The organism is Shewanella sp. SR43-8 (assembly GCF_014163775.1).
Classification (GTDB): Bacteria; Pseudomonadota; Gammaproteobacteria; order Enterobacterales; family Shewanellaceae; genus Shewanella; species Shewanella vesiculosa.
In genome coordinates, this window is the sequence record NZ_JACJDX010000002.1 from 265,529 (window position 1) to 323,199 (window position 57,671).

57 protein-coding genes, 1 tRNA gene and 1 riboswitch (1 of these 59 cut by a window edge) are annotated in these 57,671 nt (G+C 41.6%); of the genes, 41 read left to right on the plus strand and 17 right to left on the minus strand.

Translation table 11 applies throughout. The annotated features are described in order from the left end of the window. Positions 1–42 precede the first annotated feature (42 nt). Both H5114_RS03625 and H5114_RS03630 read left to right on the plus strand, forming a co-directional pair. Positions 43–118: transfer RNA gene (locus tag H5114_RS03625), tRNA-Lys, on the plus strand. 558 nt (positions 119–676) lie between these two features. Beyond that, positions 677–1,828, plus strand: coding sequence for a DcaP family trimeric outer membrane transporter (locus H5114_RS03630; protein WP_124015706.1), 1,152 nt, complete (start codon positions 677–679; stop codon positions 1,826–1,828). Positions 1,829–1,893: 65 nt separating this feature from the next. Here the strand turns inward: H5114_RS03630 and H5114_RS03635 are convergent, their stop codons facing one another. Both H5114_RS03635 and H5114_RS03640 read right to left on the minus strand, forming a co-directional pair. Continuing rightward, the gene (locus H5114_RS03635) at positions 1,894–2,154 is read right to left on the minus strand and encodes a GrxA family glutaredoxin (protein ID WP_124015707.1); all 261 of its coding nucleotides are present in this window, start codon (positions 2,152–2,154) and stop codon (positions 1,894–1,896) included. Between the two features lie 79 nt (positions 2,155–2,233). Continuing rightward, complete coding sequence (locus H5114_RS03640) at positions 2,234–3,985, minus strand: DEAD/DEAH box helicase (protein WP_182722239.1); 1,752 nt, start codon at positions 3,983–3,985, stop codon at positions 2,234–2,236. A gap of 254 nt (positions 3,986–4,239) precedes the next feature. Here H5114_RS03640 and H5114_RS03645 point away from each other — a divergent pair, with 254 nt between their 5' ends. Continuing rightward, positions 4,240–4,641, plus strand: coding sequence for a hypothetical protein (locus H5114_RS03645; RefSeq protein WP_124015709.1), 402 nt, complete (start codon positions 4,240–4,242; stop codon positions 4,639–4,641). A 123-nt stretch (positions 4,642–4,764) separates the two neighbouring features. On the opposite strand, the gene acs is transcribed toward H5114_RS03645, so the two are convergent. Then, entirely contained in the window at positions 4,765–6,717 is a 1,953-nt protein-coding gene (gene acs / locus H5114_RS03650; RefSeq protein WP_182722240.1) for an acetate--CoA ligase, read from the minus strand. A gap of 256 nt (positions 6,718–6,973) precedes the next feature. Here acs and H5114_RS03655 point away from each other — a divergent pair, with 256 nt between their 5' ends. Both H5114_RS03655 and H5114_RS03660 read left to right on the plus strand, forming a co-directional pair. Then, the gene (locus tag H5114_RS03655; RefSeq protein WP_124015711.1) at positions 6,974–10,396 is read left to right on the plus strand and encodes a PAS domain-containing hybrid sensor histidine kinase/response regulator; all 3,423 of its coding nucleotides are present in this window, start codon (positions 6,974–6,976) and stop codon (positions 10,394–10,396) included. A 57-nt stretch (positions 10,397–10,453) separates the two neighbouring features. Continuing rightward, entirely contained in the window at positions 10,454–11,053 is a 600-nt protein-coding gene (locus H5114_RS03660; protein ID WP_182722241.1) for a glutathione S-transferase family protein, read from the plus strand. A gap of 50 nt (positions 11,054–11,103) precedes the next feature. Here H5114_RS03660 and H5114_RS03665 read toward each other — a convergent pair whose 3' ends face one another. After that, positions 11,104–11,736, minus strand: a complete 633-nt coding sequence (locus H5114_RS03665) for a LysE/ArgO family amino acid transporter (RefSeq protein WP_182722242.1) — start codon at positions 11,734–11,736, stop codon at positions 11,104–11,106. Between the two features lie 158 nt (positions 11,737–11,894). Between H5114_RS03665 and H5114_RS03670 the strand changes: the two genes are divergently transcribed. Then, positions 11,895–12,788 (plus strand): LysR family transcriptional regulator ArgP, encoded by an 894-nt coding sequence (locus tag H5114_RS03670; RefSeq protein WP_182722243.1) that lies wholly within the window; start codon positions 11,895–11,897, stop codon positions 12,786–12,788. Between the two features lie 60 nt (positions 12,789–12,848). Here the strand turns inward: H5114_RS03670 and bioA are convergent, their stop codons facing one another. After that, the gene (gene bioA, locus H5114_RS03675; protein ID WP_124015715.1) at positions 12,849–14,183 is read right to left on the minus strand and encodes an adenosylmethionine--8-amino-7-oxononanoate transaminase; all 1,335 of its coding nucleotides are present in this window, start codon (positions 14,181–14,183) and stop codon (positions 12,849–12,851) included. A gap of 114 nt (positions 14,184–14,297) precedes the next feature. Between bioA and bioB the strand changes: the two genes are divergently transcribed. From bioB to bioD, 4 genes are read left to right on the plus strand one after another with little or no spacing between them, the layout of a single operon-like run. After that, positions 14,298–15,350 carry a biotin synthase BioB gene (gene bioB, locus H5114_RS03680; RefSeq protein ID WP_182696950.1) on the plus strand — a complete coding sequence of 351 codons (1,053 nt, stop codon included), beginning with the start codon at positions 14,298–14,300 and terminating at the stop codon, positions 15,348–15,350. Between the two features lie 6 nt (positions 15,351–15,356). Then, positions 15,357–16,517: an 8-amino-7-oxononanoate synthase gene (locus tag H5114_RS03685; RefSeq protein ID WP_182722244.1), complete on the plus strand. Its 1,161-nt coding sequence runs from the start codon at positions 15,357–15,359 to the stop codon at positions 16,515–16,517. Between the two features lie 56 nt (positions 16,518–16,573). Next, positions 16,574–17,332 carry a methyltransferase domain-containing protein gene (locus H5114_RS03690; protein WP_182722245.1) on the plus strand — a complete coding sequence of 253 codons (759 nt, stop codon included), beginning with the start codon at positions 16,574–16,576 and terminating at the stop codon, positions 17,330–17,332. 7 nt (positions 17,333–17,339) lie between these two features. Beyond that, positions 17,340–18,071, plus strand: coding sequence for a dethiobiotin synthase (bioD, locus tag H5114_RS03695; RefSeq protein ID WP_182722297.1), 732 nt, complete (start codon positions 17,340–17,342; stop codon positions 18,069–18,071). 120 nt (positions 18,072–18,191) lie between these two features. Here the strand turns inward: bioD and H5114_RS03700 are convergent, their stop codons facing one another. The 3 genes from H5114_RS03700 to H5114_RS03710 form a co-directional block, all read right to left on the minus strand. Beyond that, positions 18,192–19,217, minus strand: coding sequence for a GGDEF domain-containing protein (locus tag H5114_RS03700; protein ID WP_182696947.1), 1,026 nt, complete (start codon positions 19,215–19,217; stop codon positions 18,192–18,194). A 149-nt stretch (positions 19,218–19,366) separates the two neighbouring features. Beyond that, positions 19,367–20,269 carry a hypothetical protein gene (locus tag H5114_RS03705; RefSeq protein WP_182722246.1) on the minus strand — a complete coding sequence of 301 codons (903 nt, stop codon included), beginning with the start codon at positions 20,267–20,269 and terminating at the stop codon, positions 19,367–19,369. A gap of 443 nt (positions 20,270–20,712) precedes the next feature. Further along, the gene (locus H5114_RS03710; protein ID WP_124015721.1) at positions 20,713–21,141 is read right to left on the minus strand and encodes a DUF413 domain-containing protein; all 429 of its coding nucleotides are present in this window, start codon (positions 21,139–21,141) and stop codon (positions 20,713–20,715) included. Between the two features lie 108 nt (positions 21,142–21,249). On the opposite strand from H5114_RS03710, the gene hdfR reads away from it, so the two are divergent. Further along, entirely contained in the window at positions 21,250–22,104 is an 855-nt protein-coding gene (gene hdfR / locus H5114_RS03715; RefSeq protein ID WP_124015722.1) for an HTH-type transcriptional regulator HdfR, read from the plus strand. Between the two features lie 17 nt (positions 22,105–22,121). Here hdfR and H5114_RS03720 read toward each other — a convergent pair whose 3' ends face one another. Then, positions 22,122–22,493 (minus strand): diacylglycerol kinase, encoded by a 372-nt coding sequence (locus tag H5114_RS03720; protein WP_124015723.1) that lies wholly within the window; start codon positions 22,491–22,493, stop codon positions 22,122–22,124. 313 nt (positions 22,494–22,806) lie between these two features. Here H5114_RS03720 and H5114_RS03725 point away from each other — a divergent pair, with 313 nt between their 5' ends. Then, positions 22,807–23,655, plus strand: a complete 849-nt coding sequence (locus H5114_RS03725) for a DNA ligase (protein ID WP_182722247.1) — start codon at positions 22,807–22,809, stop codon at positions 23,653–23,655. A gap of 147 nt (positions 23,656–23,802) precedes the next feature. Then, positions 23,803–24,288, plus strand: coding sequence for a low molecular weight protein-tyrosine-phosphatase (locus tag H5114_RS03730; protein ID WP_182722248.1), 486 nt, complete (start codon positions 23,803–23,805; stop codon positions 24,286–24,288). A gap of 74 nt (positions 24,289–24,362) precedes the next feature. On the opposite strand, the gene ylqF is transcribed toward H5114_RS03730, so the two are convergent. Both ylqF and H5114_RS03740 read right to left on the minus strand, forming a co-directional pair. Then, positions 24,363–25,304 carry a ribosome biogenesis GTPase YlqF gene (gene ylqF, locus H5114_RS03735; RefSeq protein WP_124015726.1) on the minus strand — a complete coding sequence of 314 codons (942 nt, stop codon included), beginning with the start codon at positions 25,302–25,304 and terminating at the stop codon, positions 24,363–24,365. A 131-nt stretch (positions 25,305–25,435) separates the two neighbouring features. Beyond that, positions 25,436–26,275, minus strand: a complete 840-nt coding sequence (locus H5114_RS03740; RefSeq protein ID WP_182722249.1) for an isopenicillin N synthase family oxygenase — start codon at positions 26,273–26,275, stop codon at positions 25,436–25,438. 165 nt (positions 26,276–26,440) lie between these two features. Between H5114_RS03740 and H5114_RS03745 the strand changes: the two genes are divergently transcribed. Next, on the plus strand, positions 26,441–27,358 hold the full coding sequence (locus H5114_RS03745) for a bifunctional methionine sulfoxide reductase B/A protein (protein WP_182722250.1): 918 nt from the start codon (positions 26,441–26,443) through the stop codon (positions 27,356–27,358). Positions 27,359–27,445: 87 nt separating this feature from the next. Here H5114_RS03745 and H5114_RS03750 read toward each other — a convergent pair whose 3' ends face one another. Next, complete coding sequence (locus H5114_RS03750) at positions 27,446–29,002, minus strand: SulP family inorganic anion transporter (protein WP_182722251.1); 1,557 nt, start codon at positions 29,000–29,002, stop codon at positions 27,446–27,448. Between the two features lie 193 nt (positions 29,003–29,195). Further along, a complete protein-coding gene (rne, locus tag H5114_RS03755; protein ID WP_182722252.1) occupies positions 29,196–32,603 on the minus strand; it encodes a ribonuclease E in 3,408 nt (1,135 codons plus the stop codon). 452 nt (positions 32,604–33,055) lie between these two features. On the opposite strand from rne, the gene H5114_RS03760 reads away from it, so the two are divergent. The 3 genes from H5114_RS03760 to H5114_RS03770 are packed head-to-tail and all read left to right on the plus strand — an operon-like array spanning position 33,056 to position 34,866. Continuing rightward, positions 33,056–33,241: a hypothetical protein gene (locus H5114_RS03760; RefSeq protein ID WP_182696940.1), complete on the plus strand. Its 186-nt coding sequence runs from the start codon at positions 33,056–33,058 to the stop codon at positions 33,239–33,241. Continuing rightward, on the plus strand, positions 33,231–34,187 hold the full coding sequence (rluC, locus tag H5114_RS03765; RefSeq protein WP_182722253.1) for a 23S rRNA pseudouridine(955/2504/2580) synthase RluC: 957 nt from the start codon (positions 33,231–33,233) through the stop codon (positions 34,185–34,187). The genes H5114_RS03760 and rluC overlap by 11 nt, the downstream gene beginning before the upstream one ends. Before the next feature lie 31 nt (positions 34,188–34,218). Beyond that, positions 34,219–34,866 carry an HAD-IA family hydrolase gene (locus H5114_RS03770; RefSeq protein WP_220492430.1) on the plus strand — a complete coding sequence of 216 codons (648 nt, stop codon included), beginning with the start codon at positions 34,219–34,221 and terminating at the stop codon, positions 34,864–34,866. Between the two features lie 180 nt (positions 34,867–35,046). Here H5114_RS03770 and H5114_RS03775 read toward each other — a convergent pair whose 3' ends face one another. Next, entirely contained in the window at positions 35,047–35,673 is a 627-nt protein-coding gene (locus H5114_RS03775; RefSeq protein ID WP_182722254.1) for a nucleoside triphosphate pyrophosphatase, read from the minus strand. Positions 35,674–35,921: 248 nt separating this feature from the next. Between H5114_RS03775 and yceD the strand changes: the two genes are divergently transcribed. The 12 genes from yceD (at position 35,922) to H5114_RS03835 (ending at position 45,519) form a co-directional block, all read left to right on the plus strand. Continuing rightward, a complete protein-coding gene (gene yceD / locus H5114_RS03780; protein WP_124015733.1) occupies positions 35,922–36,446 on the plus strand; it encodes a 23S rRNA accumulation protein YceD in 525 nt (174 codons plus the stop codon). 18 nt (positions 36,447–36,464) lie between these two features. Further along, positions 36,465–36,635 carry a 50S ribosomal protein L32 gene (gene rpmF / locus H5114_RS03785; protein WP_011636967.1) on the plus strand — a complete coding sequence of 57 codons (171 nt, stop codon included), beginning with the start codon at positions 36,465–36,467 and terminating at the stop codon, positions 36,633–36,635. Between the two features lie 15 nt (positions 36,636–36,650). Then, positions 36,651–37,679: a phosphate acyltransferase PlsX gene (plsX, locus tag H5114_RS03790; RefSeq protein ID WP_182696938.1), complete on the plus strand. Its 1,029-nt coding sequence runs from the start codon at positions 36,651–36,653 to the stop codon at positions 37,677–37,679. Between the two features lie 8 nt (positions 37,680–37,687). Beyond that, positions 37,688–38,647: a beta-ketoacyl-ACP synthase III gene (locus tag H5114_RS03795; protein WP_124015735.1), complete on the plus strand. Its 960-nt coding sequence runs from the start codon at positions 37,688–37,690 to the stop codon at positions 38,645–38,647. Positions 38,648–38,678: 31 nt separating this feature from the next. Beyond that, positions 38,679–39,605, plus strand: a complete 927-nt coding sequence (gene fabD / locus H5114_RS03800; protein WP_182722255.1) for an ACP S-malonyltransferase — start codon at positions 38,679–38,681, stop codon at positions 39,603–39,605. A 10-nt stretch (positions 39,606–39,615) separates the two neighbouring features. After that, the gene (fabG, locus tag H5114_RS03805; RefSeq protein ID WP_011636971.1) at positions 39,616–40,362 is read left to right on the plus strand and encodes a 3-oxoacyl-ACP reductase FabG; all 747 of its coding nucleotides are present in this window, start codon (positions 39,616–39,618) and stop codon (positions 40,360–40,362) included. A gap of 163 nt (positions 40,363–40,525) precedes the next feature. Next, positions 40,526–40,759 (plus strand): acyl carrier protein, encoded by a 234-nt coding sequence (acpP, locus tag H5114_RS03810; RefSeq protein ID WP_011496723.1) that lies wholly within the window; start codon positions 40,526–40,528, stop codon positions 40,757–40,759. A 162-nt stretch (positions 40,760–40,921) separates the two neighbouring features. Beyond that, complete coding sequence (gene fabF / locus H5114_RS03815) at positions 40,922–42,163, plus strand: beta-ketoacyl-ACP synthase II (RefSeq protein ID WP_124015737.1); 1,242 nt, start codon at positions 40,922–40,924, stop codon at positions 42,161–42,163. Between the two features lie 98 nt (positions 42,164–42,261). After that, positions 42,262–42,750 (plus strand): acyl-CoA thioesterase, encoded by a 489-nt coding sequence (locus tag H5114_RS03820; RefSeq protein ID WP_124015738.1) that lies wholly within the window; start codon positions 42,262–42,264, stop codon positions 42,748–42,750. A 14-nt stretch (positions 42,751–42,764) separates the two neighbouring features. Next, positions 42,765–43,640: an NAD(P)-dependent oxidoreductase gene (locus H5114_RS03825; protein WP_182722256.1), complete on the plus strand. Its 876-nt coding sequence runs from the start codon at positions 42,765–42,767 to the stop codon at positions 43,638–43,640. A gap of 413 nt (positions 43,641–44,053) precedes the next feature. Then, positions 44,054–44,389: a tetraheme c-type cytochrome CctA gene (locus H5114_RS03830; protein ID WP_124015740.1), complete on the plus strand. Its 336-nt coding sequence runs from the start codon at positions 44,054–44,056 to the stop codon at positions 44,387–44,389. Positions 44,390–44,889: 500 nt separating this feature from the next. Beyond that, complete coding sequence (locus tag H5114_RS03835) at positions 44,890–45,519, plus strand: LuxR C-terminal-related transcriptional regulator (protein ID WP_124015741.1); 630 nt, start codon at positions 44,890–44,892, stop codon at positions 45,517–45,519. An 85-nt stretch (positions 45,520–45,604) separates the two neighbouring features. On the opposite strand, the gene H5114_RS03840 is transcribed toward H5114_RS03835, so the two are convergent. Further along, entirely contained in the window at positions 45,605–47,362 is a 1,758-nt protein-coding gene (locus tag H5114_RS03840) for a M61 family metallopeptidase (RefSeq protein WP_182722257.1), read from the minus strand. Between the two features lie 204 nt (positions 47,363–47,566). Between H5114_RS03840 and hinT the strand changes: the two genes are divergently transcribed. The 11 genes from hinT to H5114_RS03895 all read left to right on the plus strand — a co-directional run bounded on the left by hinT (position 47,567) and on the right by H5114_RS03895 (position 56,167). Next, entirely contained in the window at positions 47,567–47,920 is a 354-nt protein-coding gene (hinT, locus tag H5114_RS03845; RefSeq protein ID WP_124015743.1) for a purine nucleoside phosphoramidase, read from the plus strand. Next, positions 47,920–48,429 (plus strand): PaaI family thioesterase, encoded by a 510-nt coding sequence (locus H5114_RS03850; protein WP_124015744.1) that lies wholly within the window; start codon positions 47,920–47,922, stop codon positions 48,427–48,429. The genes hinT and H5114_RS03850 overlap by 1 nt, the downstream gene beginning before the upstream one ends. Further along, positions 48,426–48,893: a PaaI family thioesterase gene (locus tag H5114_RS03855; RefSeq protein ID WP_124015745.1), complete on the plus strand. Its 468-nt coding sequence runs from the start codon at positions 48,426–48,428 to the stop codon at positions 48,891–48,893. Before H5114_RS03850 ends, H5114_RS03855 begins: the two co-directional genes overlap by 4 nt. Positions 48,894–48,955: 62 nt before the next feature. After that, positions 48,956–49,348 carry a YcfL family protein gene (locus H5114_RS03860; protein ID WP_182722258.1) on the plus strand — a complete coding sequence of 131 codons (393 nt, stop codon included), beginning with the start codon at positions 48,956–48,958 and terminating at the stop codon, positions 49,346–49,348. Positions 49,349–49,483: 135 nt separating this feature from the next. Then, a riboswitch (TPP riboswitch) is annotated at positions 49,484–49,591 on the plus strand. Positions 49,592–49,648: 57 nt separating this feature from the next. Continuing rightward, a complete protein-coding gene (locus H5114_RS03865) occupies positions 49,649–51,850 on the plus strand; it encodes a TonB-dependent receptor (protein ID WP_182722259.1) in 2,202 nt (733 codons plus the stop codon). Between the two features lie 53 nt (positions 51,851–51,903). Then, a complete protein-coding gene (locus H5114_RS03870) occupies positions 51,904–52,164 on the plus strand; it encodes a hypothetical protein (RefSeq protein ID WP_182696932.1) in 261 nt (86 codons plus the stop codon). Between the two features lie 5 nt (positions 52,165–52,169). Continuing rightward, the gene (gene pnuC / locus H5114_RS03875) at positions 52,170–52,880 is read left to right on the plus strand and encodes a nicotinamide riboside transporter PnuC (RefSeq protein ID WP_124015749.1); all 711 of its coding nucleotides are present in this window, start codon (positions 52,170–52,172) and stop codon (positions 52,878–52,880) included. 78 nt (positions 52,881–52,958) lie between these two features. Further along, the gene (locus H5114_RS03880) at positions 52,959–53,915 is read left to right on the plus strand and encodes a phosphotransferase (protein WP_182722260.1); all 957 of its coding nucleotides are present in this window, start codon (positions 52,959–52,961) and stop codon (positions 53,913–53,915) included. Between the two features lie 50 nt (positions 53,916–53,965). Beyond that, complete coding sequence (locus H5114_RS03885; protein ID WP_182696930.1) at positions 53,966–54,811, plus strand: DUF6279 family lipoprotein; 846 nt, start codon at positions 53,966–53,968, stop codon at positions 54,809–54,811. Positions 54,812–54,903: 92 nt separating this feature from the next. After that, positions 54,904–55,503, plus strand: a complete 600-nt coding sequence (locus tag H5114_RS03890) for a DoxX family protein (RefSeq protein WP_182722261.1) — start codon at positions 54,904–54,906, stop codon at positions 55,501–55,503. Between the two features lie 115 nt (positions 55,504–55,618). After that, positions 55,619–56,167 carry an NAD(P)H nitroreductase gene (locus tag H5114_RS03895; protein ID WP_124015753.1) on the plus strand — a complete coding sequence of 183 codons (549 nt, stop codon included), beginning with the start codon at positions 55,619–55,621 and terminating at the stop codon, positions 56,165–56,167. A 98-nt stretch (positions 56,168–56,265) separates the two neighbouring features. Here H5114_RS03895 and H5114_RS03900 read toward each other — a convergent pair whose 3' ends face one another. After that, positions 56,266–56,466, minus strand: a complete 201-nt coding sequence (locus tag H5114_RS03900; RefSeq protein WP_124015754.1) for a hypothetical protein — start codon at positions 56,464–56,466, stop codon at positions 56,266–56,268. Positions 56,467–56,655: 189 nt separating this feature from the next. Then, positions 56,656–57,360: a glutathione S-transferase gene (locus H5114_RS03905; RefSeq protein WP_182722262.1), complete on the minus strand. Its 705-nt coding sequence runs from the start codon at positions 57,358–57,360 to the stop codon at positions 56,656–56,658. Between the two features lie 225 nt (positions 57,361–57,585). Between H5114_RS03905 and H5114_RS03910 the strand changes: the two genes are divergently transcribed. After that, positions 57,586–57,671, plus strand: partial view of a rhodanese-related sulfurtransferase gene (locus H5114_RS03910; protein ID WP_182722263.1) — the 5' portion only. It continues 961 nt past the right edge of the window; only the first 86 of its 1,047 coding nucleotides appear in the window; its start codon is at positions 57,586–57,588; the stop codon falls past the right edge of the window.

Sequence of the window (57,671 nt, forward strand, 5' to 3'; positions counted from 1 at the left end):
CTTTTTCCCCAGTAAGAATAGATGTTCTTGCAAAACCAAGATGGGTCGTTAGCTCAGTTGGTAGAGCAGTTGGCTTTTAACCAATTGGTCGAAGGTTCGAATCCTTCACGACCCACCACTTTTTAGACCTCTCCGAGTTAAACTCCCAGATCATCAAAGAATAGTCAATTATTCAACGGCTAATATGACCAATGAATTTTTCGCCATTTAAATATCAACAGTTTTCTGTCAACCCATTAGCCGAAGGTTCGAGTTCTAGATGAACCACAAATTTAGCATTATTCCCCAAGTTATTTTAAAATATCTCAAATCCCTCGTACTCTAAATCAAAAAATTATCGCCATTGAATTTGATCATAAATATTTTCTAGCTCATCGCTTCAAACCATTCACTGATGCGGGCCTACCATACAATTATTCGATGCTCACGATTATTAAATACTTACTTTGATTAAATTTATTGTGCAATGACCTACAATTTTAGGTCATTAATCTTTTAAATTACTGTCATGTAGAGTCATTAATTTGATATAGAAAAATGATTTAACCTTAAGTATTAGTTCAATTATAAGTATTTACTTGTCTACTTTTGTCTTATAGACCTATTGCTAATGTTATCTGTTTGTTGATTGGTTCATATTGCTGAAGATTAGAACAATATCAATAGGGAGATAATAATGAGAAAGCAAAAGCTAAGTCTTTATGTTGCAAGCGCTTTGTTAGCGATGAGTGGGGGAGCTCATGCTGCAACCGATATGACCTTTGGTGGCTACATTAAAGCCGATGTAATGTTTAGTGATTATGGCAATGGGGCGCCAGAATCTGGTTCGTTGTCACGTCAGTTTTATGTGCCAGGGACTATTTATGGGACATCTGGAAACGGCCAGCAAGTTGTCGATTTTCAAGCGCGGGAATCACGTTTTAACTTTAAAACAGTTACTGATGTTGATGGCCATAAACTCACAGGTTTTATTGAACTTGATTTTATGACCCATACTGACGGTAACGAGCGAGTCTCTAACAGTTACTCTCCTCGTATACGTCATGCATTTGTCAGTTATGACAATTGGACAGTCGGTCAGACTTGGACCACGTTTCAAAATCCAGGCGCCTTACCGGAGAATCTAGATTTTGTCGGTGCCGCTGAAGGAACACCTTTCGTTAGACAATCACAATTACGTTATACCAGTGGTAATTGGCAATTTTCAATTGAAAATCCTGAAACGACTGTAACACCTTTTGGCGGTGGAGGCCGAATCACCAGTGGTAGCGGCGTTGTGCCGGATTTTGTCGGACGTTATAACTTCAGTGCTGCTAGTGGTTCTGCATTTTCAGTAGCTGCTATTGTAAGACAATTAGATTTAGAGCAAGTTGTTGGAGCAACCCAGTACGATACTTCTGAGTTAGGTTATGGTGTTAGCTTTGCCGGTGTTATACCTTTAGGTAAAGATGATATTAAATTTACCGCAACTTATGGGGAAGGGTTAGGGCGTTATATGGCGCTTAACTATGCTAATGCTGGTGTGCTTGATTCCAATGGTGAGATCCAAGCGATTAAATCCTATGGTGGTTTCGTCGCATACCGTCATTGGTGGTCAGAACAATGGCGTTCTAGCTTGACGGTTTCAGGTTTCACTGCAGACAATGATATTGCACTTACTGGCGGGGCTGTTAATAAAGAAGCTTATTCTGGCTATGTTAACTTACTATACTCGCCTTCAAAGCCACTCACATTTGGGGTTGAATATATGCATGCTTTGAATGAGCGCGAAGATGGTTTTGACGGTGATTTGAATCGGATTATATTCTCAGCTAAGTACGCTATTTAGCCTATAAACTGATAACAAAAAGGCAACCTTATTGGTTGCCTTTTTTTATTTGAAGCTTTTAATACTTATTTAAGTAGATTGTTTTGGCGAACATAGGCTTCAAATTCAGTGCAACCACCAATTGGTTGTTCGTCAATGAAGATCTGTGGAACAGTTTCAACCGTTTTGCCGACACTTTTTGATAAGTCTGCTTTGGTGATACCTTCGACATGAATATCAATATATTTAAATTTGAAATCCGCACTTTGCGCCGCTAACTTTTCTGATAACTCAACGGCTCTAACACAATATGGGCAACCTGGGCGGCCAAAAATAACTACAAACATGGTGACTCCTGTTTAATGATCTTGGCAATTTATACCATATGTATTTTTCAAATGGTATTTGAACACAATTAATTTTGTTTTAACTCATATCGATTTTATATTTGCCTTGATAGTCAAAAAATGCGTCAACTAAATCCCAACGATATTTGTTTTTCTTTAGCAATAATAAATCAGGTTTTCTAAATCGGCTTTGATCCACCAATACATCTGCTACTTTATTATATTGAGGATGCTTAAGACCTGGCGTGCGAGTGTGGCTTAGTACAAATACCGCATAAAATGCTTTGCGTTGTGCTGGTGTCGAAAAGTTAAACGTCTGCTTAAAATCATTACCCTCAATATCAATATATTGAATAAGTAACTTGTTGTCGTGCTCGAGTAATAGCATTTGCTCACATTTGAATAAATGGTGATGCTGAGCGTTAAGTACTTGCTTTAAGCGTTTATCAGGATCAATTAAGGTTGATTGGCAGGCGTTACAGATACGTGCCGCTATATCATTTTCAGCTCCACAGTCGGGACATGATTTTGACCTGAATCTAAAGTCACATTGCTGGTTGTCACTGATTAATCCTTGGCAGCGTCTTCCATAATGCTCAATTATATCGCCATCCCCATCCACTATCCCCCAAAAGATGTTTGCAAATTGGCATACAGGACAATGCACTTGAACAGGCACTGATTTACTATTGGGCTTAGCTTGGCCAACTTCAGGATAAAAGAGGTCATAGCCGTTCGCGGCGTAATCGATGATTAAACAATCGGTTTTATCCGCTGCTAAGCGTAAACCTCGACCAATCATTTGTTGGAATAGGCTCACTGACGCTGTTGGTCTTAATATCGCTATAAGGTCAACATGTGGCGCATCGAAGCCTGTAGTGAGCACTGCTACGTTGACTATGTACTTCAGATCTTGGGCCTTAAAGCGTTGAATGATCTCATCACGTGCGTTATGGGGCGTTTTAGCGGTAATTAACGCAGCATCTTTGTCTAAAAGCGCCATCACTTCATTAGCATGTCTAACGGTTGCAGCAAAAATCAATACACCTTTGCGCAGTGCTGCAAGTTGCTTCACCTGTTTGATAATTGCTGTGGTTGCGCGGCCTTGATGATTAAGCAAGGAGTCTATTGCCATTTGAGGGTACTCTCCGCTGTCATTTGGCTCCAGATCATCAAAATCATATTGGGCACTCAGTCCGTCAAAAATAATCGGTTTAGTAAGATAACCTTTATTAATTAATGGCCGCATTGGTAGTTCAAAAATGCACTTGTCAAAAACAGCGGTGTCAGTATTGCCTACTTTTCCATGGTAATGCACACGGTATATCCAGCCTAAACCTAAACGATAAGGCGTTGCCGTTAATCCAAGTAATTTTATATTAGGATTTTGCGCTTTAAGATGAATAAGCAATTGTTGATATTGGCTCGTAGACTCATTACTCACTCGATGACATTCATCGATAATCACTAATGAAAAGGGTTGGGTAAATTTTGTGAGGGCACGAGCCGCTGATTGAACGCTGGCCACTACCGTTTTACCATTGGCTTTCTTTTGATTTAATCCGGCAGAATAGATATTTGCTTCTTGAGTCAGTAAGCCTACCTTTTCGGCATTTTGAGCGACTAATTCCTTTACGTGAGTTAGCACCAGTACATTACCATTAGCAATGCGAGCTAGTTCGGCAATGACGATACTTTTGCCTGCACCGGTAGGAAGAACCAATACTGCTGATTGTTGGCTTTGCTTAAAATGAGCAACAGCAGCATCTACGGATTGTTGTTGGTAATCACGTAGGGTTATCTTTGCAGGTTTAACAGATGAGTCTTTCAATTTATTGGTAGTATTATTCTGGTTTGGATAAAGCTTAACATAGGCAAGGATTGATAAACCATATTGTGATGAATGAGCGCTTATTTATGGTAAAGCTAAATCAATAAACCATGGCTAAAGGTGATAAATACACGCTAATAGTATTTTTGCGAGATAAGCGCTGTTTTTTTATATAAGTTGGTGTAAATTCATTTACACAGTCAGATGATACTTATAAAAAAATAATAATGTATTGCCATCAGGAAAAACACTTTATGAAACGTTTACTGTTAGCCGCTCTGTTTATGGTTAGCCACATCGCCGTTGCTGAAGACGCTTTAGTCATAGGTTTATCTATTGAAGAGAGCGTGAAGCATTCTGAAGATTTAACCACTTCGGCATCCAAAATTGTCATGGGATTAAATGATACTGTGTCACTCAATGTTGAAGGTGATTATGGTGTGACAATCGTGTCGACAGAAAATAGCAATAATAAGGTCAATTTGTTGATCAGTTTACGTGATGAATCTAATGACGCTTCGGATTTACTAGGAGACAAAACAATCAGTCTTAAAGTGGGCCAATCAACCAGTTACAAGGTGACATTAAACGATCATTTATATGACATAACTATTGAGACCTCTTATGCTCCACAGCCTAAAACCTTAAACAATTAGTCATAGCGAATAAAACTGTTCAGTCCATTAATCTCAGTTAAAAAAAATGCCCCTCAGTGAGGGGCGAAAAGAGAAATTGGTCAGGATTTCTCGGGTGGATAAGGTATTACAAGTTAGTTTATATTACTCAGTTTTGTTTAGGCGTGACTCAATTAACGTATCAATTACAGCAGGATCCGCCAGAGTAGAGGAATCACCTAAGTTGGTCACTTCATTAGCGGCAATTTTTCGAAGGAATCGGCGCATAATTTTGCCAGAACGCGTTTTCGGTAAACCGCTTGCCCACTGGATAAGATCCGGTGTCGCAAGGGCGCCAATTTCTTTGCGTACCCATTGACGTAATTCTTGGCGCAACTCTTCCGTTGGCTCAATCCCACGAGTGAGGGTGACATAAGCGTAAATACCTTGGCCTTTAATGTCATGCGGGTAACCCACAACAGCCGCTTCAGCAACGAGCTCATGCGACACTAGCGCGCTTTCCACTTCAGCAGTACCTAAGCGATGCCCAGATACGTTAATGACATCATCAACACGACCAGTAATCCAATAGTAGCCATCTTCATCACGACGCGCGCCATCACCGGTAAAATACATGCCACGGAACGTTTTAAAGTAAGTTAAGGCAAATCTATCGTGGTCACCATAAACGGTGCGCATTTGTCCTGGCCACGAATCAAGGATAACCAGGTTACCTTCACCGGTACCTTCTACAATATTACCCATGTTATCGACTAGCGCAGGCTGTACACCAAAGAAAGGTCGAGTTGCTGAGCCTGGTTTGGTATCTGTAGCACCTGGTAGAGGACTTATCAGAATACCGCCCGTTTCAGTTTGCCACCAAGTGTCGACAATAGGGCAGTTTTCATGACCGATCACCTCATGGTACCAACGCCATGCTTCTGGATTGATGGGTTCGCCCACTGATCCCATAATGCGTAATGAATCGCCTTTATAGCTGCTAAATTGTTCTTTGCCCTCAGCCATTAGTGCACGAATTAGGGTTGGTGCGGTATAGAGAATATTGACTTTATGACGGTCAATCATTTCACCTAATCGAGCCGGAGTTGGATGATTAGGTACACCTTCATGAATTAATACCGTCGCGGCATTCGCTAATGGTCCATAGACCATATATGAATGACCAGTGATCCAACCTACATCTGCGGTACACCAATATACTTCGTCTGCTTTATAGTCAAACACATATTCGTGTGTCATTGAGGCATACACCATATAACCACCGGTAGTATGCAGCACACCTTTAGGGTTACCAGTAGAGCCTGAGGTATAAAGTAAAAAGAGTGGGTCTTCAGCATTCATTTCAGCGGGTAGACAGAATTCTGAAGCGACTTCCATGAGTGAGTGCCACCAGACATCTCGGCCTTCAACCCAATCGATGCTCCCACCAGTACGCTTAAGTACTATGACCTTTTCGACGCAAGTGACATCTGGATTTGATATGGCTTCATCCACACTGCGTTTTAACGGAATTTTTCGGCCACCGCGAACACCTTCGTCGGCAGTAATTAAGACTTTTGATTTACCATCAATCACCCTTGCAGCAATCGAGTCGGGTGAGAAACCACCAAACACCACTGAATGCACTGCGCCAATGCGAGCACACGCAAGCATAGCGACTGCCGCTTCAGGCACCATAGGCATGTATATGGTGACGATATCGCCTTTATTAACACCTTGGCTTCGAAGGGCGTTAGCAAATTTACACACATCGGCATGTAATTGGGCGTAAGTAATTTTACGTTGCTCATTGGAATCGTCACCTTCCCAAATAATGGCTAGTTTATCGCCATGTTCTTCAAGGTGGCGATCTAAGCAATTGGAAGACGCATTGAGCGTGCCATCATAAAACCAATTGATCGAAAGGTTATGATCATCAAAAGACGTTTGCTTGATTTTGGTATAAGGTTTGATCCAATCAATACGTTTGCCGTGTTCTCTCCAGAAACCTTCTGGATTAATAATGGACTCCTGGTACATTTTCTTATATTGATCGTTATCAACCAGTGCGTTTTCTGCAATGTCACTCGGAACTTTGTAAAGAGATTGCGGGGTCATGGGGCTTCCCTTTCTAAAAATGGCGTGGTTAAAGTATCATCTGCAACAGGCTATCAGCACTATTAGACCTTGGTCTAGTTTTAAAATATCCTTAATATTTAGTCTGTTGCACGTGTTAATATGGTTATAATTGCTACAGAGTTAGTCTGTTATTTATGATGATTCTATTGTGTAGGTTGTTTTATGTTCAATACACGATGTTTTAGGTAAAAATAAAACAGATTTTTAATAATAATAAAGTGATATCGGACGTTTCATGAACTTAACCTTAATCGTTGCCGTGATTGCGGTGTGTTATGTGTCATTGCTGTTTATTTTGGCGTGGGGCGCTGAGAGGTGGTTTAGTAAAATAAACCAAAAAGCCCAAGTATGGATTTATGGGCTCAGTTTAGCTGTGTATTGTTCTTCCTGGAGCTTTTTAGGCACAGTTGGCCAGTCCGCCAATGATTTATGGTCTTTTTTACCTATTTTTATCGGCCCAATATTGGTGTTTACCCTTGGCTTTGGCATGTTACGAAAAATGGTGGTGGTGTCTAAAGCGCAAAACATTACTTCTGTTGCCGACTTTATTGCTGCCCGCTATGGTAAATCACAACTATTAGCGGCGTTGGTTACGCTAATTGCCTTGTTCGGGATCATGCCTTATATCGCGTTACAACTCAAAGCCATGGTGTTTAGTCTTAATTTATTTCAACCTGCTGACAATCCGCTGAGTCCTGTCGCTGTGCCATTATTGATTACCATGTTATTGGCTATTTTTGCCATTTTATTTGGTACTCGTAAATTAGATGCTACTGAACATAATCCAGGAATGATGGTGGCGATTGCCTTTGAGTCACTGGTTAAACTGGCAGCCTTTATCTCTGTCGGTGCCGTGATTAGTTTTGGGGTCTTTGATGGCTTTGGTGATATTTGGCAACAAGCATCAGATAAAGCATTGATCCAAAATAGTCATATCCGTTTAGAGTCTTTCCTACCTGAGTTATTTGTTGGTATGGCGGCGTTCTTATGTATGCCAAGGCAGTTTCATGTGATGGTAGTCGAGTGCGGTGGCGAGCATATTTTAAGAAAATCGCGATGGATATTTCCAATATATTTAGTCTTATTTGGCTTGTTCGTTGCCCCATTGGCACTCGCCGGCAAGGTGATTTTAGGTGATTCAGTGTCAGCTGATACCTATGTGATTAATTTACCTTTAGCGCTTGATCAACCTGTATTAGCTGTTGTCGCATTACTGGGTAGTTTGTCTGCCGCGACTGGGATGGTGATCGTGGCGGTGGTGACTATTAGCGTGATGGTGAGTAACGAATGGTTGGTGCCATTTCTGTTGCGAACAGGACAAATACGAGAAAAGAATTTTAGTCAGTTTTCTAAACTGTTATTAAATGTACGTCGTTTATCGATTGTGGTGATTTTAGGTTTTGGTTATTTAAGCTATTTGCTGTTTACCGACCGTGATTCACTTTCACATCTGGGGATGATGTCGTTTGGCGCATTCTCTCAATTAGCGCCTGCGTTAGTGGGGGGATTGTATTGGAAACACGGTAATCGAGCGGGAGTGTATCTAGGCCTTGCTGTTGGTTTTAGTCTTTGGTGTTTTATTTTACTTCAAGGTGCCGGTGAAGCCCGTGTGATTGGTGCAGACTCTGGTTTGTTCAATTCAATCACTCCCAATATTAGCGATACTTTGATTGCCTTATTAGCCAATATTTTTTGCTATGTGCTGGGTTCTATATGGTTTAGAGCGGGCGTTGCTGAGCGTATTCAAGCGAGTCACTTTGTCAAACCTTGGTCATCAAAGCAAGATGCTAAAAAACGCCAAGGGCCTATTTCACAACAAGATTTATTAATTTTGGCCAGTCGGTTTGTCAGTCCTACTCGTGCTTATGAAAGTTTTAGCCGTTTTTCGGCAGATGCGGTTAAAAGTGACAGTTGGTACAAAACGGCTCCAGAAGAGTTAATCGCTCATACGGAACACATGTTGTCGGGTGTGTTAGGCGCATCAAGTGCTTCACTGGTTATGGACTCTGTTTTACAAGGACGTGATTTGGCTCTTGATGAGGTATTCCATTTAGTGGATGAGGCCTCTTCTAAAATTATTTTAAGTCAAGATATGCTGCGAGGTGCAATTGAACACGCTTATGAAGGTATGAGTGTGGTTGATAGAGATCTTAATTTAGTTGCGTGGAATTATCGCTATGTTGAATTGTATCAATACCCAGAAGGCTTTTTACAACAAGGTATGCCAATAGCTGATATTGTGCGGTTTAATGCTCTGCGCGGTTTTTGTGGTACTGGAGACATTGAAAACCAAGTTGAAGTGCGGGTACAACATATGCGAAATGGAACTCCTCATACTTCTGAGCGTGCTCGCCAGGATGGTAAGGTTATAAAAATTCAAGGCAATCCTATGCCTGATGGTGGTTTTGTAATGACATTTACTGATATCACCCAATATCGTTTACAGGAAAAAGCTTTACTGGAAGCTAATGAAACTTTGGAAAGTCGGGTACAGGAGCGAACCTATGAACTGGCGTTATCAAATAGCGAATTATTAGAGGCTAAAGCACAAGAAGAGCTCGCCAATGCGTCAAAAACGCGTTTTTTAGCTGCCGTGGGTCACGACTTAATGCAACCGTTAAATGCTGCAAGATTATTTACTGCATCATTATCGCAATATCCAAATCTCGATTTAGAAGCACGTACCACATTGACTCATGTCAATAGTTCGCTAAAAACAGCTGGTGAATTACTAACCGATTTACTCGATATTTCTAAGCTAGACTCTGGCATGGTAGAGGTTAACCGTCGTGATTTTGCGATTGCAGAGATCATTAACGGTTTATCCATTGAATTTGATGCTATGGCTGCCGATAGTCAAATTTCGTTTTCAATGGTGCCTTGTACTGCGACAGTTAACTCCGATCCTTCTTTATTACGACGTGTGTTACAGAATTTTTTAACCAATGCTTATCGTTATGCTCGAGGCGGTAAAGTGTTATTTGGTTGCCGTCATCGAGGTGATTTTATTGAGATCCAAGTACTGGATACTGGCTGTGGAATTAATGAGTTTGATATACAAGAAATCTTTAAAGAGTTTAAACGTCTCAATCATCCTAGTAGCCGTAATGTCAGTGGTTTGGGGTTAGGGTTAGCGATTGCTGACAGGATCAGTAAGGTACTTGATCATCAAATACATGTGAGTTCGGCTTTAGGTCGCGGTTCGATATTCTCTATTTCTGTGCCCATAGGTGAAACCATCAGCCAAACAAGCAATAAACCTTTACCAACACTATTGCAGCCTTTAGCGGGAATTAAAGTGCTATGCATCGACAATGAAGAAGCCATTCTTGCGGGATTAGAATCATTATTAAGCCGTTGGCAATGTGAGGTTATTTGTGCCAAAGATCTTGCCGATGCACGGATTAAGTTAGGCCTTAAAGGGGTGGCACCAGACATTATGTTAGCTGATTATCACTTAGATGATGATCAAAACGGTATCGATGCCATGAATGGTATTCGCAGCCGTTATGGGGAGCATTTACCAGGGATATTAATTACTGCCAATACCAATAAAGATTTGGTTGAAGATGTCGAAAGGCAGGGTTATCACTACATGGCTAAAATGGTTAAACCTGCTGCATTGCGAGCGTTAATTTCGAGTCTAGTTAAAAAGTAGGTTTACCCATTTTGGCAGTATTGCTGAGATTAAACATCACCTTAAAAGGATATTAGTATGATTGTGTATGGCGATAGCATGTCGGGTAATTGTTATAAGGTGCAGTTGGTGCTGAATCTGTTAGGTATTGAGCATGTATGGCAAGAAATGAATATCGCTAAAGGTGAAACGCAAACACCAGAGTTTTTAGCTAAAAATCCGCAAGGTAAAATACCGCTAATAGAACTCGATGATGGCAGCGTATTATCGGAGTCGAATGCAATTATCGGGTATCTTGCTGAGGGCTCTATGTTGATCCCAACCGATGCTTATAATAAAGCGAAAATGTATCAGTGGATGTTTTTTGAACAATACAGTCATGAGCCATATATTGCCGTTGCACGCTTTATTCAGTTGTATTTAGGATTACCTGAGGATCGCTTAGCTGAATATCACTCACTGCACGCTAAAGGCCATAAAGCGCTTGCGGCTATGGAAGCTGAACTAGCAAAGCAACCTTTTCTGTGTGGTTCGCAATTTACCTTAGCGGACATTGCTTTGTTCGCTTATACCCATGTTGCCCATCAAGGCGGTTTTGATTTAACCCATTACCCACAGATTAATAAATGGTTACTTCGCATAAAACAGCAAGCTAGCTTTGTGCCGATGAAGCGTTAATTATTTACTGATTTTATGGATATTTTTTGATTTACATGTGTTGTCAGCCGCTATTCGATTATTGGTATTATTGATAAAGTATTAAATACTGAATAGGCGATAAAAAGCATAATAGTGCCGACTAGAGCATCAATCACGCGTTGAACTTTAGGCGTACCTAACCAAGGTGCAAGTTTAGCGGCACCAAATGCTATGGTGTAAAACCACAGTATTGAGGCCAGCATGGTACCAATAGCAAATGCCCATTTTTCGTTGCCATCAAAAGTGCCCCCCACGCTACCGAGTATCATTACTGTATCTAAATACACATGAGGATTAAGCAAGGTGACAGCAAATGTAGTGCCGATAATTGTTTTACGGTTATTGGCCGCTGCAATGTGTGTTGTAACGAGATACTGATTTCTCCACACACTTTTGAACGACAGAACAGCATAAACAACTAAAAAAGTGACGCCTCCCCAACCTATCAGTAGCATTAACCATTCACTACTGGCGATTAATTTTCCTCCGCCAAAAATGCCCAGACCAATTAATAACACATCACACAACATGCAAATTGTCGCCGCGAGAAAATGATGATTGCGTTTTATCCCTTGGCTTAATATGTATGAGTTTTGTGCGCCAATAGGAATAATCATTCCTAAGCCGAGAATAAGTCCTTGAAATAATGCGGAGGTAGCCATGGGGATCCTAGTAACGAGCAATGTAATTAATTGCTAAAGTAGCAATAGTTTTGGTATAAATTAAATTAATAATTTTTCTGTTGTATAAGAATTATTAATGAAAGATGTCAAGATACTGGCTACGATGACTTAAGAGGATTTAATAAGTTGGTAAAATAATGAGTAATCTTGATTATAAATTACTGCAGGCATTGAGCTGTGTGATTAAAGAGCAAAGTTTTGAGCGTGCGGCTGGCGTATTGTGTTTAACACAATCGGCGGTGTCGCAACGAATAAAGCAGTTAGAACAACATTTTGCTCAACCAGTATTAATTAGAGGCCAGCCGATTGAAGCCACAGATTTAGGTAAGCAGCTATTAAAACACTATTACCAAGTTGTGCAGTTAGAAGCCGACTTACTTCCTAGCGCTATGCCGCATTCACCCCAAACACCGTTAACCTTGCATATTGCCACCAATGCAGACAGCTTAGCCACCTGGCTAATTCCGGCAATAGCCCCGGTGATTAAGTCACATTTAATAGAAATTAATCTGCTCATTGAAGGTGAAGACCGCACGATTAATAGGTTAAAGGATGGCCAAGCTTTTGGGGCTATTTCTGTGCAATCTACAGCTATTAAAGGTTGCCAATTGGCTCGGCTGGGAAATGTTGACTATCTGTTGGTTGCGTCACCTGAGTTTAGTCGTCATTACTTCCCTAACGGAATTAGTGCTGACAGTCTTAGAAAAGCACCGGGTATCGCTTTTGATCATAAAGACAATATGCACACACGATACATTCAACAGCATTTTGGACTCACGCAAGGTGAATATCCATTACATACTGTACGTTCATCAGATGCCTTTGTGACCATGGCCAAGCACGGTGCGGCATATGGATTAGTGCCAAAAACGCAAATTAAACCAGAGCTGGCTTCAGGTGAGTTAGTGCATATATGTAAAGAGCATATCATCACTGAAACGCTTTACTGGCACCATTGGATTTTACTTAAAGGTGTTTATAAAGACGTTTCAGATGCGATTGTTGCCCACGCTCAAGCGGTATTAGATTAAGCGAAACAGAGTCTTACCTAAACTGAGTCTTACCCAAATCTGAGATTAGCCCAGCTTTGATTATCCATGGCTAATCAAAGTTTGATTATCTTCACTGGGGACAATGGTGTCGGCAACAGATAACATGGCAGAGGTTAATTGGGTTAATTGTTCTGCGCTAATGGTATATGGCGGCATGATGTAGATATAGCGACTAAAAGGCCTTACCCACACACCTAAATCAACAAAGGCTTTTTGCAAGGCTGCGGTATTAACTGGAGAGAGCATTTCTATTACTCCGACACTGCCGAGCACTCTTACATCTTTTACCTGCTTTGACGCCATGGCAGCGGGCAAGGTGCGTGTTAAATGTGCTTCAATGTCTTTTACCTGCTGTTGCCAATCGCCTTTAAGCAGTAAGTCTAAGCTGGCGGTTGCTGCTGCACATGCCAACGGGTTACCCATAAAAGTGGGCCCATGCATAAACACGCCAGCGGGTGAATCACTAATACCACAGGCCACTTCGTCACTGCATAAGGTGGCAGCAAGACTAATATATCCACCAGTTAAGGCTTTACCAACACACAAAATATCGGCCTCAATATTGGCATGCTCATAAGCGAATAGGGTGCCAGTACGGCCAAATCCAGTGGCTATTTCATCTAATATCAGTAACACATCATATTGGTCACAAAGTTGGCGCAGTTTAACCAGATAAGCAGGGGAGTAAAAACGCATTCCGCCAGCACCTTGCATGATGGGTTCAATAATTACCGCGGCGATATCTTGGTGGTGTTGTGTAAATGCGGCATCTAACGCGAGTGTATCGGTTTGATTAAGCGGATCATTAAACTTAGACGTTGGCGCAGGGATAAATACTTGTTTAGTCACATTGTTGCCAAACATGGTATGCATTCCACCGTCTGGATCGCACACGCTCATCGCTGCAAAGGTATCACCGTGATAACCACTTTTTACGGTCATAATGCGTTGTTTTTGTGGCTGATTGCGGCCTTGCCAATATTGCAGCGCCATTTTTAAGGCGACTTCAACTGCAATCGAGCCAGAATCGGCTAAAAAGACTTTGGTTAAATTGGCGCTGGTCATCTGCACTAAACGTTTTGACGTCTCAATAGCGGGTTGGTGGGTTATGCCGCCAAACATGACATGACTCAGTGTTGACAGCTGTTGTTGCATTGCAGCAACAATGGTCGGATGACTGTAACCGTGCACACATGACCACCATGAACTCGTGCCATCAATAAGCACTTTACCGCTGTCTAATGTCAGTTCACATCCCTGGGCCGAAACGACGCCATATACAGGCAGAGACTGGGTCATCGAGGTATAAGGGTGCCAAATGTGTTGTTGATCGAAAGCGTAGTCGATAGTGGTGTTTGTGTCGGAAAATGCCATAATTATAAGTGCTCGTTTTTTGACCGCTAGTAAAGCGTGAAATGGTTACTGCGTTGACAGTTTACGGACTCAGGGTATCCTAGCCAACATAAAATCAAAATAAAGGAATGATCCATGTCGTTAGCTGAAGTTCGTCACGATTGGCAAAAAACAGAAATCGAGGCATTATTTGCGTTGCCTATGAATGATTTATTGTTTAAAGCCCACAGTATTCATCGTGAAACATTTGACCCTAACGAAGTGCAGATCAGTCGTCTTTTATCGATTAAAACCGGTGCATGCCCAGAGGACTGTAAATATTGTCCACAAAGTGCGCGCTATGATACCGGTCTAGAAAAAGAACGTTTACTTGAAATTGAAAAGGTATTAACTGAGGCTAAAAGTGCTAAAGCTGCTGGTGCATCACGTTTTTGCATGGGCGCTGCTTGGCGCAATCCGCGTGACAAAGACATGCCATATTTAACACAAATGGTAAAAGATGTCCGTGCTTTGGGCATGGAAACCTGTATGACATTAGGCATGCTATCGCCTGACCAAGCCAGCAGATTGGCTGATGCAGGTTTAGATTATTACAACCATAACCTTGATACCTCACCAGAATATTACGGCGATGTTATCACCACTCGTACTTATCAAAGTCGTTTAGATACGCTGACAAACGTGCGAGCCTCTGGGATGAAAGTCTGTTCTGGCGGGATTGTCGGTATGGGCGAGCAAGCCACCGATCGCGCAGGTTTATTGCAGCAACTTGCTAATTTAGAACAACATCCAGATTCAGTACCGATCAACATGTTAGTAAAAGTGGCCGGTACACCGTTTGAGAATATTGATGATCTTGACCCGCTTGAATTTGTCCGCACCATAGCAGTGGCTCGGATTATTATGCCTAAGTCGCGGGTGCGTTTGTCTGCCGGACGTGAAAGCATGAGTGATGAACTGCAATCAATGTGTTTCTTTGCGGGGGCTAATTCAATTTTCTACGGTTGTAAGCTATTAACTACGCCAAACCCAGAAGAAAATGATGACATGAGTTTATTCCGACGTTTAGGGTTACATCCTGAGCAAGGTCCACAAGCCAACATCGAATCTGATAGCGCATTATTAGCCAAAGCGAGTGCTAAGCAAGATAAGTCGACTAAGCAGTTCTTTGATGCAGCTGCGCTATAATTTTACATGACGTTATTAGGCCAGACTGATATGGGGCAGCACCCATTAACCGAGCGGATAAGTAATAAGCTTGCTGATCTGCAGGCGGCAGGCCTTTTACGCCAACGACATGTGTCGGAAACCAAGCCACGTGTAATGGTTGATTTTAGCCATAATGATTACTTAGGCTTAGCCCATGAACCTGCTTTAGTTCAAGCTCTGTATGCTGGAGCGCAGCAGTATGGTGTTGGCAGTCGTGCATCACCTCTTGTTAGTGGTTATAACCAAGCCCATTTTGCCCTTGAACAGCGTTTATGCGAGCTGACGGGGCATCAAGCGTGCATGTTATTTAGTTCTGGTTTTAGCGCTAACAACGCGTTAATGAAAACCTTGTTTAGCAACAAGGATACTGTCTTAGCCGACAAGTTAGTGCATGCCTCAGTAATTGATGGCTTAAAAGACAGTGGTAGTCAGATTCGGCGCTTTTTACATAACGATGTTAGCAGTGCAACGCGACTGATCGAGCGCAACCCTCACACAGCTGTGGTTACTGAAAGTGTATTTAGTATGGACGGTGACATTGCCCCGATAGCTGAATTATCTCGCTTATGTCAGCAACATGATTGTTGGCTGATTGTCGATGATGCCCATGGCTTTGGGGTATTACCTAGCTCGTTTGTTAATGCCAATAATGTGGATATTCAGGTGGTGACATTCGGCAAAGCATTAGGAGGTCAAGGCGCGGCAATTTTAGCCTCTAAAAATGTGATTGATTACTTAGTGGCAACCTCGCGTGAATATATTTATTCTACCGCGTTATCGCCCGCAAATGCTCAGTTGGCATTAGCGGCGATTAATTGGCAGCAAGACCATCCACAGTTATTAACACAATTAACGGCAAACATCGCCTTATTCAGGCAAGTTGCACTTGAGCATCAACTTGAGATCACGCCTTCAATGACAGCGATCCAGCCGATTATGATTGGCGATAATCATCGTGTTTTAGTTATTGCTGAGCACCTAAAACAACAAGGTTTTTTGGTGGGGGCTATTCGCTCACCAACGGTGCCAGTCGGGCAGGCCCGTCTTCGTATTACGTTAAATGCACAGCATCAAGCCAGCGATATTTGTGCACTGGTTAGTGCAGTGGCCCAGCTTATTCAGCACAATGATGTTAATGATATTTAGTTAGCAGCATTAACATCCTGGCAGTAGCTAAATAAATCGTATCTTTGAGAACCCTCATGACGTTAGATAACTCGATTGCAAACAAGTTTTCAAGAGCAGCACCTTTGTATAAGCAACATGATGTGTTGCAGCGTATGAGTGCTCAGCAATTATTACAGCATGCCAATTTATATGGCACTCTACTTGATATTGGAGCCGGTCCGGGTACATGTTTTAAAGCTTTCAATGACGTGAAACAGGTTATCGCGGCAGATATTGCGCATGGCATGCTAACGCAATTGGCGCAACAGTATTCTGATTACTTATGCCTTTGTTGTGACGCTCAAGCGCTGGGTTTACAAAGTGCATCTATTGACAGCATTTATTCCAATTTAGCTTTGCAGTGGTGTCAGACGCTACCCAAAGCTTTTAATGAATTTCATCGCGTATTACGAGTGGGCGGTGAATGTCATCTCAGTGTTGTTATTGATGGCAGCTTGGCTGAATTGCAAACGTTAGGGTTTCACGTCAATCAATTTCACTCTGTATCAGCCCTTAAGTCTGCTTTTATCACCTCGCAAACAATGCCTCCTGATTGGGATAGTATCGATATCCAGGTTGAGACTATTACGGTTTATTTTGCCGACTTACGTAGCTTACTTTATTCAATTAAAGGGGTGGGGGCATCCAGTGCTCAAGCAGATGAAGAAAAGCAACGCGCAGTGTTGAGCAAACAACAATGGCAGCAACGGGTTGCATTAGCTGAAAGCTTACGTACCGACAAAGGTTTACCATTAACTTATCAAATTGCGTATATCCGCGCTAAACGAGGCTGAAGCTATGTTGTATTTTGTGACTGCAACAGACACTGACAGTGGTAAAACGCTAATTTCAGCGGCACTTTTATCCAAGGCTACAGGTAATAAGTGTGGCTTTAAACCCATAGCATCAGGGTGTGAGTCTACAGAAGATGGCTTGCGCAATAGCGATGCCATGATGCTAATGACCCAATCTAATATGGATTTGCCATATCAAAGTGTTAATCCTATTTGTTTTGCCCCAGCAATTGCACCGCATATTGCCGCTAGGCAAGTAAACCATACTTTAACTGCCCAAGGTGTTCTTGACACTATGTACCACCCGGCGATGCAAAGTGCTGATTTTGCCTTAATTGAAGGTGCAGGTGGTTGGCGTTTACCATTGGGCAATGGCGAATATTTGTCTGATACAGTTAAATTATTGCAAGCTAAGCTGCAAAATACTAAGCCACAAACTGAATTAGTCAATCACATTAATTACCCATCAGATTGGCCATCGAGTATCGACGTTATTCTCGTCGTAGGCATGAAGCTAGGTTGTTTAAATCATGCTTTATTAACTCAAGAAGCCCTGCTAGCAGATGGATTAACGATAGCTGGTTGGGTTGCAAATCAGGTGGATCCTCAGATGGCTTTTATTGATGACAACCTCGAGAGTTTAAAGCAAATAATGACAGGTCCATTTTTGGGATATGTGCCTTATTTGGCTAAGCCGACGGCGATTAATGCCGCCCGTTACCTGCAGATGCCTAGCTAATTCAAATGTCGACATAATCGTCAATATAAGGCCCAACCTTTGTCACGCATCATGCTGTAAAAGCAAAGTGATGGGTCATAAAAGATGGGCTAAAAAATCAATTTATTTTACTTATAATAACTAGTTTGCAATCGGCATCACGCGATTTCTACCTAGGCGTTTTGCATCGTAAAGTAGCTTGTCAGTTGCCTCAATGAGTTGCGATACATTTTGTTTAGGTTTCCATTCTGCCACCCCAAAAGAGGCGGTTATTGAGTCAATTACTTTATCGCTACGTCGATCTTTGACACTGAGCTTTTCTATGGCTCTACGTATGCCTTCGGCCAGCTGCCTGGCTACCCTAAACTGACTATTGGGAACGATAATAGCAAACTCTTCGCCACCAAAACGGTACAATTTTACTCCGTCACGACACGCTTCTTGGGTCCGCTTAGCCACTGTTTTTAGGACTAAATCGCCGAGTTGATGGCCAAAACTATCATTGAATATTTTAAAGTGATCAATATCAATTAAAATTAAACAAGTACCTACAGGTGATGAGCTTACTTGCGCTTCTATATCAGTATTAAATGCGCGGCGATTTAGCACATTGGTTAATGCATCAAATAGCATGTCTTTTTCAGATGCGGCTAAACGTGTTTTTAGAGTATCAATTTCAGATTGTGCTTTTTGTAGCTGTTCAGTAAAACTGACCGTGCTAGAACGAATACTGGAAGATTCTTTGACAATATTTCTAACAATGCCAATAACTTGTTCAAGTGAGAAGCCTTGATTTTCAAGATCACTTAATTTTTTAAAATCTTTATCAATTTGCTTCTGAAATGTTTCAGTATCTAAATTAGTGTCTTTGAGTGATTGGGATAATTCACATACCATAGCATCTAAATTTTTACGCATATCACGCACATCAAGCTCTACTGGATCCGCAACATATTTACGATAAATTAGCTCGCTAGTTACTGGTGAACATGTTTGATTTTGTTTGACTGCGGTATCTAACTCTTGATTCAGTAAGGGGTTTTGTTCACCCACATAAGCATACCAAAGTGCATAGTTTGTTGGTGTGGTAGGGATTTTATATTTTAACATTAACGGAACCGCTTTTTTTAAATTGGCAGCAGCGGTTTGCAATAGTGTGTTAGACATTATGTGCCTCATGAACTGGGCTGAAAAAGACTTTTAAAATCTATAGTTAAATAAATATAGCAATAATAGCAGGGGTTATACCATCCTATTATGAGGATACAAATTAAAAAAAAGCACCCTAGGATGCTTTTTTTGTAGATAACGTGATATTAAAACACATAAGAGACAGCAAACATTGGCCCAGTAAAGCTGTAGTTAATATTATAGTCAAAGGTACGTTGCTCAATATTGCCGATTTTACGTGTCTTTTCGATAGTAACGTCGACATCATAGTAGTTATATGCCAATTTTAGCGACCAGTTATCACAAATTTTTGCTTCGACCCCTAAACGGACATCGACAAGTGATCCATCTACATCATCATATTTGATTGAAAAGTAATGCGCATGAGCATCAAATATCCAGCCAGGGTAAAACTCGTAAGATCCATAAAGACCGATATCAGGCAAAGGGGCCGTTATCGTTTCATCGATAATTTCTGGCGTTGCTACTGAATTACTGCATAAGGTTGAATCTGGAACACAGATGCCTATGGTGCCTTTAAAGGCCGTTTCGACAAACATGGCGTGTAAACCTAGCGACACACCAACCGCGTAATTTGTACCTTGCCAGACATCATAACCGTACCCTATACGCAAAATATCTATATTCAGTGAGGTATTGAGTTTCGAGCCAGTTTCAATCAGATAATCTTTACCATCAATATCTTCAAGAATAAAATCTTGTGATACCGTTTCTGTATCTGCTTTGCGATCCAACGATTTCCAATCAATATAAATGTTGTGGCGTTGGTTGAAAGAAAAGGTAAATTCAAAATAGGGTAAGTATTGTGCTTCAGCTAGAAGAAGTTCGTCTTCAAAGTCCACCGGGAATGTACCGCCGGTTTTAGGGTTTGTGGCAATAAAGTTTGAATCGGAGTTGGCATAAAACATACCGATATCAAGAGTATATCCATCAGTAAAAGTTGTGCTTTGTATTGATGGCTCGGACTCAGCATAAGCCGTTCGAGTGATGAGTATCAACAATACTATATAAAAAAAAGATCTTATCATTGAAACTCCGCACTTATTATTTTTACTATCACAAGATATGCGTCTTCATATGATGTTGTTGTCAAATCTAATCCCTAATCTATTGTATGCAGATATCCAAAATAAGAATTATCAAATGCATACTCAAAAACATCAAATTTATATAAATAGGACCAACCGTTCATTAGCCATACTAGCACTTTGTTACTAGATGTGAAATATTTGTATGTGTTTATTGCGCTAAATCAAGTTTTCAGCAGTAGTTTGAAGTCAAAGGCGCAAAAGCAATCATTTTGACTGCAAGGCCTTATGGGATTGGGCGTCAGAGTGTTGACGTTACAGTGGTGAGTGGCAGTAATGTGGCAAAACGAAAAGTAGAGTAGAATATTGACCCTACTTCTTCGTTAGATATGTAGCGTAAGTGTTAACGTTTGCGGGCGTTTGTTTTAGTCACTAACCAGAGTTTATTCTGGCTCGTCGGTGTCAGAAACTTCTTCTTCAACATCGTCAAATTCAATTTCAACTTTAGAACTTGCTGGCGCATGAATAGTACCAACGACAGCATAAAACGGCTTACCTTTTGCTAGACGGCAATACTTAGACCACAATAACTCCATTGGTGTTGTTGCGGGTAACATGCCTTGAAGAACGCGAATAAACTGGTCTTCGTCAACATTACAAGGTAATTGCGAGCCATCGGCTAGATTTTTCATTGCTTGACCGTGTTGTTCAAGCAAGTCAGCTTCCTTACTGGTAAAATCACCACAACGCTTAAACCCCATAGGGAAATTCGCGTCATCATAGAAGCGTTTAGTTGACTGAAAACTGTTGCTATGACCATTGGAGTTAGCATCAATACCTTGTTTTGCATTGATAAATGATTGCTGAGACATGGCTAATACCTTCTAAATTGTGAGATATAAACATTTGCAACTGGAGTATTGGCTAGTATTATCATTTTTTAAATCAAAATATTTTGTCCTTAATGGTAAAGAATTTTTATGGATACAGATTTATTAAAAACCTTCTTAGAAGTATCTCGTACTCGACACTTTGGTAAAGCGGCTGAAAATCTCTACCTTACCCGAAGTGCTGTTAGTTTTAGGATAAAACAGCTAGAAGGTATTTTGGGGATAGAGCTGTTTGAACGTTTGCGTAACAATATTCAACCTACCCCAGCAGGTGAGAGAATGTTGGGTCATGCTGAGGCGGTGCTTAATGCCTGGGAGAGGGCAAAACAAGATATTATTTTGAATCAGCAGCACAATGCTCAGTTGGCTTTATCGGCTGGTAATAATATTTGGGATGCTTATTTACAAGGTTTTTTACAGCCACTGCATTTAGGTTTGGAAGGTGTTGCTTTGAGGACTGATGTTTTGTCTGCATCAGTGATGACTCGCCAGCTTATTGAACGCACTTTAGATATTGCGATTACCTTTGATCCTCCAAAACTTGATGGGGTCACATTAGTTAAGCTTGCTCAAGTAAAACTGTATCTAGTGTCCAAACAGCAGGGCGTTAAGCTGGCTCAAACGGCTAATTTACCTTATATAAAAGTCGATTGGGGCACAGCCTTTAATATCACTCACGCCCAAGATTTTACCATGTTGCCTTTACCTGTCCTGCATACCAGCTCTGCTCGCATGGCATTGGATTTTATGTTGAATAATAGTGGCTGTGCATTTTTGCCTGAAGCACTCATTCAACCCTATTTAGATAATGGCACTTTATCTCGCGTAGATGATGCAAAATGTATCTATCGACATGTGTATGCTGCTTATTGGGCTGAAAATGAAAGGCTTGCCTATATTGAACAAGCTATTTCAATATTAACAACAGATAAACTTACGGTTTAGTATTTACTGGGCAGTTGTTAGAATACTAGTGGCCAAATAATGATCCCCCAGGTGATAGTACACAAGACGAGACTGATGAATACTGCTGCTGAAGCAATATCTTTCGCTTGACCACTAAGAGGATGAATTTCATCTCCGACGCGATCTACAACTGCTTCAATCGCAGAGTTTAATAATTCGACAATCAAAACAATTAATAGGGTCATGATAAGTAGAATGCGTTCAGTTGCACTGATATTGAGTAATAGTGCAACAGGGAACATTAAGCCGGCCAGTACGGTTTCTTGTCTAAATGCGGCTTCATGTTTCCATGCAGACTTTAGCCCCTTCATTGAAAATCCCGTTGCTCGAAAAATGCGCTTTAGACCATGATTATTCTCAGGTTTCATTAAGTAAATTATCTTTTTGGTTTTAATTGTGCAGATTGTAACATTCCATTCATAGGCTTCCAGCAGTAATTTAACCTTTTGATGAGTTAAAGTTACAAGATAATAGCGATTTCAATCATCAATAATGTCCTCAGTCGGTGTTGATTCTACTCGTCTTTCCCTTCAGCTTAAGTGGATAATTCTTAGTTTTGTACTAAGCTTAAGAAGGTTTAAGTCAAGGTCGTGCTAATCATAAAATTAATGCCAGCTTATGATTCTTATTGGTAATGAGTGGCCACCTTGATATGGATTTGATTAATTGCAAGGATTGCATATGCCTAAGATACCCTCGGTTATATTTTCACTGATGATTGCACTGTATAGTTTAACAACGCACAGTGCTGTTTTATCTAAACCTCCCATCCAGTTAGCAACACAATATCAACCAGATATTACCGTCGCTGAGTATTTAGTCAGTGAAAAACTTGATGGTGTGAGAGGTTATTGGGATGGTCGTCAAATGCTGACTCGTAGTGGCCGAAAAGTGGCGTTACCAGCATCATTTACCTTGGGCTTTCCTGAAGTGGCTATTGATGGCGAACTCTGGTTAGGGCGTAATCAGTTTGAGCATATTTCAGCATTAGTTAGGCGTCTGGATACATCCGCTGAAGATTGGCAACAAGTAAAGTTTATGATGTTCGACTTACCAGATCATCCTGGCACTTTTGTTGAACGCTATTTAGCGATGCAAAAATGGGCTGAGCAAACTGATCCCACTCATTTACAGGTTATTAAGCAGGACACAGTAGCGACAACAGAGGCACTGTTCGATCGACTCGATAGTGTTGTGAATGCCGGTGGGGAAGGATTAATGTTACATTTTAAACAAGCTCATTATGCCGTGGGGCGCAGCGAGTATATTGTTAAACTTAAACCTAAATACGATGCTGAAGCCGTGGTTATTGGTCATACCCAAGGAAAAGGTAAATATCGAGGTCAATTAGGCGCGTTAATTGTAAAAACGCCGGCTGGAATTGTGTTCAATATTGGCAGTGGTTTTAGTGATAAACAGCGAGAAAATCCGCCGTTAATTGGTTCAGTCATTACTTATCAGTATTTAGGCTTAACTCAAAAAGGCACTCCAAGGTTTGCTAGTTTTTTGCGCGAACGGCCATCACAATAGTCAGCTCCTTTACATTAACTCTAGTGTCACTGTGCCTGCACATTACGCTTGAGTTAACATGAGTAAAGTCGGGCTGGTGGATACACAATGACAAATCAGATCGTTAATTCTGTGCTGTATGCAATCTGGATATAATGGCGATGATAAATGATGGATGATAAATATCTTTTGAACGTTCACTCTGTGCTATTCGTCTGTATGGGTAACATTTGCCGTTCGCCAACAGCAGAGGCTATCTTTCGGCAACTAGCTAAGCAGTATTCACTTCAGCTTGAAATCGATTCTGCCGGCACTATCGCCTATCACCAAGGTCATTCTCCTGATCGTCGCAGCATGATTGCAGGCCATAAACGTGGACTTGATTTTACCGATATCAAGGCTCGACAGGTCATTGATGCTGATTTTGAGCACTTTGATTTAATTTTAGCGGCAGATGTTTCTAATTTAGCTGAGTTAACTGAGCGATGTCCTGTGCATTTACGGTATAAGTTACGGTTGATGTTAAGCTTTGGAGATTCTGCGGTTAAAGAAGTGCCTGATCCATATTATGGTGGGGAAAAAGGGTTTGAGAGGGTTATTGACTTGCTTGAGGCTAGTTTAACGGCATTAGCAGTATCACTAGCTTCACATTGAAATGTATCACTATGACAAGAGGTTTTTGAATGACTAGGCCGTATATGTATTAACAACCTAGTCGTGGATCGGGCTTAATCGTTATAACGTTTGCCAGATCGTTTTAGTTTCTCTTGTTCTATCTTTTGTTGTTTGATCAGTTCTTTTTCAGCCAGCTTACGCGCGACTTCAACTTTTTCGACTTCAGCCATTGCCGGTGTTTCAAGGCTTAATAAGCCAATTTTACCTGAGCGGTACTCATGCAGTAATAGTTCAGAGACCTTATGGTAATCAACACGCCCACCAGGACGGAGTGCTCCGCGAGAACGGCTAATGGCTTCGAGTAATTCAATATCACTGTCAGGCAGCGATTTAAGCTTATAACGCTCGCAAATTTCGTCGGGGTAGGCTTTAAGGAAATAAGCTGCAGCAAACATGGCCACATCTTCGTATTCCATTGCTGTGTCTTTAATTGCACCAGTGACCGCTAGGCGATAACTGCTGGCTTCGTTATCGACTTTAGGCCATAAGATCCCTGGCGTGTCTGACAAAACGATACCGTTACGTAAGTTGATCCGCTGCTGATTTTTAGTTACCGCGGGTTCATTACCTGTTTTAGCAATAGTGCGGCCCGCTAGGGTGTTAATAATTGTTGATTTACCGACGTTAGGAATGCCCATTATCATGGTACGAATATCTTTTTCCATGGTGTCACGGTGCGGCACTAGTTTGCGACAAAGATCAGGAATACTTCTTACCATTCCCGGTTGTAGGGTGGTGATTGCCGATGCCTGTACACCTTGCTCACGCTCTAGGTATTCAATCCACTGAGCCGTAATTTCTGGATCCGCTAAATCAGATTTATTGAGCAGTTTAATACAAGGTTTATCACCGCGAAGTTGTGACACCATTGGGTTTTCACTGCTGTATGGAATACGTGCATCGAGCACTTCAATAACGAGATCCACTTGAGGCATCGCCTCCTCGATCTCTTTACGTGCTTTGTGCATGTGTCCTGGATACCACTGAATTGCCATGATGTTGCCTTATAAATCGGAGAGTAAATAACAATAAATACAAAAGTGATATTCTACCTCGTAAGTGGATTAAATGCATAAAAAAAGCGCCTTAAGGCGCTTAGTATCGTTGTTAAATACACTATGAGTGCTTAAATCACGCCTAATTCGCGTAATCTTTCCATCAAATAGCTATCAGCCGTATAACGCTCAGATAACACCACTTGTGGATTTGGGTGTAAAAACAGCGGTAACGAGATACGAGACTTGGTTTTGTCTGTGCCTTGAGGATTGATGACTCTGTGAGATGTTGATGGGAAATAGCCGCCTGAGGCCTCTTGTAACATGTCGCCGATATTAATAATAATGCTACCAAAATCACTTGGCACATCAATCCATTCACCTTCTTTAGTCAGCACTTGTAAGCCAGGCTCATTCGCTGCTGGTAACAAGGTAATTAAGTTAATGTCTTCATGCGCAGCAGCACGGATTGCGCCCATTTCCTCATCTCCTTTCATTGGAGGATAATGAAGAATGCGTAACAAGGTTTTTTGGCTTTGCGCAATCATGTCGGGTAACGGAATACTATATTTAGCCGCAACGTCTGCAGGAGTGTACTGTTCAATCCAGCTCAGTAATTCAGACGCTAGCGCATTAGCGTGTTCGTAGTAAGCAAGGATATTCGCCTTTAACGACTCTGGAATGCGTCCCCAAGGGTATACGTGATAATATTCTTTGATATCTTTTACGTTATTGCCTTTAGCCGTTTCAGAAATTGATGCGGGAAAGAAGCCATCATGTGTTTCAGCTTTAAACAAAAAATCATTTTTTTGTTCTGACTGAAAGAAGCCATACCACTCATTGTATATATCTTCAACAAGCTGCTTTTGAATTGGGTGGTTAGTAAGTACACCAAAGCCGGTTTCGCGCAGTGATTCAACAAAATGTTGGGCACTATTAGGTGCTTGGTAATCAATTGTATTTAGTTTCATTATGTATTTCTTATTAGTGTGTTGACCCACCGTAATGGTAACCTTAGTCACACTCTGCCGCAATTATTTGCGTGATATCACTCCATTTTGATTTGAGCTGAAATGATTGATGACACGTATTCATTATTACTAGACTGTGGCAAACAAACTCAACGAGATCTGACCATGAATAATTTAACTGAATTTGAACAGTATGTGATCGAGCAAAAAGGCACCGAGCGTCCTTTTAGTGGCGAATTTGTTGATCATGATGCACAGGGTGTGTATTTATGTAAAAAATGCCATGCACCACTTTATAAGAGTGAGTATAAATTTAATGCTCATTGTGGCTGGCCAGCATTTGATGATGAAATTAAGGGGGCAGTAAAGCATACACTCGATGCTGATGGTCACAGAACCGAAATTACCTGCGCACAATGCGGTGGTCATCTAGGCCATGTGTTTGAAGGAGAACATTTAACCGATAACAATATCCGTCATTGTGTCAATTCGGTATCAATGATTTTTAAAGGCATTGATGAGCTTTCAGTATCAAATTTAGCTACGCCTTCTTTCGAAAAAGCGACTTTTGGTGCTGGCTGTTTTTGGTGTGTTGAAGCTATCTTCGCTCAGCTTAATGGCGTGCAAAGTGTTAAGTCTGGTTATTGTGGCGGTGATGCTAAAGATGCCAATTATGATGCGGTATGTTCGGGTAAAACAGGCCATGCAGAAGTCGTTCATATTGAATTTGATCCCACGGTTATTCAATATGACACACTCCTTAGTGTATTATTTGAAAGCCACGATCCGACCACACTTAATCAGCAGGGAAATGATAAAGGGCCACAGTATCGTTCAGCTATTTTTGCGCATAACAGTGATCAAATTGATACCGCTAACCGATTTATTAACGCCTTAACTGAACAACAAGTGTGGTCTAGACCGATAGTCACTGAAATAAGTGCATTTGATACATTCTACCCGGCTGAAAGTTATCATGATGAATATTTCACTAAACACGGGCAACAACCTTATTGTCAGCTAGTGGTTAAGCCAAAATTTGATAAAGTGATGAGTAAGTTTGCTGATAAACGTAAACGTTAAATCAGTATTTTTTGCAGGTACAAAGACTCACGATAGAAAAAGGGACTGAATATTCAGTCCCTTTTTATTGATTAGCGTATTAATCGTTTAATCCAATTTATCATCGGCTACTTTATAGTGCGGATCTTCAATAAGGTTAACTTCAACTAAATCACGTGCTTTATGCAGTAGTGCTTTACAATCTTGGCTTAAGTGACGTAAGTGCAACCGCTTTCCTGCCGTAACATAACGTTCAGCTAAGGTATCAATCGCTTCTAATGCGGAATGATCTGCCACGCGTGAATTTTTAAAATCAATAATCACATCTTGGTTATCATTTTCAGCATCAAACAGTTCAAGAAAGTTTGCCACTGAACCAAAGAACAAGGGGCCATTTAAGCGATATATTTTCCAGCCGTTATCATCTTCAGTTATGTCAACATTAATGTGCTTTGCGTGTTCCCATGCAAACACTAAGGCAGATACAATTACACCGACAAACACTGCAAAGGCCAGATCGGTAAAAACAGTGACAGTGGTGACTAATATAATCACAAATGCATCATGCTTAGGCACTTTGTTCATGAATTTGAAGCTGGCCCATTCAAAAGTGCCTATGACCACAATAAACATCACACCAACTAATGCTGCCAGTGGAATAATTTCGATAAACGCGGAACCAAACAGAATAAATGCCAGTAATGCTAATGCTGCCGTGATGCCAGATAAACGACCTCTACCGCCAGAGTTAATGTTAATCATTGACTGGCCGATCATCGCGCAACCACCCATAGCACCAAAGAAACCACTGGTAATGTTGCCCACACCTTGGCCGACACATTCTTTGTTACTTTGACCACGAGTATTGGTCATTTCGTCAATCACTGTTAGCGTTAATAATGACTCAATTAATCCTACCGCGGCTAAAATACAGGCATAAGGTAATATGATGTAAAAAGTGTCAAAGCTAAATGGCACGCTAGGGATGGCAAATGAAGGCAAGTTACCTGCAATAGTTGCAGCGTCATTGCCACTCATTGTTTTTAGAAAATCCAATACATTACTGGTTTCTAAATTGAAACCCACAGTAATCGCCGTTACCGTTAAAATAGCCACTAAGGATGAAGGCACTGCTGTGGTTAACTTGGGTAAGAAATGGATAATAGCCATGGTTAAAACCACTAAAGCTAGCATGATCATTAAGGGTTCTTGTGCCATCCAAATCATGTTGCCCGCGGCGTCTTTGACTTTAAATTGACCGAGCTGGGCTAAGAAAATTACAATCGCTAACCCGTTTACAAAACCAATCATCACTGGGTAAGGTACGATACGGATAAATTTCCCGAGTTTGAATACTCCCGCTAAAATTTGAATCAGTCCTGCTAACACCACTGCGGCAAATAAGTATTGCACTCCATGTTCAATTACCAGCGATACCATGACCACAGCCATAGCACCCGTGGCACCAGAAATCATGCCAGGCCGACCACCAATTAATGCGGTGATTAGTCCCATAATAAAGGCGGCATAAAGCCCGACCATAGGTTCAACATGAGCGACAAATGCAAAAGCAACGGCTTCAGGTATTAGGGCCAGCGCAACAGTTAATCCTGATAAAATATCGGCTTTGCTACTGCTTGTTTTATGGCGAATAAGATCGAACATTTAACCTCTGTTTTCATTGGTAAGTTAATAAAAAGTGATCAGTATATTAACAAAAAATACTCGTTGGCTGAACTGTGACATCCCTAATGTGATGTTTTAATTCGCTGAGGTATTTTTTATTAATCTTTTCAATAAAAAAGCCATGCTTAGCATGGCTTAATAAATGATGGGGCTAGTGAACCCCTAATTAATGCTACTTTGCCGGGCGTGCCATATCAGCTGATGCACTGTTGTTTATTGCGACTTTTGGCGCACTAGTTTCAGTTGCTTGGGCTTCATAAGTACGTCCTTGAGGCACCGCTTTCTGTTCACGAACATCCACTGTAGGTTTAGTCATGTCAGATGACACCATAGAACCGAAGCGACTTGCTTTTACAGGTGCTTTTGCTGCTGTAGTGGTGTCAGTAGAAACAACAGTCTCTACTGCAGGCGCAACGTCTTTAGCTGCAGGTTTAGCTTGACGAACGATTGCCGCAGGCTTGGCCATTGGTGCCGATGCATTAGATGTAACGGCTTTATCTTGTTTGCTTTCTGCGGTTGTTTCCATCGCCTCTAACGATGCTGCCTCAGCGACTAACGCTTGTTTAGCTGGAGCATCAATAGGGGTTTTAGCGATTTCAACTGCTGAAGTTTCAACTGCTGTAGTTTCAACTGTCGCTGCAGTTTCGATTACGTCAGCTGTGTTGACTACCGGAGGCGTTTCAGCTGCTTGCTCTTTTGCTGCAGGAGTGTCTGCGACAACGTTAGCAGGCTCAACATCAACCTTAGTCTCTTCTGTATCAGTCACTTCAGTCTTTTTAACATCAGCCTTGACGACTTCTGCCGCTGGAGTAACTGTTGCTGCATCAGTGGCAGTCACAGGCGTTTTAACCTGAGTTTTGGTTTTAGCTTGTTCAGCGTCTAACTGCTTCTCTAGCTCATCATTAGGTGTGAAAACGGCTTGTTGTGTCGACCCCGTTTCATCATCACGACGACGGCGTTGACCAGCAGCACGTAGGTGGCGAGGGCTACGACGACTACGACGTTGACCTTCACGACTTTCAGCTTCACTTTCTGATGCCGTGTCATCGGTATTCGCGCTTTGCTCATCAGTTTCTTTTGCAACATCAGAGTGGGTCGCAACCGTTTCATTAACAGTGTTGTCTTCAGCTGGAGCCGCTTCTGTTTTCACTTCGACGTCAGCTTTCACTTCAACAGCTGGAGTGTCTGTTTCAACTTGGGCAGTAGAGGTAACCTTGGTGATTTCTGTTGCTACATCAGCTGCTTCAACCGCCGTGCCTTCTGCTACTTCGGTCGTTTGCTCTGTTTTCTCTTTACGAGGCTGACGTCGGCTACGTGGTGCTCTAGTCTCTGATTTTTTATCATCAGATGCTTTCGGCTCAACATTGTTGGCTTCAGATGCGATCAGTTCTACTGATGATTCAGTTGATTTACTATCAATAACCTCGGTGGTTGATAATGCTTCATTCTGTTCACTTTCAATACGCACTTTACGACGCATGTTACGACGTTGGCGACGCTCTCTAGCGGCTTCTTGCTTTGGTGATTTCTCTACAGTGGCCTTAGGTTCTGCCACTTTAGCGTCAGCTACTTTGGTTTCGCTAACGGGTAATGCTTTGTCAACTTTGTCAGCTCTTGGTTTATTTTTAGCGTTGTCATCTTGAGCAGTATTTCGACTGTTTCGCTCATTACGCTTGTTCTGAGGACGACCTTCAGTGGTGTCTTTCGATTTGTCACTGTCATTGCGTTGACGACGGCTATCATTGCGCTTGTCATTGCGGTTACCACTATCGTTACGTGTCTCATTACGACGAGTGTTACGACGTGGGTTAGTCTGAGTGCTGTCTTTAGTCTGCGCTGTCGCTTTGGTATCTTTAACCTCAGTTTCACTAGCAGAGAATAGGGCGCTGATTGCTGAGATGACTCGTGAAAACAATCCTGTCTGAGTAGATGCTGTCGCAGGGGCAACATTTACAGGTGCGGTTTTGACGAGATCTTCTGCAGCTTTTTGTGGGGCTGCAAAGCCTTTTAATGCTGGTTCTGGTGATGCCGCACGCTCTAATTTACGAGGCTCATACAGTTTTGCTGCTGGCTGTTCTACGCGCTTATAGCTTGATTCACTGACTTCATCGTCACTCTTACGACGTACCACACGGTAATCTGGGGTTTGCATGTGTGCATCTGGAATGATGTACACTTCAACTTGATGACGCTCTTCAGTAATACGGATCGCTTTACGCTTTTCGTTTAATAAGAAAGCCGCCACATCAACTGGCACAATCGCTTCGATTTGTGTGGTGTTTTCTTTAATGGCTTCTTCTTCCATTAAACGTAAAATTGATAGTGCTAATGATTCAGTACTGCGAATAGTACCTTGGCCATGACAACGAGGGCATAAATGTGCTGCAGACTCTTCTAGTGATGGACGTAGGCGTTGACGCGACATTTCCATTAAACCGAAACGAGAAATACGGCCCAATTGAACACGTGCACGGTCATGGTGAACGGCATCACGCAAACGGTTTTCAACTTCACGCTGATGGCGAACAGGGGTCATATCGATAAAGTCGATAACCACTAAACCACCTAAATCGCGAAGACGTAATTGACGTGCAATTTCATCAGCTGCTTCAAGGTTTGTGTTCAGTGCAGTTTCTTCAATATCACCGCCTTTAGTGGCACGGGCAGAGTTGATATCAATAGACGTTAATGCTTCTGTGGGGTCAATAACAATTGATCCGCCTGATGGTAAACGCACTTCACGTTGGAATGCCGACTCGATTTGAGACTCGATCTGGAAGTGAGTAAATAGAGGCACTTCAGAGTCATATAGTTTGACGCGTTCGACAAAATCAGGACGAACTAAACCAATGTGCAGTTTAGCTTCTTCAAAAATACGTGGATGATCGATAAGGATTTCACCCACATCACGACGTAAATAGTCGCGAATAGCACGAACAATGACGTTGCTTTCTTGATGAATTAAGAAGGGGGCAGCCTTGCTTTGAGCGGCTTCTTGAATCGCATCCCAATGATGTTGTAGTACTTTCAAGTCCCACTTTAGTTCTGTTGACTCTTTGCCTACACCAGCCGTACGCACGATTAAGCCCATACCATTAGGTACTTCTAGCTCAGACATCGCTTCTTTAAGTTCGGTGCGCTCATCACCTTCGATACGACGAGAAATACCGCCAGCACGAGGGTTATTTGGCATTAAGACTAGGTAAGAACCAGCAAGACTAATAAAGGTAGTTAATGCAGCGCCCTTGTTGCCACGTTCTTCTTTATCGATTTGAACAATGACTTCTTGGCCTTCTTGCAGGACTTCTTTAATGTTTGGACGGCCTTGGAAGGAATATCCTTTAGGGAAATATTCACGACCAATTTCTTTTAGAGGTAAAAAACCGTGACGATCTGCACCGTAGTCAACAAATGCGGCTTCAAGTGACGGCTCTACGCGAGTGATTTTACCTTTATAGATATTTGATTTTTTCTGTTCATGACCAGGACTTTCGATGTCTAGATCATACAGTTCTTGCCCATCAACTAGGGCTACGCGCAACTCTTCTGATTGAGTTGCATTAATTAACATACGTTTCATGATGACGTGATTCTTCTAAATGAGGTCATCAAACAACACGATCTTTCTGCATTACGGGCCTGAATTAATCGGTATAACCTCACGGCTAGATCCAGGCAATTAGGTGCTCATTACTGTAAAACGCAGTCACTGCGTGTCGCATCCTATTTATGGCTTATTTTCTAGTGTTTACAAAAACAAGGAATTCGTTGACTTACAACCAACCCCATAAATTATGGTATTTTAATCCGTTAATGCCCAAGTCGAATCGGTTTGTTTGATAACAAGCTAAAATGTTGTTCGAATTTGGGGCGATTTACCACAGTTAAATTAAAATCTTTATTGAATACTTACGGTTTAATTGTACAAACGGTTTCTTATCGTTTTTTAATAAATACAATTTGCAAATCAATGATTTGCTACCGGTTAGGTTCATTTTTATAACTGCTAGTTTTTCGCATTTGGTGAAAGTTGTGAACACTTTATCCACTGTTTACTCTCAACCTGTGGGCAAATATAGCAACAATCGCTATTTTCAGCAATCAAAAGCCCATATTCTTTCGCGTATTTATTTGAAGTCCAATGCGGCAATAGCCAAGCATTTACCAGATAAGGTACACTATTACGGTTACTACTATATGGCGCATCATGAATACTGAAACCACCCCCCAAGTTGAATACGTGACTATCGACGAAGATCATTTTGAACAACGCATCGATAATTTTTTGCTGACTAAATTAAAAGGCGTACCGAAAAGCATGATCTATCGGATTGTGCGCAAAGGCGAAGTGCGGGTAAACAAAAAACGCATCAAGCCAGAATATAAATTACAAATCGAAGACATTGTTAGGGTTCCGCCTGTTCGTGTTGCCGAAAAAGACAATCGTAAGGCGCCATCGCCTAATTTATCAAGAGTGTCTCAGCTTGAAGAACGTATCATCCATGAAGATAATCATTTAATTGTGTTAAACAAGCCTGCCGGTATTGCAGTACATGGCGGAAGTGGTGTGGATTATGGTGTGATTGAAGGCTTACGCTCATTGCGTCCACAGCAAAAATTTTTAGAGTTAGTACATCGTTTAGATAAAGATACGTCTGGTGTGTTGCTTGTGGCTAAAAAACGCAGTGCCTTGAAGCATCTGCATGAACAATTACGCAGTAAAACCATGCAAAAAGATTATTTAGCCTTGGTGCGTGGCGAATGGCAGGCAAGTGATAAAGTGGTTAAAGCACCACTGTTAAAAATCACTTTAAAGTCGGGCGAACGCATTGTGCGAGTCAATAAAGAGGGTAAAGAGTCTGAAACCCGCTATAAGATTATGCAGCGTTATCAAGGTTGTACTTTAGTTAAGGCAAGTCCTGTTACAGGACGAACCCATCAGATACGAGTGCATTGTCAGTATGCTGGTCATGCTATTGCTTGTGATGATAAATACAGTGAGCAGCAATTTGATGACAGTATGCGGGCCTTAGGTTTAGACCGTTTGTTTTTGCATGCCGCAGAACTTAAATTTACTCATCCTGAAAATGATCAAGTTATGCAGGTTAAAGCGCCTTTAGACCCAGTGCTACTGAGCACACTTGAGAAGTTGAAAAGAGTATAAAGGCACACAGCAAATAGAGTAGGGCATTATATTGAACAGTAAAGAGAAAGCTTTTGACCTGGTTATTTTTGATTGGGATGGCACGCTAATGGACACTGTGGGTAAAATCGTGTCTTGTATGCAAAATGTCGCTCAAGAATTAATGTTACCCATTCCATCCGAGCAGGAAGTGAGAGATGTCATTGGTTTATCTTTACCCCAAATTATGCCGATTTTATTTGCTGATCATCAAAACCATCAACAAATTATTGATTGTTATCGACGTCACCATCTTGCGAGTGAGCTACTTACGCCTTTATTCGATGGCGTCGAATTACTGATCCGTAATCTATTTGATGCGGGTTATCATTTAGCTATTGCTACAGGGAAAGGTCGACAAGGTCTTGATAATGTATTAGCTCTCACAGGGTTAGGCGATTATTTTCATGCGACCCGTTGCGCCGATGACGCACAAAGTAAGCCGCATCCTGAGATGTTGTATTCGTTATTGGCTCATTTTGATGTTACCGCAGACAGAGCCATTATGATTGGCGATTCAATTCACGACTTAGCCATGGCCAATAATGCTGGCATGGCAAGTATAGGTGTGAGTTATGGTGCCAATAATGAATCAAGACTCAATCTATTAAACCCGCGTGCTATTGTTGACCAGCCTTGTGCGATTCGTGACTATCTTTAATTTTTATGGACGATGTTATGATGATAGTCGCATTACAGCATTGAAGATAAGTGTGTCCGACGCTGTATCGTATTCGCTTCTGTGTGATACTCAGCTTACTTCTGTGTTATGTCTCTTGTTATGACCACATCAAGTACAAACACCATTATCTATCCCCATCTCCCCTTATTAAATTCGATATCAGTATTTGCTGGTTGAGCATTCTGGTGCTTGACTGAGCACATCTACACCGTGCTGAGCGAGTAAATCTATCAGTTTAATTAATGGTAGACCGATTAGGGTGTTAGGGTCATCACCTTCTAAACGCTCAAACAGAGCTATACCTAAGCCTTCACATTTGAAACTTCCGGCACAATATAATGGTTGTTCTGTATTGATGTAGTAGCGAATTTGCTCCACAGATAAATGTTTAAAATGAACCGTAAACGGTTCAACACAAGATAACATTTGTTGATTAGCACTATTGAATACTGCAAGGCCGGTATAAAAAGTAATAGCTTGACCTGATGCCGCGCTTAATTGCGCTATCGCATTGTCTACTGTGTGAGGTTTACCAATAATTTGATCGTTAATCAGTGCAACTTGATCCGAACCAATAATTAATTGCGGCACTGATTTGTTCTCTATTAGTTGGGCGCCTGCGAATGCTTTTTGTTCGGCTAAGCGTTTGACTAAAGATAATGCGGTTTCATCTTTTGCTGGCGATTCATCAATATTAGGGTTAACACAGTTAAACGGCAGCATTAATTTAGCTAATAATTGCTGACGAAAAGGTGAGGTTGATGCAAGTACAAGATTGAATTCCATTGGCTTTGTTTCAGTATTTGTTGGCTAATAACAGAATATTAGTCAGTTTACTGTATTCATCTATGCAAATGGAGCATTTTTCTCGAGTAATGCTTGTGTGATTGGTTTGGGTTCGGTAAAATTTGCCAACTTTCAAATTCAATGCCGGATTTAAAGAGTACCTAAAGTTCGTTATTAGGTGAGGTTACCGTATTTTTACGGAAATTTTCTTTGACTCCAGCGTTTTCAAACTATAATATGCGCGCCTTATGCAAACAGTAAAGATACCGGTTTCAATTGATCCTATACGCGCTGCCTCTAGCGGCCTTCGTTATGAAGGTATCATTTTAGGCAAGCAACTAAAGCGATTAAGCGAGTTATGTGCCGGCGACTGTTCCGACGTAGTTGTGTCGTTGGAATGTGGCGTCGATTTACAGGGGATAGTCTACCTTCGCGGGAAGGCTGTGACGGAGCTCACTCTGCTATGTCAACGTTGCATGACACAATTTACTACTGAGGTTACGGTCGACTTTTGTTTTAGTCCTTGTAAGACTGAGGCAGAAATCGATGAGCTCCCGGATGCGTATGACCCAATTGAGTGTAATGAGATTGGTGAAGTACGTCTGCATCAATTGATTGAAGATGAATTGATAGTCGCTATGCCTATCATCCCGATGCACGATGATAATAATTGTAAGTCTGGGTCGAAAGATATAGTTGTAGGCGAGATCGAACCCGCTCATGAGGAGCGTCCAAATCCGTTTGCAGTGTTAGAAAAACTGAAGAGCAAGTAATCGTAGGAGACAGGTCCAATGGCTGTACAACAGAATAAAAAATCACGTTCAAAGCGCGGAATGCGTCGTTCACATGATTCATTGAGCACTGCTCAATTGTCAGTAGACGCAACTAGTGGTGAATTACATCTACGTCACAACGTGACTGCTGATGGTTTTTACCGCGGTAAAAAGGTTATCAACAAGTAATTTGTTGCTAATTGAATGACAAATCTGACGCTTGCGTTAGATGCGATGGGGGGCGATCACGGCCCCCACGTGACAGTGCCTGCAGCTTTGCAGGCATTGAAATTTAATACATCCCTAAAAATTATTTTGGTTGGCAATCAAACCGAAATAGAAAAATATATCCCTCAAGCTGATCCAACAACTTTATCCCGCATTGAAATAATTCATACCACTGAAGCTGTCACTATGTGTGATAGGCCCATTCATGCTTTGCGTTCACGTAAAAATAGCTCAATGAAAATTGCTATTGAACTTGTGCGCGATGGAAAAGCAGCTGCCTGCGTTAGCGCGGGTAACACGGGGGCGTTGATGGCGATGGCTAAGGTATTATTAAAAACCTTACCAGGCATTGATAGACCAGCATTGGTATCTTGTTTACCAGCTATGACAGGCAAGCCTGTTTATCTGCTGGATTTAGGCGCCAATGTTTCTTGCGATTCCGAGACTTTATTTCAGTTTGCTATTATGGGGTCGGTATTGTGTGAAGCTGTTCATAAAAAGTCCCGGCCGAAAGTGGCATTATTGAACGTTGGTATTGAAGCGATTAAAGGGAATGACCAAGTCCAACAGGCTGGCCAAATTCTTCAACATACGGACCAAATTAATTATATTGGTTTTGTAGAAGGCGATGAAATTTATACCGGTAATGTTGATGTGATCGTTTGTGACGGATTTGTCGGCAACATCACCTTAAAAACCTCAGAGGGCATTGCCAAGCTATTAGTTCATCAATTAAAACGCGGCTTAAATGATGGTTTTTTTGTGCGTTTACTCTCCAAACTCATCGCTCCTCGCATACAAGCAGTACTCAGTAAGATGAACCCCGACCACTATAACGGTGCAAGTCTGATAGGATTGCGCGGAATAGTAGTAAAGAGTCATGGTAACGCGGATGAAGCTGCATTTTTACAAGCATTAAATTTAGCAGCAACAGAAGCAAAACGTCGTCTTCCTGAAATGATTAAAGATCGTTTGGAGTCGATTCTTTTAGACATCAATAGCTGATCTCATATATGCACACAAAAATTCTCGGAACAGGTAGCTATCTACCTGTGCAAGTTCGTAGCAATCAAGATCTTGAAAAAATGGTTGAAACCAGTGACCAATGGATTGTTGATCGAACCGGTATCTCTGAGCGGCGTATTGCTGCAACAGACGAATCGGTTTCAACAATGGGTTATCAAGCGGCATTAAAAGCGCTTGAAATGGCTGGGATAGAAGCCAGTGATCTTGATATGATTGTTTGCGGAACCACAAGTGCATCAAACGCATTTCCTGCAGCAGCATGCGAAATTCAAGCCTTATTAGGCGTCAAAAATATTCCTGCCTTTGATATTGCAGCCGCATGTTCTGGTTTTATTTATGCCTTATCCGTTGCAGATCAATTTGTTAAAAATGGTTCTGCTAAAAAAGTATTAGTCATTGGTTCAGATGTATTGTCGCGGATGTGTGATCCTTCTGATCGCTCCACGGTGATTTTGTTTGGTGATGGCGCTGGCGCTGCGATTATTGGTGTCAGTGATACCCCAGGTATTATTGCAACCCATATTTATGCAGATGGTAGCCAAGGGGACTTATTAAAATGTTCTTTCCCGCCTCGCGCCAATGAAAGTTCTACAGCGGTCGGTTTTATGACGATGAAAGGCAACGATGTCTTTAAAGTGGCCGTGACACAGTTATCGAATGTCGTCACCGAAACCCTGCGCCTTAATAATGTCGATAAATCTGAAATTGACTGGTTAGTACCACATCAAGCTAACTTTCGCATTATCAATGCCACAGCAAAAAAATTGAACATGAGCTTAGATAAAGTGGTGCTTACCTTAGCTAGGCATGGTAATACCTCAGCCGCTTCCGTACCCATTGCATTAGATGAAGCCGTTCGTGATGGCCGAATTCAGCGTGGGCAATTACTATTGCTGGAAGCCTTCGGTGGCGGTTTTGCTTGGGGCAGTGCATTAATTCGTTTTTAATTTTCAAATTATTTTTTACAGGTAACCGTTTATGGAAAATGTTGCTTTTGTATTCCCTGGTCAAGGTTCTCAGGCCGTAGGGATGTTAGCTGAATTAGCTCAAACTCATGCCATTATTGGCCAAACCTTTGCCGAGGCGAGTGATGCTTTAGGTTATGATTTATGGGATCTTGTTGCCAATGGCCCAGCTGAAACCTTAAATGAAACCGATAAAACTCAGCCTGCATTACTCACAGCAAGTGTGGCTATTTGGCGGGCATATCTAGCGTCTAACAAGCCTATGCCTTCAATACTTGCAGGCCATAGTCTTGGAGAATATTCCGCTTTAGTATGTGCCGGGGTGATTGAATTTACCGATGCTGTTAAATTGGTTGAGCTACGCGGAAAATTAATGCAACAAGCTGTACCTGCGGGTTCTGGAGCTATGTTTGCCATTATTGGACTTGCTGATGATGCTATTGCCACTGCATGTACGGAATCGGCGCAAGGTGATGTGGTGAGTCCTGTGAATTACAATAGTCCAGGGCAAGTTGTTATAGCGGGTGAAAAAGCCGCTGTAGAGCGCGCAGCAGCTGCGTGTAAAGCTGCAGGTGCTAAAATGGCAGTCGCGCTACCTGTTAGCGTACCGTCCCATTGTGCATTAATGAAGCCTGCAGCCGATGAATTAGCTAAAGCCTTAATTGAGATGACGTTTTCTGAGCCTAGCATCAAGGTAATCAATAACGTTGATGTGGCAATGCCAACCGACGCTCAAGCAATTAAAGATGCGTTAGTGCGCCAATTGTATTGCCCGGTACGGTGGAGCGAAACTGTTGAGTGTATGGCGACACAAGGTGTTACAAAATTAGTAGAGTGTGGACCTGGTAAAGTATTAACCGGTTTAACAAAAAGAATTAATAAATCGATATCCGCTCAAGCGGTTAATGATGTTGCTTCATTCGCAGCATTAGTCGAATAAAGGAGTTGATATGAGCTTTAGCATTAATTTAGACGGTAAGGTTGCATTAGTCACAGGTGCTAGCCGTGGTATTGGCCGCGCAATTGCAGAGTCGTTAGTACAAGCGGGTGCCATGGTTATTGGCACAGCAACCAGTGAAAAAGGTGCAGCGGCGATTCAAGCTTACCTAGGTGACAAAGGCTTCGGGATGGTGTTAAATGTCACTGATAGCCAGTCAGTGGCTGATTTATATAGCCAGATCAAAGAAAAAGCCGGTGAAGTTGATATTCTTATTAACAACGCAGGCATTACTCGTGATAATTTACTGATGCGAATGAAAGATGATGAGTGGCAAGATATCATTGACACCAATTTGACATCATTATTTAAATTGTCTAAACCAGTAATGCGATCTATGATGAAAAAACGTTTCGGACGTATAATCAGCATTGGATCAGTTGTGGGTACAATGGGTAATGCTGGCCAAGTTAATTACTCGGCGGCTAAAGCGGGTTTGATTGGATTTACAAAATCTCTTGCAAGAGAGGTTGCATCTCGTCAAATAACAGTGAATGCTATTGCACCTGGATTTATTCAGACAGATATGACAGATGAGCTGACAGTAGAGCAGCAACAAGCTATCATGTCGCAAGTTCCGATGGAACGATTAGGGCAAGCACAAGAAATTGCCAATGCAGTATTGTTTTTGGCCTCGGATTCAGCCGCTTACATCACAGGCGAAACATTGCATGTGAATGGCGGCATGTACATGGTTTAAGAGCGATAGGTAGGTAACTACCTTCATTTGAGTCAGTGTTAGTGATAATTCAATGTCATTTTTTGTGGTTAGACCACAAAATCTAAGCTTGCATTGTTATCTAATTCGAATAAACTACTCGCAATCTTACGCAAGTGCGTAATTTGAATAGGAAAGAAAACTAATGAGCAACATCGAAGAACGTGTAAAGAAAATCATCATCGAGCAACTTGGCGTTAAAGAAGAAGACGTTAAATCAGCTGCTTCTTTTGTAGACGATTTAGGCGCTGATTCTCTAGACACTGTTGAATTGGTTATGGCTCTAGAAGAAGAGTTTGATACCGAGATCCCTGACGAAGAAGCTGAAAAGATCACTACTGTTCAAGCAGCGATCGATTACGTTTCTAAGAATCAGTAATCAAGAATTCACAAAAACAGGCGGCATTTATGCCGCCTGTTTTTGTTTAAAGCATTTGTAAACGCTCGTTCCATTTAATTGCACTAGAACACCCTTCCTTATATCTCTTTAGCTTTATCGCAATAATGGCATCGTGGCAGATTTTATTTAAAGGTGAATATCATGTCTAAACGTCGTGTCGTCATCACAGGTCTCGGTCTTGTGACTCCTGTGGGTAATGATGTCGAATCTTCTTGGAATGCCTTATTGGCTGGTCACAGTGGTATTGCTCCTATTACTAAGTTTGATGCGAGTGAATATAGCACTCGTTTTAGCGGCTCAGTCAAAGATTTTGATATTGAAAAATACTTAACCAAAAAAGATGCCCGTAAAATGGATTTATTTATCCAGTACGGTATGGCTGCGGGTATTCAAGCGGTGCAAGATTCTGGCCTCGATATGAGCCAAGAGAATCCCGCTCGAATCGGTACCGCGATTGGTGCTGGTATGGGCGGCATGTGGTTAATTGAACAAGGTCATTCAGCTTTGCTCAATGGCGGCCCGCGCAAAGTGTCACCATTTTTTGTCCCTAGTACCATTATCAACATGATAGCGGGTCATTTGTCGATTATGTATGGCATGACAGGTCCTAACTTTGCAGTGACAACAGCCTGTACTACGGGTGTACACAATATCGGTTTTGCAGCACGTACTATTGCTTATGGTGATGCCGATGTAATGGTTGCCGGTGGCGCTGAAGATGTGACTAGTCCATTAGGTGTTGCAGGTTTTAGTGCAGCTAAAGCATTATCTACTCGTAATGACGATCCCAAAGCAGCCAGTCGTCCTTGGGACAAAGACCGTGACGGCTTTGTTATTGGTGATGGTGCCGGTGTCATTGTGATGGAAGAATATGAACGAGCTAAAGCCCGCGGAGCTAAAATTTACGGCGAGTTAGTTGGTTTTGGTATGAGTGGTGATGCATTCCACATGACATCGCCACCTAGTGATGGTGCGGGTGCTGCGGCGGCAATGGTTAATGCCATTAATGATGCTCAAATTGAAAAAGAGCAAGTGGGCTATATTAATGCCCATGGCACATCTACCAATGCGGGTGATAAAGCTGAAGCTGCAGCTGTAAAGTCGGTATTTGGCCCTTATGCTTATGAGGTGCTGGTGAGTTCGACTAAATCAATGACCGGACATTTATTAGGTGCCGCGGGGGCGGTAGAGGCCATTTTCACTTTGCTTGCGCTGCGCGATCAACATGTTCCACCAACGATTAATTTAGACAATCCAGATGAAGGTTGCGACTTAGATTTTGTTGCCCATACATCTCGTCGCCATCAATTTGATTATGCTTTATGTAACTCATTTGGTTTCGGCGGCACCAATGGTTCTTTATTATTCAAAAAAATCGATTAGTTTCGTTAAGCTAAAAAAAGCGCCTCTGGCGCTTTTTTTGTAATAACACAAAGTGTATCGTTATTTATAGGTACATCTTGCGATCATCAGGAGGTTTTATGGCCGGTAAAGATAGACAACTTACACTACGTTTTTTGGCTGAGCCTGCAGATGTCAATTTTGGTGGAAAGGTGCACGGCGGTGCGGTTATGAAATGGATCGATTTAGCCGCTTATGCCGCAGCCGCAGGATGGAGTGGTAAATACTGTATTACGGTTTACGCTGGTGGTATTCGCTTTGTTAAACCTATTCACGTAGGTAATATTGTTGAAGTGACTGGTAAAGTGATTTATACCGGTACTACTTCGATGCATATCGCTATTGACGTTAAAGCCGGTGACCCTAAAGAGTCAGAACGTCATTTAACCACCCATTGTATTGTCATTATGGTTGCTGTAGATGATGACGGTAATCCTATCTCAGTTCCAGAATGGATCCCCACTACCGCTGATGATATTCGTTTGCGTGATAGTGCTATGCGATTAATGGATATGCGTAAACGTATTGGGGCTGAAATGGAAGCCCACGTTAAACCTTCAGTTGTTTAAATAAAGAGGATGATATGGCCAAAGTAGCATTTATTGGTTTAGGCGTTATGGGATACCCTATGGCGGGACATTTAGTTAAGCAAGGGCATGATGTTACTGTGTACAACCGCACTGCCAGTAAAGCTCAACAATGGGTTGAACAGCATGGTGGTAAGGCTGCAGATACGCCAAAAGATGCAGCTAAAGGTCAAGATATTGTTTTTACCTGTGTGGGTAATGATGATGACTTACGCCAGGTCGTCTTAGGTGAACATGGTGTCGTTCATGGCATGCATGCGGGGGCCATTTTAGTTGACCATACTACGGCTTCTGCCGATGTTGCCCGTGAAATTGCTGCATATATTGAGCCGCTAAGTATCGCTTTTTTAGATGCGCCTGTTTCTGGTGGTCAAGCGGGTGCCGAGAATGGTGTATTAACGGTAATGATGGGTGGCGAGCAAGCGCATTTTGATACAGTTAAGCCTGTTATTGAAGCGTATAGTCGTTGCGCTGAGCTATTGGGGCCTGTCGGTGCGGGACAATTAACCAAAATGGTTAACCAAATCTGTATTGCTGGTGTGGTGCAAGGTTTAGCGGAAGGACTTCATTTTGCTAAAAGTGCCGGTTTAGATGGCTTGAAAGTGATTGAGGTCATCAGCAAAGGTGCAGCGCAAAGTTGGCAGATGGAAAACCGCTATCAAACCATGTGGCAAGGTAAATACGATTTTGGTTTTGCTATTGATTGGATGCGTAAAGATTTAGGCATTGCCCTCGATGAAGCTCGTCGCAATGGCAGCCATTTACCCGTAGCAGCGTTAGTTGATCAGTTTTACTCAGAGGTTCAGGCCATGAAAGGTAACCGCTGGGATACCTCTAGTTTACTTGCTCGTCTAGAAAAATCGCGTGATTAGTATTCATAATTTGTTGTAATAAAGTGCTATTACAGTAAAAAGCTCCGATTTTTATCGGGGCTTTTTTATTGACGATAAATAAGTAAATCGTCATTTATCTGCGTCCGTCTTTTTAATGCTAGTAAATTTATTGAATAAAAACCATCGAGTTACATGATGTAGCGCACATATTCAAAGTATTAACGCTGCTATTATCATTCCATCTAAATTAATTTTGCTTAAAGTGGATTGATTAACTAAGTTTATATTGCCGATCAATTTTAGACTACTTTATAAGTTGTTTAATAAATCGTTGGTAAATCATTTATAAACTAGGTTGTTGAGTAAGCCATAAGTAAAGTGTTGTGCTGCAGTGTGATGACCCGCGTCAGATAAAAAGAATGTGGGCATACGCTAAATTGGAGGAATGAATAGTGAACAATAAACTACTAAGCGCATTGTTTGCGGCTGGTTTTGCGGTAATGATGATGTCTTCTGCATCATTTGCTGCTGATCAGACGCTCGCAGAGTTTCACGTTGAGATGGGTGGTTGTGAAAACTGTCATGCTAATGAAGAACCGTCTGCTGATGGTGCTTATGAATTTGAACAATGTCAAAGTTGTCATGGCACACTAGCCGAAATGGACGAAAATCATAAGCCACATGATGGTGTCTTAATGTGCGCAGATTGTCATGCACCACATGAAGCCAAAGTAGGTGATAAACCAACATGTGATACATGCCATGATGATGGTCGTACAGCAAAATAAGCTATCTTTGATGGCAAAAAATACCGACATTTTGTCGGTATTTTTGTTTCTATTAGACGAATGTTACCGTGTTATTGTTGCTAGAAATATCTTCTTGTCGCTGAATAAAGAGTATCCAATCAAGTTACGCTTATCAAAAGTGGTCCTGGCATAGACTTTTCTGCTCATTAACCATCTAGGTAAGTAATCTCAATAACGTTTTTATATGGCTTAGCCGTGTCAATTTGACTGGGCTAGTGGAGATAATGGCTCAAAACCGCCACGTCATTTTTATTTTATTAGCTTAAAGTTAGGCATTCTTCAATCAAGTTAACTAGAATGAGATAACGTCAATAATCAATCGCCAATCAGTACTGATCACTAGTATTAAGGTCTATTTTTGATTGTTTTCATTATTCTTTTGACTGATATGCAGACGAGGCCATGGTTGTTAGTATTACCTTGTTTGAATATAGGTTTAGCATTGAAGGCTGTTGATTTAATCACATGGAGTGTATCAAATGTTTAAAGTCGTAAATTGGATGATAGTATCGAGGTCTGAGTTATTAGTCGATTTGCTCGATTGCCGATGGCCACAAGAGTTTTTGGTTAAATTAACTAAAACCCAGCCTAGCAATATGGCTAAAATGTTAGCAGTTGAACCGATTGTGATAGTTTTTTTTGACCTATCAACCATAGATTTACAACAAGCTTATCAATTGCAACGCCTGATTGAACGTGAATATTGCTCTATTCATACTGTGTTTATCAATTTCCCTAAGCAGCTTGATACCCGATTCCTTATTCATCCTTTAACGATAGGGGTGTTTTATACTGATAGCAGCCTTGCAGAAATTAGCATTGGTTTAAATGACATAATGAAAGGTCGAAGAGTCATACCGCAGGATTTATTACGTTCAATGGTGGACGATGATAATCATGATGATAATGAGCAGTTAACAATCCGCGAACGTGAAGTGCTACAAACCTTGCTAACTGGCAGTACCAATTTAGACATAGCTAACCAATTATTTGTAAGTGAATCAACCATCAAAACGCATTTATATCGCGCCTTTAGAAAAATCGGTGTGTCTAGTCGTGGCCAAGCAATTGCTTGGGCGCAAACTCACATGCATGAAGTAAGGTTATAAGCACTTGCTTGTCGGTTAATCATATGGCGAAAAAACACAAGATAAAAAGAGGTATTCAGAGATACCTCTTTTTATTTTTGAGTGATTAACCAAGCCACAATGATGTTTTAGATGCATCTTTGATGCTAAGGGAAATAGTATCTAAAGCGGCTTCACTAATTGGCAAGGTTCCTTGCATCAGTTCATCACGTCTAAACCAGTGTAGGCTGATTTGCTCACCAACAGTCAAGCTTTGCAATTGCTGTTCAAATTGTGCTGTAACTTGTAAATTATCTGCTGCAATTAATAAATCACCCGCACTAAGACCCGCTTGATGGGCCGGACTGTGTTGGATGACGCTCAACACTTTTAAGCCCAATGATTCCGCTTTTGTTCTAGCACCAAAGCCAATGTTAAAGCCTTTAGCATCACCGCCACCTAAATCTGTGTTACCTTCGCTTGCTCGAAGCGTCATAGACACCCCAACCTGAGCCAGTAAGGCTTCAAGCGGTATATCATCACAGCTATTGAGGTAAGCAAATACATCATCACATGGACGTTTTAGGATGGTTTCAACAATCCGTTGATGGCTAAGCGGATCGGTACCGACACCGGTTAAGCCGTATTGTTGCCAAAGCTGACGCATAACATCGTCTAAACTTTTTTGCCCCTGGGTTTCAATGCGAAGAGTTAAATCTAAAAATAACCCAAACAGTGCCCCTTTGGTGTAATAGCTGACAATGGCATTAGCGGCATTTTCATCTTGCTTATAAAACTTGGTCCAAGCATTAAAACTTGACTGTTTTAGGGTTTGCTTAAAACGACCTTGACCTCTATATACTCGGGTCATAATTTGGCTAAGCAAGGTAAGGTAAGCGGCTTGATCAATACATTGAGATTTAAAGGTAATTAAATCATCATAGTACGAAGTAATCCCCTCATATGCCCATAGTTGCTCTGTGTAAGACTCTTGCGATAAATCAAATGGGCTAAATTCAGCCGGTTTAATCCGTTTCACATTCCATGAGTGAAAGTATTCATGGCTGCACAGTGACAAATAAGTGCGGTAACCTTTATCGACTGGTGCTTCTAATGACTGAGGTAAATCATTACGTGAACACATTAGTGCAGTTGAGGCTTTATGCTCTAAGCCACCAAAACCATTGTCTAAAACAGTGGTCATAAATACATAGCGTTCAAATGGAGCTGGCGTGCCAAATAAATTGATTTGGTATTCGCATATGGCTTTAAGGTCTTTGGCTAAGCGAGCCATGTTGGCTCTATGCTTACCACTTAATACGATATCGTGAGGCACGCCGGCTACATAAAATGTCTCTATGGTTAGCTCGCCCATTTCAACCGGATGATCGATTAAGTCGTCATAGTTTTCCGCGCTAAAATCACCAAAGCCGAATTGCTCGCCAGTGGTTCGAGTCATGCTGGTGGCCAAGGTCCAATGGGATAATTCAGCTAGTGCTGGTGTTGCAATTGTGACTCTATGAGATTGAGATTCCAGCCCTTTGGCGGCTAAAAACACACTACTGCCATTGAAGAAGCCATGATTAGTGTCCAAATGTGCAGTGCGGACAGACAAGTCCCAAGCATAAATTTGGTAGCATAAGGTAATATGGCTACCCTGATTATTTAACTGCCAGGTTTGTTTGTCTAATTGAGTAACGGATAGCGGTTGTTGATTTTCTTTAGCATCAATGTCAATTATGTTTTTAGCAAAATCGCGGATCATGTAGCTACCGGGTAGCCAAGCGGGTAAACAAAAAACTTGTGATGGAGATGCTTCAGAGACAGTTAACGTGACTTCAAATAAGTGTGCTTTTGGATCGATCGCATGGATATGGTAATGCATAAAGAATTCCGAATAAGTAGGCGAGTCACAATCAAAACGATTGAGCTATAATCGACAATGCTGCCAAAAATGCCGACGTTAAGCAAACGAATCCCATTTTGAGCAAAAGATTATCCATAATGAGCGGTTTTACTGGAGTGATAGTTCAAAGAATTGATAGTATTATCAAAAGCAACAATGCAGTTATTTAATGAGGGCCCCAAAATGGCTGAAGAAACCATATTTAGCAAAATTATTCGTCGTGAAATTCCAGCGGATATTTTATATCAAGATGATTTAGTTACTGCATTTAGGGATATTGCACCGCAAGCTCCTACCCATATTTTGATTATTCCTAACCATCTAATCGCCACGACTAATGATGTTAAGGCCTCTGATGAACAAGCATTAGGCCGGATGATGACGGTCGCGGCTAAACTTGCTGATGAAGCCGGTATTGCACAAGACGGTTATCGATTAATTATGAATTGTAATAAACACGCTGGCCAAGAGGTTTATCATATCCACATACATCTTTTGGGCGGTAAGCCGTTAGGCCCAATGCTGAGTCGTGACTAATGAAAATCAATAGCGATTTTTTTCCGTTAACCGAAGTGGCCAGTCGATTTGTTAATCAGTTAGCTCAATGCCGCCGTTTAGGGCTTACTGTCCAAGAGGCCAGTGAGCATCACGTGCTTATTGAGTTACCTTACAGCCAAGACATCATTGGTTATCCTGACACCGGGGTGATCCATGGCGGGGTGATTACCACCCTAATAGACACCGCCTGTGGCACGGCAGTGGTATGTGCAATTTTAAAAAAATATCAATCGTTAGAATTGTCACCGACACTGGATTTACGGGTCGATTACATGAAACCTGCTGAGCCGCATAAATCGGTTTATGGGTTTGCAGAATGCTATCGATTATCGCCAAGCGTGGCTTTTACCCGCGCGATAGCTTACCAAGACAGTATTGATGAACCTATTGCTCACGCTGTGGGATCGTTTATGCGCATTAGCCCAGAAATGGTTGGTGAATCGTTTCGGCAAGCATTAATGGGTAATTTGCCGGAGACGAAATCATGAGTGAGCCAAGCAATATCAGTACACAAACGGGTTTAGATGTTCAAGATGTGGTCAAACGGGCCATAGAGTTAAATGACTATAGTTATCTTCTTGAAAAAGTACCTTACTCACAATTTATAGGTATGTCTGTGGCGCGTTTTGGCGATGAAATGGTATTTAAATTACCCGCTAAAGATGACAATATTGGTAATCCTATATTACCTGCTATTCACGGTGGTGTGCTTGCTGGGTTTATGGAAATGTCAGCTATTGTGCAGTTAATGGTGTTTATGCAAGCTAAGAAAGTGCCTAAGATTGTCGATTTTTCAATTGATTATTTACGCGCAGGTTTGCATCAAGACACCTTTGCTGAATGCAAAATTACTCGCCAAGGTCGTAGAGTAGCAAACGTCAGCATGAACTGTTGGCAAACCAACCGCAAGCAGCTGATTGCGACAGCACGAGCACATTTTCTACTGGATTAGTCATGATGTGCTGCTGTGTTAGAGACAAGTTCAATTGCATCTATTTATTAAGGGAATATTGTATGAAAACATCATTATTATGTCTTATCGCTTCTGCGCTGTTACTTTCGGCTTGTGCGCATAATACTGCGGGTATCTCTGCTAATTCTAGTGGCCAACTTAGGGTTGATAATACCTCATTTGCTCGTGACGTTAACGTGACCGATATTTCATCACTTATGGTCGCGGACTTAATCAAAGCGTCAGCATTGATTCAAAGCCAATCGAGTACTGATTTGCGTATTCAATACAAATTCACTTGGTTCGATGCGAGTGGATTTACCGTTGAAGATGAAGCAAGCAGCTGGAAATCAGTTAAATTACATGGCAAGCAGCAGTTACAAGTCGGTGCGGTTGCGCCCAATTCGCAAGTCACCCGATTTGAGGTCTATGTGAGGCAAGCATTCTCCAATTAGACTCCATTATCATTAGCTTTAAGCTTATTTATAACAATAATCGATGTGATTTAGTGTGAGGGTTAATTAATTGCATTGTTGAGTTATCAAATTGTGTCACTGCTCGTGTATTCATATTGAAGTTAGTTTATAATCGAGACCGCCAAGGGGTGTTCAGTAAAACCTGAACTGAGATGTCTGTATGACGAACCCTTAGAACCTGATCCGGCTTATACCGGCGTAGGAATGGGCCACACTATAACTCGGTGCACCTCTTATTCGCTACTCTTGCCGGATCTCAAAATTACTATTTGAGGTCCTATGTTCACGAAAAATTCTATTAGATTACACCACACCCCCATTGCCTTAGCGGTGATTACAGCCATAAGCTCACCTATTGCTATGGCTAAAACCGCTGATGTTGAACGCGTAACACCTGAATATGAAAAAATGGAAGTCATTGTCGTTAATGCTGATTTTAGTAATATCAGCCTTGAGAAAATGCCCTCCAGTGTCACCGTTATTGATGCGCAACAATTAGAAGATGAAGGCGCACAGCATTTTGAAGATGTGCTCAATTCGATTGCTAACTTTAATTGGTCTGGTGGTAGCTCTCGACCTAAATACTTCCAAATTCGCGGTGTTGGTGAGCAAGAGCAATATCAAGGTGCACCTAACTCATCAGTTGGTTTTGTGGTCGATGACATCGATCTATCAGGCCTTGGCATGGTATCGAGTATGTACGACATGCAACAGGTTGAAGTGTTGCGTGGTCCGCAGGGGACTCAGTATGGTGCCAACGCATTAGCCGGATTAATTTACCTAAAAAGTAACGACCCTACAGAGTCGTTTGAGCATGGCGCAAAAGTCAGCTTAGGTGACGATAACCTGCGCACTCTGTCAGGATTCAGCTCCGGCCCGCTCAATGACTCAGGCAAACTACTCTACCGGGTATCGTTAGAGCAACATAACCAAAATGGTTATCGTGACAACCTTTATCTTAATCGCGACGATACCAATGAGCGTGACGAGTTGACTGCCAGAGCGAAGTTACGTTGGTATGCGACTGACGATTTGCAAGTTGATTTAACCTTGTTACATGCAAACTTTGATAATGGCTACGATGTGTGGACATTAGACAATAATCCCAGCAACACCCTAACTGACCAACCTGGCGTCGATACGCAAAAAACCTCCGGTGCTGGGATTAAATTTATTTATTCAGGTATACCAACATTTGATTTCACGTCGTTAACCTCATTTGCGCAAACCGACCACCATAATGGTTATGATGGCGATTGGGCTAATCCAGAATATTGGGCAAGCAAACAATGTGCAGCTTATGATGACTCTGGTGCCGTTAATGGCAGCGAACCTTGTGTTTACGATTATACCTGGGATAAAAAGGGCGACCGTAAAACCTTTACCCAAGAATTTCGTCTATCGTCAAAAACCGCTGGGCGTATTTTCGCCGGCAGCACCGACTGGTTAGTTGGCGTGTATGCGATGAATTTACAAGAAGATAATGACTTGTATTCAGAGTACAACACTTATCCAGATGAAGTGCTGCAGTCCAGTTACGATGCGACCAATTATGCGGTATTTGCTCAATTAGACAGCCATTTAGGTGATGAATATTTATTGTCTACAGGACTACGACTTGAACGTCGTGACAGTGATTATAGTGACAGTAATGAAGATAATTTCGCCCCATCAGAAGATATGTGGGGCGGGCATATTGCGTTATCAAAAGCCATTAATGCTGACCACAATGCCTATTTACGTATTGCCCGCGGTTATAAAGCGGGTGGTTTTAATATGACATTACCAGCTCAATTATCAGACAAAAAAGAGTTCGATACTGAGATCCTATATAACTATGAATTGGGCTTAAAATCGAGCTGGTTTGACGGTGAAGTCGATTCTACATTTGCGCTATTTTATATGGATCGCCAAGATCAACAAGTCGCCGCGTCGTTACAAGATCCCGATAGCCCACAGCGATTTATTCTATTTACTGAAAATGCAGGTAGCTCGAATAACTATGGTGCAGAACTCGATGCTAAATGGTATTTAACCGAGAATATTGAGTTTTATGGCAGCTTTGGTTGGTTAGAAACCGAATATGGCCAATATCAATACAGCGATAAATATGGCTCAACTGTCGATTTGTCTGGCCGTGAACTGGCTCATTCACCTAACGTTACCTACAGTGCCGGTATGACCTATGTTGCTGACTCTGGTTGGTTTGCCAACGTGAATGCCAGTGGTAAAAGTCAGTTTTATTACTCGGACAGCAACGAGTCCAAGTCAGATGCTTATACCATTTATAATGCCCGTGTAGGTTATGAAACGCCAACTTGGTCGGCTTATTTATGGGGCCGTAATGTGTTTGATGAGCAGTATGGCGTGCGTGGTTTTTATTTTGGCAACGAGCCAGATCAAGGCTGGGCAGAGAAGCAATATATTCGTTACGGTGACCCTCGCCAGTTAGGTGTGACCTTAGAAGTCCAATTTATGTAATTAAACAAGGCCGCTGTAACTTAATTTACAGCGGTGTTAATTAAGGCATTAACATGAAATTAACAGCAGAAATCAGCATGTATCCGTTGAATGAAAATTATCTTGATCCGATTAAGTGGTTTATCGGCAGACTAGATAGTTATAGCAGTATTGAACGAGTCACTAATGCGATGGCAACACAGGTGTGTGGCGAGTATGCGGATGTAATGTCGATGCTAGCCATTGAAATGCAAGCGGCTCATCAGAAATGGGGCAAGGCTGTGTTCGTGTGTAAATTTATCGGTGGTGAACTTGACCTTGCACATAGCGAATAACATTCATGAATGATTTATTGTTAACGCTGCAACAAGCCTTGAGTGAGGCGTCATTAATGACGTTTTGGGAGGCGATTGCGGTTATGTTAGCCTTGGCTTACTTAATTCTGGCGATGAAGACCAATATTTGGTGCTGGTCTGCCGCATTCGTTAGCACTGCGATTTACACGGTATTATTTTGGAATGTTTCCTTGTTGATGGAATCGGTGCTCAATATCTATTACATGGGGATGGCGGTATACGGTTATTGGTTGTGGTTACATGTACCAGACTTGCAGCATAGAAATTCCCACAATATTGATTCACATAATAATACTCATCACACCATAGATACTCACCAGCTGAATATAACCAGTTGGTCTTGGAGTGCTCATGCCGTTGTGATTAGCGTAACATCATTGGTTTCTATGCTGGTGGGGTATGTTATGGCCAATTATACCTCGGCAGCATTTCCCTATGTTGACGCGGCAACCACGTGTTTTGCGGTAGTAACAACCTACTTAGTCGCCAAAAAAGTGTTGGAGAACTGGCTTTATTGGGTAGTCATTGATTTTGTGTCTATCTATTTGTACTTCCAAAAAGGCTTGATGTTGACCTCTGGGCTGTTTGTTTTATATGTCGCGATGGCCTTGGGTGGCTACATCATGTGGCGCAAGAAATATCGTCACAATATAATACAGCAACAGAATACCATCCAAGAAGTGGTTGGCGCATAGCCAACTACTTTCCCTTTTTAATAGAGTAAATATCAGATGCCACAAGCCTTGTTATCTCTGCCTAATGAGATACTTGATATGATTGAGCAAACGATGCCAGTCCCATTGTTTCAGCAACTTGCTGCACAATGTACGGCGGTAATGGTTTTTAATATAGGCATGAGCAATATTAATATTAAGCTCTGTTGTAACGATGGCGATAAGGTATTAAGAGTCAATCAAGCTCACAGTAATTGGTGTGATAGAAAGCTTGAAGTGGCTTGTTGGCAAGTCGCGATGGCAGCTAACATTGCACCGGCCCTGATTTGGGTCAGTGATAATAATCAAATATATTTAAGTGAGTTTATTGATCAGCAAAACATGGATTGGTCGATCTTTTTTACAATGCGTGGTCAGGCATCGATTCGACAAGCAACAACGACGCAGATTACAGCAGTGGATGCGGTGCCTTTATTAAGCGAATTATTTCGAACGCTCAGTGGATTACCCATACCGAATAAAAGTATGACTGTGAGCACTCAGTGGCAACAATACGCACATCAATTAGACTCATTAAGTGCATCTCAAACCAATTTGCAGTGGCAACACGCTTGGCAGCAATTATTGCGCTTAAATGGCCTTGTTCGACAGTGGTTATCGCAGCTGGAGGCTTGTGTGTTGCTGCCTGCTTTTTGTCATCGAGATTTGACCCCGCATAATTTACTGCTCAGCGGTCATCAATCGCAGCGCTTATTATGCATTGATTATGAATACGCGGTGGCCAGTCATCCGTTATTTGATTTAGCCAGTGTGATCGCCACACATGAGTTATCATCAAGGCAAGTAAATCAATTAGTTGATAGCGTTATCTTGCAGTATTGCCAAACCTCTAATCTTACAGATGTTGCTGCAGCTAAAGCGGCATTACCAGCAGCCATCAATTGTTTTTGGCTATTTTCAGCGATGTGGGCATTATTAATGGCCGCCAAAGAACCACAAAAACCCACACAATACATACATTACTTTACAAAATATTTTACATTAATGACTTGCTAATATGCCCTGATAACGTACAAATAAGATAAGTTTTGCAAAGGGAATCATTTGTGTCTAAAAAATTAATTATCCTGCTGTTAAGCAGTTTATTTTTTGTTGGCTGCTCAACTAAAGTAAGTTACTTCTTTTTGGATTGGGCGATTGAGTGGGAAGTTGAAGAATACGTAGACTTAACCTCAGAGCAACAAGACAAATTTGATCTCATTGTTGAGTCTTTTCTCGTCTGGCATCGCCAGCAAGAGTTGCCACGTTATCGTGATCAACTGTCATTATTATCAAGCTTAACCAATCAGCAGACCATGACGCCAGAGTTATGGCTTGAACAAGTCTCAATGGCAAAAGCTCATTGGTATCGTATTTTCGATTTTGTTATGCCAGATCTGTTACCTCTTATTGCGAGTCTAAGCGATGAACAAGTGGAGCAGATTTTAGTGCAGCTGAAAAAAGAACAGCGAGAGTTAATTGAAGAATATGCAGGTAAAGATCAAGCCGAATTGATAACCGACTCAGACAAAAGAATCGCGAAGCAATTATCTGAATGGACAGGGAATGTGACAGATGAGCAAAAAGGTATTATTCACCAAGCCAATACTGAACGTTTAGCAACATTAGATATGTGGTTAGAGTATCGCCATGAGTGGTTGAGCCAATTTGAACAAGCACTGAAACGCCGCCAGCAAACAGAATATTTTACTCAACAAATGACGTTGTTGATGGTTTCACCTGACGAGCTAAAATCTCAAGTCTATCGAGATAATGTAACTGAAAATACCCGAAAATTCGGTTCAATGTTGATTACTTTAAATCGCACTTTTAGTCCAAAACAACGTAAGCATTTCGATAAAAAACTAACAGAGTTAGTGGATGATTTAACTGAGCTTCATTTAGACAAATAAACAAGCATCTAATGAGTATCATAGCCTCAGCTGAAATCTTTTCTATTCTTCGCGGGTCTCTTGAAGTAATAACGAGATCAGTAGGGATGATTATGCAAATGCTTAGCGGGTTATATCAACAGTTTTTAAATGTCATTAAACACATTCAAGGTTTTGCGCCATTAGCGTTGAGAATTTATTTAGCACCTGTGTTAATGCAAGCCGGTTATAACAAATTATCACATTTTGAAGACTCCGCCGCTTGGTTTGGTAATCCAGATTGGGGATTGGGTTTGCCTATGCCTGAAGTCATGGTAGCAATGGCAGCAGGTACAGAATTGTTTGGTGGTTTTTTACTGCTAATCGGACTTGCTACTCGCATGGTTGCAATGCCTATGATGATGACCATGTGCGTAGCCGCTTTTGCGGTGCACTTACCTAATGGTTGGTTAGCCATTGCCGATCCCAGTTCGTGGTTAGCAAATGAGCAAGTATTAGCATCAGCGGAAAAGTTGGCTGCGGCCAAGTCTATTTTACAACAGCATGGTAACTATGAATGGCTTACTAGCTCAGGTAACTTGGTTATCCTTAATAATGGTATTGAGTTTGCTATGACCTATCTCATCATGTTGTTTGCTCTCTTTGTACTAGGGGGCGGGCGCTACACCAGTGTTGATTATGTTATCGCTGAGCGTTTTTTAAAAAATGCCTAACGAGGATCTGTTTTAATTGAGTCCAAAAAGATCAACCCTGTTTTGAATATATCCCACCCAATAGGTGGGATATTTGTTAATATCGGCACCTGAATTCATTCCAAAGGAGCGTATCTTGGACGCAACACAACTACTCCTGACTCGCCAGTCTACACCACGCCTAATTGCCCCAGCACCAAATGCTGAGCAACTTACATTATTGCTCAATGCCGCTGCAAGAGTGCCTGATCATGGAGCATTGAACCCATGGGAATTTATTATCGCAATTGATGATGGTTTAGCTAAATTGGCAGACATTTTCGTTGACGCCGCTAAAATAACGGGAGCCGATGAAGCATTTCTCGCCAAAGTGGCCAATATGCCTTATCGCGCCCCCATGGTCATTACTGTGGTTGCAAAAACACAAGTACACGATAAAGTCCCTATTTTGGAACAGCAAATTGCAGCTGGTTGCGCCACAATGGCAATGCAACAAGCCGCTTTTGCCATTGGACTCGGTGCAGTATGGCGCACTGGTGATTTTGCTTTTGACGCTAATGTGCACCAACAATTAGGCTTGTCTAAGCAAGACCAAATTGTCGGTTTTTTATATGTGGGAACACCTGCGGTAACTGCGCCAATAAAACCACTAAAAGAAGGTCAGCAATTCGCTCGCTATTTATAAGCTAAGCCAATACAAGATATGAGCCTTACTTTAACGGATATAAAATGAGGCTCGTTTTTGGCGATTCAATAAGCTAACAAAAGCATTTATGTCAATGGCTATTCGTAGAACTCAAGTGGGATCATGTTCTGATAAACATAATAACCTAACGGCCCCATTAACAAACTGAGTGAAGACCACACAATCCGTTGGGCATTTTTGATATGTGCTTTCGACGTTAAGGCTCGATAGCAAAAGTGAATATGTAAAATCAATAATGCAATAAGCATTAAGACTAACGTAATGTCCATATTATCCATGTCATGTTCCTTTGCGTTCCAGCAATGACTTAGTTAAGTATAAGTTTACAATTGAAATCTGTAGTCAAAAGAATAAAAATCCATTTTCTTTAACTGCTATTCATTGTTTATGTTATTTAATTTACTTGAAAAATAAACCAATTCATAGCCTGTAAACCATTAAATATTCATAATTTTTTAATTTTTGCACTAAGGTATGACGCGTCCATCATCATTCGTTGAATGTTTGAACTGGATCTTATTTTGTTGTGGTAACCACAATGGATATTTGTACATCGCCAGAATAAATAATCGGCTATTGACTAGCGTGGCCAACCAAGTATGGACTTTAGGGTAGGGCATGCCGTTAAACCATGCAGGTTCAACATTAGCAAATTGCCTAATAAAGGGGAAAATAGCAAAATCGGCTAAAGTAGGCGTGTCGGTACACAAATACAGGTGTTTTTGTAACTGATTTTCCAGTAACTGAATAAACTGCTCAGCGTGTTGTCGGTAGTATAGTTGACTGTATTCAGGGTACCTGTCTGCATACTTGTATTTATCTAGCCAAGGCTTAAAGTCACAATCGTTAGCATTTATGAGCCTTGTCGTTGTGGGCTTATCTAACCATGACAATAGCGATTGATACTCGCCAGGCGTTAAGTGATGGGTTGCAATATCAGGATACTCAGTTAATGCATAGCGCATGATATCAATGCTTTCACTGATCACTTGGTTGTCCTGTGTGACTAATACGGGCACAGTACCTTTGGCTGATATCGCTAACATCTCCCTAGGTTTATGTTTAAGTTCAATTTCACGTACTAGTGGGTTTAGCTGGCTTAAATGTATCCCCATACGGGCGCGCATTGCATATGGGCAGCGACGAAAGCTATATAAAATGGCATAATTCATTAGATGTCATATAAAATTAAGTCTTGCTAATAGAGTAACGCTTTAAAGATAAAAATCCCAAAATAAAATGCAAATCACAGTGAAAACCGTGGTTGGAATTGTTTTAGTATTTTTTTTAGTGTGATTTAGGTATACTTTCGGCCGTTTTTTTGAGTCTGCACACTGTGTGCGGACCTTATTATATGCACTGGAAATTAAGTTCCAGCTAGCGGAGACGCCACTGTTATGCAAGACACTCATCAACACCTTACTCAACACTCTCAGCCAGAGACATTGCAACCCAGCTCTAAAGTTGCGGTGTGCGCATTATA

Excerpts from the sequence above, each read along its gene's own strand:
- H5114_RS03630 (WP_124015706.1), top strand. The coding sequence starts at position 677 with ATGAGAAAGCAAAAGCTAAGTCTTTATGTTGCAAGCGCTTTGTTAGCG.
- H5114_RS03635 (WP_124015707.1), bottom strand. The coding sequence starts at position 2,154 with ATGTTTGTAGTTATTTTTGGCCGCCCAGGTTGCCCATATTGTGTTAGA.
- H5114_RS03645 (WP_124015709.1), top strand. The coding sequence starts at position 4,240 with ATGAAACGTTTACTGTTAGCCGCTCTGTTTATGGTTAGCCACATCGCC.
- acs (WP_182722240.1), bottom strand. The coding sequence starts at position 6,717 with ATGACCCCGCAATCTCTTTACAAAGTTCCGAGTGACATTGCAGAAAAC.
- H5114_RS03655 (WP_124015711.1), top strand. The coding sequence starts at position 6,974 with ATGAACTTAACCTTAATCGTTGCCGTGATTGCGGTGTGTTATGTGTCA.
- H5114_RS03660 (WP_182722241.1), top strand. The coding sequence starts at position 10,454 with ATGATTGTGTATGGCGATAGCATGTCGGGTAATTGTTATAAGGTGCAG.
- H5114_RS03665 (WP_182722242.1), bottom strand. The coding sequence starts at position 11,736 with ATGGCTACCTCCGCATTATTTCAAGGACTTATTCTCGGCTTAGGAATG.
- H5114_RS03670 (WP_182722243.1), top strand. The coding sequence starts at position 11,895 with ATGAGTAATCTTGATTATAAATTACTGCAGGCATTGAGCTGTGTGATT.
- bioA (WP_124015715.1), bottom strand. The coding sequence starts at position 14,183 with ATGGCATTTTCCGACACAAACACCACTATCGACTACGCTTTCGATCAA.
- bioB (WP_182696950.1), top strand. The coding sequence starts at position 14,298 with ATGTCGTTAGCTGAAGTTCGTCACGATTGGCAAAAAACAGAAATCGAG.
- H5114_RS03685 (WP_182722244.1), top strand. The coding sequence starts at position 15,357 with ATGACGTTATTAGGCCAGACTGATATGGGGCAGCACCCATTAACCGAG.
- H5114_RS03690 (WP_182722245.1), top strand. The coding sequence starts at position 16,574 with ATGACGTTAGATAACTCGATTGCAAACAAGTTTTCAAGAGCAGCACCT.
- H5114_RS03700 (WP_182696947.1), bottom strand. The coding sequence starts at position 19,217 with ATGTCTAACACACTATTGCAAACCGCTGCTGCCAATTTAAAAAAAGCG.
- H5114_RS03705 (WP_182722246.1), bottom strand. The coding sequence starts at position 20,269 with ATGATAAGATCTTTTTTTTATATAGTATTGTTGATACTCATCACTCGA.
- H5114_RS03710 (WP_124015721.1), bottom strand. The coding sequence starts at position 21,141 with ATGTCTCAGCAATCATTTATCAATGCAAAACAAGGTATTGATGCTAAC.
- hdfR (WP_124015722.1), top strand. The coding sequence starts at position 21,250 with ATGGATACAGATTTATTAAAAACCTTCTTAGAAGTATCTCGTACTCGA.
- H5114_RS03720 (WP_124015723.1), bottom strand. The coding sequence starts at position 22,493 with ATGAAACCTGAGAATAATCATGGTCTAAAGCGCATTTTTCGAGCAACG.
- H5114_RS03725 (WP_182722247.1), top strand. The coding sequence starts at position 22,807 with ATGCCTAAGATACCCTCGGTTATATTTTCACTGATGATTGCACTGTAT.
- H5114_RS03730 (WP_182722248.1), top strand. The coding sequence starts at position 23,803 with ATGATGGATGATAAATATCTTTTGAACGTTCACTCTGTGCTATTCGTC.
- ylqF (WP_124015726.1), bottom strand. The coding sequence starts at position 25,304 with ATGGCAATTCAGTGGTATCCAGGACACATGCACAAAGCACGTAAAGAG.
- H5114_RS03740 (WP_182722249.1), bottom strand. The coding sequence starts at position 26,275 with ATGAAACTAAATACAATTGATTACCAAGCACCTAATAGTGCCCAACAT.
- H5114_RS03745 (WP_182722250.1), top strand. The coding sequence starts at position 26,441 with ATGAATAATTTAACTGAATTTGAACAGTATGTGATCGAGCAAAAAGGC.
- H5114_RS03750 (WP_182722251.1), bottom strand. The coding sequence starts at position 29,002 with ATGTTCGATCTTATTCGCCATAAAACAAGCAGTAGCAAAGCCGATATT.
- rne (WP_182722252.1), bottom strand. The coding sequence starts at position 32,603 with ATGAAACGTATGTTAATTAATGCAACTCAATCAGAAGAGTTGCGCGTA.
- rluC (WP_182722253.1), top strand. The coding sequence starts at position 33,231 with ATGAATACTGAAACCACCCCCCAAGTTGAATACGTGACTATCGACGAA.
- H5114_RS03775 (WP_182722254.1), bottom strand. The coding sequence starts at position 35,673 with ATGGAATTCAATCTTGTACTTGCATCAACCTCACCTTTTCGTCAGCAA.
- yceD (WP_124015733.1), top strand. The coding sequence starts at position 35,922 with ATGCAAACAGTAAAGATACCGGTTTCAATTGATCCTATACGCGCTGCC.
- rpmF (WP_011636967.1), top strand. The coding sequence starts at position 36,465 with ATGGCTGTACAACAGAATAAAAAATCACGTTCAAAGCGCGGAATGCGT.
- plsX (WP_182696938.1), top strand. The coding sequence starts at position 36,651 with ATGACAAATCTGACGCTTGCGTTAGATGCGATGGGGGGCGATCACGGC.
- H5114_RS03795 (WP_124015735.1), top strand. The coding sequence starts at position 37,688 with ATGCACACAAAAATTCTCGGAACAGGTAGCTATCTACCTGTGCAAGTT.
- fabD (WP_182722255.1), top strand. The coding sequence starts at position 38,679 with ATGGAAAATGTTGCTTTTGTATTCCCTGGTCAAGGTTCTCAGGCCGTA.
- fabG (WP_011636971.1), top strand. The coding sequence starts at position 39,616 with ATGAGCTTTAGCATTAATTTAGACGGTAAGGTTGCATTAGTCACAGGT.
- acpP (WP_011496723.1), top strand. The coding sequence starts at position 40,526 with ATGAGCAACATCGAAGAACGTGTAAAGAAAATCATCATCGAGCAACTT.
- fabF (WP_124015737.1), top strand. The coding sequence starts at position 40,922 with ATGTCTAAACGTCGTGTCGTCATCACAGGTCTCGGTCTTGTGACTCCT.
- H5114_RS03820 (WP_124015738.1), top strand. The coding sequence starts at position 42,262 with ATGGCCGGTAAAGATAGACAACTTACACTACGTTTTTTGGCTGAGCCT.
- H5114_RS03825 (WP_182722256.1), top strand. The coding sequence starts at position 42,765 with ATGGCCAAAGTAGCATTTATTGGTTTAGGCGTTATGGGATACCCTATG.
- H5114_RS03835 (WP_124015741.1), top strand. The coding sequence starts at position 44,890 with ATGTTTAAAGTCGTAAATTGGATGATAGTATCGAGGTCTGAGTTATTA.
- H5114_RS03840 (WP_182722257.1), bottom strand. The coding sequence starts at position 47,362 with ATGCATTACCATATCCATGCGATCGATCCAAAAGCACACTTATTTGAA.
- hinT (WP_124015743.1), top strand. The coding sequence starts at position 47,567 with ATGGCTGAAGAAACCATATTTAGCAAAATTATTCGTCGTGAAATTCCA.
- H5114_RS03850 (WP_124015744.1), top strand. The coding sequence starts at position 47,920 with ATGAAAATCAATAGCGATTTTTTTCCGTTAACCGAAGTGGCCAGTCGA.
- H5114_RS03855 (WP_124015745.1), top strand. The coding sequence starts at position 48,426 with ATGAGTGAGCCAAGCAATATCAGTACACAAACGGGTTTAGATGTTCAA.
- H5114_RS03860 (WP_182722258.1), top strand. The coding sequence starts at position 48,956 with ATGAAAACATCATTATTATGTCTTATCGCTTCTGCGCTGTTACTTTCG.
- H5114_RS03865 (WP_182722259.1), top strand. The coding sequence starts at position 49,649 with ATGTTCACGAAAAATTCTATTAGATTACACCACACCCCCATTGCCTTA.
- H5114_RS03870 (WP_182696932.1), top strand. The coding sequence starts at position 51,904 with ATGAAATTAACAGCAGAAATCAGCATGTATCCGTTGAATGAAAATTAT.
- pnuC (WP_124015749.1), top strand. The coding sequence starts at position 52,170 with ATGAATGATTTATTGTTAACGCTGCAACAAGCCTTGAGTGAGGCGTCA.
- H5114_RS03880 (WP_182722260.1), top strand. The coding sequence starts at position 52,959 with ATGATTGAGCAAACGATGCCAGTCCCATTGTTTCAGCAACTTGCTGCA.
- H5114_RS03890 (WP_182722261.1), top strand. The coding sequence starts at position 54,904 with ATGCAAATGCTTAGCGGGTTATATCAACAGTTTTTAAATGTCATTAAA.
- H5114_RS03900 (WP_124015754.1), bottom strand. The coding sequence starts at position 56,466 with ATGGATAATATGGACATTACGTTAGTCTTAATGCTTATTGCATTATTG.
- H5114_RS03905 (WP_182722262.1), bottom strand. The coding sequence starts at position 57,360 with ATGAATTATGCCATTTTATATAGCTTTCGTCGCTGCCCATATGCAATG.